Source organism: Cellulomonas chitinilytica (assembly GCF_016862675.1).
Lineage (GTDB): Bacteria > Actinomycetota > Actinomycetes > Actinomycetales > Cellulomonadaceae > Cellulomonas > Cellulomonas chitinilytica.
Genome location: NZ_BONK01000003.1, coordinates 114,216 through 168,864, shown reverse-complemented (window position 1 = coordinate 168,864; position 54,649 = coordinate 114,216). Strand labels below are relative to the sequence as shown.

61 protein-coding genes and 1 riboswitch (2 of these 62 only partly in view) are annotated in these 54,649 nt (G+C 74.2%); of the genes, 36 read left to right on the top strand and 25 right to left on the bottom strand.

The genetic code is table 11. The annotated features are described in order from the left end of the window. The 14 genes from metK to Cch01nite_RS05395 all read left to right on the top strand — a co-directional run. Positions 1-542, top strand: the 3' end of a protein-coding gene (gene metK, locus Cch01nite_RS05460; RefSeq protein ID WP_203749624.1) for a methionine adenosyltransferase. It extends 661 nt beyond the left edge of the window; only the last 542 of its 1,203 coding nucleotides appear in the window; its start codon lies off the left edge, out of view; it ends in the stop codon at positions 540-542. A gap of 52 nt (positions 543-594) precedes the next feature. Continuing rightward, the gene (locus Cch01nite_RS05455; RefSeq protein WP_203749621.1) at positions 595-2,691 is read left to right on the top strand and encodes a primosomal protein N'; all 2,097 of its coding nucleotides are present in this window, start codon (positions 595-597) and stop codon (positions 2,689-2,691) included. Beyond that, positions 2,688-3,305: an HAD family hydrolase gene (locus Cch01nite_RS05450; protein ID WP_239069923.1), complete on the top strand. Its 618-nt coding sequence runs from the start codon at positions 2,688-2,690 to the stop codon at positions 3,303-3,305. The genes Cch01nite_RS05455 and Cch01nite_RS05450 overlap by 4 nt, the downstream gene beginning before the upstream one ends. Before the next feature lie 51 nt (positions 3,306-3,356). Then, complete coding sequence (locus Cch01nite_RS05445) at positions 3,357-4,298, top strand: methionyl-tRNA formyltransferase (RefSeq protein ID WP_203749619.1); 942 nt, start codon at positions 3,357-3,359, stop codon at positions 4,296-4,298. Further along, the gene (locus Cch01nite_RS05440; RefSeq protein ID WP_203749617.1) at positions 4,291-5,793 is read left to right on the top strand and encodes an RsmB/NOP family class I SAM-dependent RNA methyltransferase; all 1,503 of its coding nucleotides are present in this window, start codon (positions 4,291-4,293) and stop codon (positions 5,791-5,793) included. Before Cch01nite_RS05445 ends, Cch01nite_RS05440 begins: the two co-directional genes overlap by 8 nt. Positions 5,794-5,846: 53 nt before the next feature. Next, positions 5,847-6,515 (top strand): ribulose-phosphate 3-epimerase, encoded by a 669-nt coding sequence (gene rpe / locus Cch01nite_RS05435; protein WP_203749615.1) that lies wholly within the window; start codon positions 5,847-5,849, stop codon positions 6,513-6,515. Positions 6,516-6,632: 117 nt separating this feature from the next. Beyond that, positions 6,633-6,768: riboswitch (FMN riboswitch) on the top strand. Positions 6,769-6,852: 84 nt separating this feature from the next. Next, on the top strand, positions 6,853-7,977 hold the full coding sequence (gene ribD / locus Cch01nite_RS05430) for a bifunctional diaminohydroxyphosphoribosylaminopyrimidine deaminase/5-amino-6-(5-phosphoribosylamino)uracil reductase RibD (protein ID WP_203749613.1): 1,125 nt from the start codon (positions 6,853-6,855) through the stop codon (positions 7,975-7,977). Next, complete coding sequence (locus tag Cch01nite_RS05425; RefSeq protein ID WP_203749611.1) at positions 7,977-8,582, top strand: riboflavin synthase; 606 nt, start codon at positions 7,977-7,979, stop codon at positions 8,580-8,582. Before ribD ends, Cch01nite_RS05425 begins: the two co-directional genes overlap by 1 nt. After that, positions 8,579-9,931 carry a 3,4-dihydroxy-2-butanone-4-phosphate synthase gene (ribB, locus tag Cch01nite_RS05420; RefSeq protein ID WP_203749606.1) on the top strand — a complete coding sequence of 451 codons (1,353 nt, stop codon included), beginning with the start codon at positions 8,579-8,581 and terminating at the stop codon, positions 9,929-9,931. Before Cch01nite_RS05425 ends, ribB begins: the two co-directional genes overlap by 4 nt. Next, positions 9,928-10,395, top strand: a complete 468-nt coding sequence (ribH, locus tag Cch01nite_RS05415; protein WP_203749603.1) for a 6,7-dimethyl-8-ribityllumazine synthase — start codon at positions 9,928-9,930, stop codon at positions 10,393-10,395. The genes ribB and ribH overlap by 4 nt, the downstream gene beginning before the upstream one ends. Before the next feature lies 1 nt (position 10,396). Then, positions 10,397-11,101, top strand: coding sequence for a nicotinamide riboside transporter PnuC (pnuC, locus tag Cch01nite_RS05410; RefSeq protein WP_203749600.1), 705 nt, complete (start codon positions 10,397-10,399; stop codon positions 11,099-11,101). A gap of 55 nt (positions 11,102-11,156) precedes the next feature. Beyond that, positions 11,157-11,420 carry a phosphoribosyl-ATP diphosphatase gene (locus Cch01nite_RS05405; protein ID WP_203749598.1) on the top strand — a complete coding sequence of 88 codons (264 nt, stop codon included), beginning with the start codon at positions 11,157-11,159 and terminating at the stop codon, positions 11,418-11,420. A gap of 43 nt (positions 11,421-11,463) precedes the next feature. Beyond that, positions 11,464-12,312 carry an ATP phosphoribosyltransferase gene (gene hisG / locus Cch01nite_RS05400; protein ID WP_203749595.1) on the top strand — a complete coding sequence of 283 codons (849 nt, stop codon included), beginning with the start codon at positions 11,464-11,466 and terminating at the stop codon, positions 12,310-12,312. 11 nt (positions 12,313-12,323) lie between these two features. After that, positions 12,324-12,758, top strand: a complete 435-nt coding sequence (locus tag Cch01nite_RS05395; RefSeq protein WP_239069922.1) for a PH domain-containing protein — start codon at positions 12,324-12,326, stop codon at positions 12,756-12,758. 22 nt (positions 12,759-12,780) lie between these two features. On the opposite strand, the gene Cch01nite_RS05390 is transcribed toward Cch01nite_RS05395, so the two are convergent. Then, entirely contained in the window at positions 12,781-13,920 is a 1,140-nt protein-coding gene (locus tag Cch01nite_RS05390) for a DUF3866 family protein (protein ID WP_203749593.1), read from the bottom strand. A 35-nt stretch (positions 13,921-13,955) separates the two neighbouring features. Here Cch01nite_RS05390 and Cch01nite_RS05385 point away from each other — a divergent pair, with 35 nt between their 5' ends. The 10 genes from Cch01nite_RS05385 to Cch01nite_RS05340 all read left to right on the top strand — a co-directional run bounded on the left by Cch01nite_RS05385 (position 13,956) and on the right by Cch01nite_RS05340 (position 25,807). Beyond that, entirely contained in the window at positions 13,956-14,981 is a 1,026-nt protein-coding gene (locus tag Cch01nite_RS05385) for a helix-turn-helix transcriptional regulator (RefSeq protein ID WP_203749591.1), read from the top strand. After that, positions 14,974-15,966 (top strand): helix-turn-helix transcriptional regulator, encoded by a 993-nt coding sequence (locus tag Cch01nite_RS05380; RefSeq protein WP_203749589.1) that lies wholly within the window; start codon positions 14,974-14,976, stop codon positions 15,964-15,966. Before Cch01nite_RS05385 ends, Cch01nite_RS05380 begins: the two co-directional genes overlap by 8 nt. Positions 15,967-15,968: 2 nt before the next feature. Then, a complete protein-coding gene (locus tag Cch01nite_RS05375; RefSeq protein WP_203749587.1) occupies positions 15,969-16,292 on the top strand; it encodes a hypothetical protein in 324 nt (107 codons plus the stop codon). A gap of 91 nt (positions 16,293-16,383) precedes the next feature. Next, a complete protein-coding gene (gene tatA / locus Cch01nite_RS05370) occupies positions 16,384-16,611 on the top strand; it encodes a twin-arginine translocase TatA/TatE family subunit (protein WP_203749585.1) in 228 nt (75 codons plus the stop codon). Between the two features lie 45 nt (positions 16,612-16,656). Next, complete coding sequence (gene tatC / locus Cch01nite_RS05365; protein ID WP_203750085.1) at positions 16,657-17,457, top strand: twin-arginine translocase subunit TatC; 801 nt, start codon at positions 16,657-16,659, stop codon at positions 17,455-17,457. Next, positions 17,454-18,368: a diacylglycerol/lipid kinase family protein gene (locus tag Cch01nite_RS05360; protein ID WP_203749583.1), complete on the top strand. Its 915-nt coding sequence runs from the start codon at positions 17,454-17,456 to the stop codon at positions 18,366-18,368. Before tatC ends, Cch01nite_RS05360 begins: the two co-directional genes overlap by 4 nt. Positions 18,369-18,442: 74 nt before the next feature. Next, positions 18,443-21,310, top strand: coding sequence for a DEAD/DEAH box helicase (locus Cch01nite_RS05355; RefSeq protein ID WP_203749580.1), 2,868 nt, complete (start codon positions 18,443-18,445; stop codon positions 21,308-21,310). A 95-nt stretch (positions 21,311-21,405) separates the two neighbouring features. Then, entirely contained in the window at positions 21,406-23,040 is a 1,635-nt protein-coding gene (locus tag Cch01nite_RS05350) for an amidohydrolase (protein ID WP_203749577.1), read from the top strand. A 434-nt stretch (positions 23,041-23,474) separates the two neighbouring features. Continuing rightward, positions 23,475-25,040: an apolipoprotein N-acyltransferase gene (gene lnt, locus Cch01nite_RS05345; protein WP_239069921.1), complete on the top strand. Its 1,566-nt coding sequence runs from the start codon at positions 23,475-23,477 to the stop codon at positions 25,038-25,040. Next, positions 25,037-25,807 carry a polyprenol monophosphomannose synthase gene (locus tag Cch01nite_RS05340; RefSeq protein ID WP_203749575.1) on the top strand — a complete coding sequence of 257 codons (771 nt, stop codon included), beginning with the start codon at positions 25,037-25,039 and terminating at the stop codon, positions 25,805-25,807. Before lnt ends, Cch01nite_RS05340 begins: the two co-directional genes overlap by 4 nt. Positions 25,808-25,828: 21 nt before the next feature. Here Cch01nite_RS05340 and Cch01nite_RS05335 read toward each other — a convergent pair whose 3' ends face one another. Continuing rightward, the gene (locus Cch01nite_RS05335) at positions 25,829-26,173 is read right to left on the bottom strand and encodes an RNA polymerase-binding protein RbpA (protein WP_203749571.1); all 345 of its coding nucleotides are present in this window, start codon (positions 26,171-26,173) and stop codon (positions 25,829-25,831) included. Positions 26,174-26,371: 198 nt separating this feature from the next. Here Cch01nite_RS05335 and Cch01nite_RS05330 point away from each other — a divergent pair, with 198 nt between their 5' ends. Further along, the gene (locus tag Cch01nite_RS05330; RefSeq protein WP_203750081.1) at positions 26,372-27,322 is read left to right on the top strand and encodes an aldo/keto reductase; all 951 of its coding nucleotides are present in this window, start codon (positions 26,372-26,374) and stop codon (positions 27,320-27,322) included. 66 nt (positions 27,323-27,388) lie between these two features. Here Cch01nite_RS05330 and Cch01nite_RS05325 read toward each other — a convergent pair whose 3' ends face one another. From Cch01nite_RS05325 to Cch01nite_RS05310, 4 genes are all read right to left on the bottom strand, one after another. Then, on the bottom strand, positions 27,389-27,913 hold the full coding sequence (locus Cch01nite_RS05325) for a hypothetical protein (RefSeq protein ID WP_203749568.1): 525 nt from the start codon (positions 27,911-27,913) through the stop codon (positions 27,389-27,391). Positions 27,914-28,008: 95 nt separating this feature from the next. Further along, the gene (locus tag Cch01nite_RS05320; RefSeq protein ID WP_203749565.1) at positions 28,009-28,482 is read right to left on the bottom strand and encodes a heme-degrading domain-containing protein; all 474 of its coding nucleotides are present in this window, start codon (positions 28,480-28,482) and stop codon (positions 28,009-28,011) included. Between the two features lie 62 nt (positions 28,483-28,544). Further along, on the bottom strand, positions 28,545-29,084 hold the full coding sequence (locus Cch01nite_RS05315; RefSeq protein WP_203749562.1) for a DinB family protein: 540 nt from the start codon (positions 29,082-29,084) through the stop codon (positions 28,545-28,547). Between the two features lie 22 nt (positions 29,085-29,106). Continuing rightward, positions 29,107-29,757, bottom strand: coding sequence for a 4a-hydroxytetrahydrobiopterin dehydratase (locus Cch01nite_RS05310; protein ID WP_203749558.1), 651 nt, complete (start codon positions 29,755-29,757; stop codon positions 29,107-29,109). Positions 29,758-29,924: 167 nt separating this feature from the next. Here Cch01nite_RS05310 and Cch01nite_RS05305 point away from each other — a divergent pair, with 167 nt between their 5' ends. From Cch01nite_RS05305 to Cch01nite_RS05285, 5 genes are all read left to right on the top strand, one after another. Then, the gene (locus tag Cch01nite_RS05305) at positions 29,925-30,374 is read left to right on the top strand and encodes a helix-turn-helix transcriptional regulator (RefSeq protein ID WP_203749553.1); all 450 of its coding nucleotides are present in this window, start codon (positions 29,925-29,927) and stop codon (positions 30,372-30,374) included. A 5-nt stretch (positions 30,375-30,379) separates the two neighbouring features. Further along, positions 30,380-30,787 carry a VOC family protein gene (locus Cch01nite_RS05300; protein WP_203749550.1) on the top strand — a complete coding sequence of 136 codons (408 nt, stop codon included), beginning with the start codon at positions 30,380-30,382 and terminating at the stop codon, positions 30,785-30,787. 130 nt (positions 30,788-30,917) lie between these two features. After that, complete coding sequence (locus Cch01nite_RS05295) at positions 30,918-33,311, top strand: ATP-binding cassette domain-containing protein (RefSeq protein WP_203749547.1); 2,394 nt, start codon at positions 30,918-30,920, stop codon at positions 33,309-33,311. 30 nt (positions 33,312-33,341) lie between these two features. After that, on the top strand, positions 33,342-33,785 hold the full coding sequence (locus tag Cch01nite_RS05290; protein ID WP_203749544.1) for an iron chaperone: 444 nt from the start codon (positions 33,342-33,344) through the stop codon (positions 33,783-33,785). Between the two features lie 41 nt (positions 33,786-33,826). Then, a complete protein-coding gene (locus tag Cch01nite_RS05285; RefSeq protein WP_203749541.1) occupies positions 33,827-34,165 on the top strand; it encodes a VOC family protein in 339 nt (112 codons plus the stop codon). Between the two features lie 78 nt (positions 34,166-34,243). Here the strand turns inward: Cch01nite_RS05285 and Cch01nite_RS05280 are convergent, their stop codons facing one another. The 6 genes from Cch01nite_RS05280 to Cch01nite_RS05255 all read right to left on the bottom strand — a co-directional run bounded on the left by Cch01nite_RS05280 (position 34,244) and on the right by Cch01nite_RS05255 (position 39,495). Continuing rightward, complete coding sequence (locus tag Cch01nite_RS05280) at positions 34,244-34,726, bottom strand: hypothetical protein (RefSeq protein WP_203749538.1); 483 nt, start codon at positions 34,724-34,726, stop codon at positions 34,244-34,246. A 75-nt stretch (positions 34,727-34,801) separates the two neighbouring features. Continuing rightward, positions 34,802-35,236, bottom strand: a complete 435-nt coding sequence (locus Cch01nite_RS05275; RefSeq protein WP_203749535.1) for a LapA family protein — start codon at positions 35,234-35,236, stop codon at positions 34,802-34,804. Positions 35,237-35,361: 125 nt separating this feature from the next. Next, positions 35,362-35,769: a cupin domain-containing protein gene (locus Cch01nite_RS05270; protein ID WP_203749532.1), complete on the bottom strand. Its 408-nt coding sequence runs from the start codon at positions 35,767-35,769 to the stop codon at positions 35,362-35,364. Continuing rightward, positions 35,766-37,232: a glycoside hydrolase family 130 protein gene (locus Cch01nite_RS05265; RefSeq protein WP_239069919.1), complete on the bottom strand. Its 1,467-nt coding sequence runs from the start codon at positions 37,230-37,232 to the stop codon at positions 35,766-35,768. The genes Cch01nite_RS05270 and Cch01nite_RS05265 overlap by 4 nt, the downstream gene beginning before the upstream one ends. Before the next feature lie 77 nt (positions 37,233-37,309). Beyond that, the gene (locus Cch01nite_RS05260) at positions 37,310-38,359 is read right to left on the bottom strand and encodes a glycosyltransferase (RefSeq protein WP_203749528.1); all 1,050 of its coding nucleotides are present in this window, start codon (positions 38,357-38,359) and stop codon (positions 37,310-37,312) included. Next, on the bottom strand, positions 38,359-39,495 hold the full coding sequence (locus Cch01nite_RS05255; RefSeq protein WP_203749527.1) for a glycosyltransferase: 1,137 nt from the start codon (positions 39,493-39,495) through the stop codon (positions 38,359-38,361). Before Cch01nite_RS05255 ends, Cch01nite_RS05260 begins: the two co-directional genes overlap by 1 nt. Before the next feature lie 192 nt (positions 39,496-39,687). Here Cch01nite_RS05255 and Cch01nite_RS05250 point away from each other — a divergent pair, with 192 nt between their 5' ends. Continuing rightward, positions 39,688-40,689, top strand: a complete 1,002-nt coding sequence (locus Cch01nite_RS05250) for a glycosyltransferase family 4 protein (RefSeq protein ID WP_239069917.1) — start codon at positions 39,688-39,690, stop codon at positions 40,687-40,689. A 25-nt stretch (positions 40,690-40,714) separates the two neighbouring features. On the opposite strand, the gene Cch01nite_RS05245 is transcribed toward Cch01nite_RS05250, so the two are convergent. Then, complete coding sequence (locus Cch01nite_RS05245; protein ID WP_203749526.1) at positions 40,715-41,752, bottom strand: tyrosine-type recombinase/integrase; 1,038 nt, start codon at positions 41,750-41,752, stop codon at positions 40,715-40,717. Positions 41,753-42,233: 481 nt separating this feature from the next. On the opposite strand from Cch01nite_RS05245, the gene Cch01nite_RS05240 reads away from it, so the two are divergent. Next, entirely contained in the window at positions 42,234-42,878 is a 645-nt protein-coding gene (locus tag Cch01nite_RS05240; RefSeq protein ID WP_203749525.1) for a hypothetical protein, read from the top strand. Between the two features lie 3 nt (positions 42,879-42,881). Here Cch01nite_RS05240 and Cch01nite_RS05235 read toward each other — a convergent pair whose 3' ends face one another. Continuing rightward, positions 42,882-43,592 carry a class I SAM-dependent methyltransferase gene (locus tag Cch01nite_RS05235; RefSeq protein ID WP_203749523.1) on the bottom strand — a complete coding sequence of 237 codons (711 nt, stop codon included), beginning with the start codon at positions 43,590-43,592 and terminating at the stop codon, positions 42,882-42,884. Positions 43,593-43,711: 119 nt separating this feature from the next. Here Cch01nite_RS05235 and Cch01nite_RS05230 point away from each other — a divergent pair, with 119 nt between their 5' ends. After that, entirely contained in the window at positions 43,712-44,713 is a 1,002-nt protein-coding gene (locus tag Cch01nite_RS05230) for an AraC family transcriptional regulator (RefSeq protein ID WP_203749521.1), read from the top strand. Here the strand turns inward: Cch01nite_RS05230 and Cch01nite_RS05225 are convergent, their stop codons facing one another. The 3 genes from Cch01nite_RS05225 to Cch01nite_RS05215 are packed head-to-tail and all read right to left on the bottom strand — an operon-like array spanning position 44,714 to position 46,079. Then, on the bottom strand, positions 44,714-45,199 hold the full coding sequence (locus Cch01nite_RS05225; protein ID WP_203749518.1) for a GNAT family N-acetyltransferase: 486 nt from the start codon (positions 45,197-45,199) through the stop codon (positions 44,714-44,716). 36 nt (positions 45,200-45,235) lie between these two features. After that, a complete protein-coding gene (locus Cch01nite_RS05220) occupies positions 45,236-45,379 on the bottom strand; it encodes a hypothetical protein (RefSeq protein ID WP_203750158.1) in 144 nt (47 codons plus the stop codon). A 58-nt stretch (positions 45,380-45,437) separates the two neighbouring features. Continuing rightward, complete coding sequence (locus Cch01nite_RS05215) at positions 45,438-46,079, bottom strand: MBL fold metallo-hydrolase (protein WP_203749515.1); 642 nt, start codon at positions 46,077-46,079, stop codon at positions 45,438-45,440. Between the two features lie 121 nt (positions 46,080-46,200). On the opposite strand from Cch01nite_RS05215, the gene Cch01nite_RS05210 reads away from it, so the two are divergent. Beyond that, positions 46,201-46,968, top strand: coding sequence for a ParA family protein (locus Cch01nite_RS05210; RefSeq protein ID WP_203749512.1), 768 nt, complete (start codon positions 46,201-46,203; stop codon positions 46,966-46,968). 26 nt (positions 46,969-46,994) lie between these two features. Here Cch01nite_RS05210 and Cch01nite_RS05205 read toward each other — a convergent pair whose 3' ends face one another. From Cch01nite_RS05205 to clsA, 8 genes are all read right to left on the bottom strand, one after another. Beyond that, the gene (locus Cch01nite_RS05205) at positions 46,995-47,582 is read right to left on the bottom strand and encodes a MerR family transcriptional regulator (RefSeq protein ID WP_203749509.1); all 588 of its coding nucleotides are present in this window, start codon (positions 47,580-47,582) and stop codon (positions 46,995-46,997) included. A gap of 163 nt (positions 47,583-47,745) precedes the next feature. Next, positions 47,746-48,264, bottom strand: a complete 519-nt coding sequence (locus Cch01nite_RS05200; RefSeq protein ID WP_203749506.1) for a bifunctional nuclease family protein — start codon at positions 48,262-48,264, stop codon at positions 47,746-47,748. 64 nt (positions 48,265-48,328) lie between these two features. After that, positions 48,329-49,102, bottom strand: a complete 774-nt coding sequence (ftsR, locus tag Cch01nite_RS05195) for a transcriptional regulator FtsR (protein ID WP_203749503.1) — start codon at positions 49,100-49,102, stop codon at positions 48,329-48,331. Between the two features lie 46 nt (positions 49,103-49,148). Next, positions 49,149-49,634 carry an FHA domain-containing protein gene (locus Cch01nite_RS05190; RefSeq protein ID WP_203749500.1) on the bottom strand — a complete coding sequence of 162 codons (486 nt, stop codon included), beginning with the start codon at positions 49,632-49,634 and terminating at the stop codon, positions 49,149-49,151. A 133-nt stretch (positions 49,635-49,767) separates the two neighbouring features. After that, positions 49,768-51,237, bottom strand: coding sequence for a DUF881 domain-containing protein (locus Cch01nite_RS05185; protein WP_203749497.1), 1,470 nt, complete (start codon positions 51,235-51,237; stop codon positions 49,768-49,770). Next, positions 51,234-51,566 (bottom strand): small basic family protein, encoded by a 333-nt coding sequence (locus Cch01nite_RS05180; protein ID WP_203749494.1) that lies wholly within the window; start codon positions 51,564-51,566, stop codon positions 51,234-51,236. Before Cch01nite_RS05180 ends, Cch01nite_RS05185 begins: the two co-directional genes overlap by 4 nt. Continuing rightward, a complete protein-coding gene (locus Cch01nite_RS05175) occupies positions 51,563-52,525 on the bottom strand; it encodes a DUF881 domain-containing protein (protein WP_203749491.1) in 963 nt (320 codons plus the stop codon). Before Cch01nite_RS05175 ends, Cch01nite_RS05180 begins: the two co-directional genes overlap by 4 nt. Further along, positions 52,522-53,109: a cardiolipin synthase ClsA gene (gene clsA / locus Cch01nite_RS05170; protein WP_203749488.1), complete on the bottom strand. Its 588-nt coding sequence runs from the start codon at positions 53,107-53,109 to the stop codon at positions 52,522-52,524. The genes Cch01nite_RS05175 and clsA overlap by 4 nt, the downstream gene beginning before the upstream one ends. A gap of 136 nt (positions 53,110-53,245) precedes the next feature. Here clsA and Cch01nite_RS05165 point away from each other — a divergent pair, with 136 nt between their 5' ends. Together Cch01nite_RS05165 and Cch01nite_RS05160 are read left to right on the top strand one after the other, a co-directional pair. After that, positions 53,246-53,659 (top strand): CoA-binding protein, encoded by a 414-nt coding sequence (locus Cch01nite_RS05165; RefSeq protein WP_203749486.1) that lies wholly within the window; start codon positions 53,246-53,248, stop codon positions 53,657-53,659. Between the two features lie 269 nt (positions 53,660-53,928). Next, positions 53,929-54,649 carry the beginning of a DEAD/DEAH box helicase gene (locus tag Cch01nite_RS05160; protein WP_203749483.1) on the top strand. 1,076 nt of this gene lie beyond the right edge of the window, so only the first 721 of its 1,797 coding nucleotides appear in the window; it begins with the start codon at positions 53,929-53,931; its stop codon lies off the right edge, out of view.

The window sequence follows — 54,649 nt, the reverse complement described above, 5'->3', positions numbered from 1 at the left end:
TCGTCGTCGCGCCCGTCCTGGCGTCGCTCGACCTGGACGCCGCCGGGCACCGGCTCCTCGTGAACCCCACGGGCACGTTCGTCGTGGGCGGACCGCAGGGTGACGCCGGCCTGACCGGCCGCAAGATCATCGTCGACACGTACGGCGGCATCGCTCGGCACGGCGGCGGCGCGTTCTCGGGCAAGGACCCGTCAAAGGTGGACCGGTCGGCCGCGTACGCGATGCGGTGGGTCGCGAAGAACGTCGTCGCCGCGGGTCTCGCCCGCCGGTGCGAGGTGCAGGTCGCCTACGCGATCGGCAAGGCGCACCCGGTGGGCCTCTACGTCGAGACGTTCGGCACCGCGACCGTCCCCGAGGCGCGCCTGACGGCCGCGATCCGGGAGGTCTTCGACCTGCGCCCGGCCGCGATCATCCGCGACCTGGACCTGCTGCGCCCGATCTACCGCCGCACCGCCGCGTACGGCCACTTCGGGCGCGAGCTCCCCGAGTTCACCTGGGAGCGGACGGACCGGGTCGACGACCTGCGGTCCGCGGTCGGCTGATCGCCCCGGCAGCCCGTCGTCCCGCGAGGGTCCCGGGTGGTGTGATGGGCGCGTGGAGGTGACGGACGGCGGCGAGCAGCTCGTGCTCGACGGGCTGCCCGCTCCTCGGGTTCGTCGGCGCGTGCGGGCGGCGACGGGTGGTCAGCCGCTCGCCGAGCACCTTCCCGTCGCGCGGGTCGCGATCGACCTGCCGCCGGCGCACCTGGACCGGCCGTTCGAGTACGCGGTGCCGGCGAGCATGGCGCAGAGCGCGGTCGCCGGGAGCCGGGTCAAGGTGCGGTTCGGCCGGCAGGACGTCGACGGGTACGTGCTCGAACGGGTCGAGACGGCCGAGCACGACGGTGAGCTGCTGCCGCTGCGGCGGGTCGTGTCTGCGCTTCCGGTGCTCACGCCGGCCGTCGCGCGGCTGGCCCGTGCGGTCGCGGACCGGTGGGCGGGCACGCTCGTCGACGTGCTGCGGCTCGCGGTCCCGCCCCGGCACGCCCGGGTCGAGGGGGAGCCGGTCGGTGAGGCGGCCGGGCCGCTCGTCCCGCACGCGTCGGCGTCGGCGTGGACGGCGTTCCGCGGCGGTCCCGCCTTCCTCCAGCACGTGACGTCCGGCGGTGCGCCGCGGGCGGTGTGGACGGCGCTGCCGGGGGCCCCTGGTGAGCGGTGGACGGACGCGATCGCCCAGGCCGTCGCGGCGTGCGTGCTCGGAGGCCGGGGCGCGCTCGTCGTGGTGCCGGACGCGCGTGACGTCGAGCGCGTCCTGGACGCCCTCGACGCCGCCGGTGTGCCGCGCTGGGCCGCGGACAGGCCGCACGGCGCCGTCCGGCTCACGGCCGACGACGGGCCGGCCGTGCGGTACCGGGCGTTCCTCGCGGCGCTGCGCGGCGGGGCGCAGGTCGTGGTCGGCACGCGTGCGTCGGCGTTCGCGCCGGTGCGCGACCTCGGGCTGGTGGTCTGCTGGGACGACGGGGACGGCCTGCACGCGGAGCCGCGCGCGCCGTACCCGCACGTCCGTGAGGTGCTGGCGCTGCGTTCCGAGCTCGAGGGCTGCGCGTTCCTCGTGGGCGCGCACGGCCGCACCGTGCCGGCGCAGTCGCTCGTCGCGAGCGGGTGGGCGCGTGAGGTCGTCGCCGACCGCGCGGCGACCCGGTCGCGGACCGCCCGGGTGCTCGCCCTCAACTCCACCGAGCTCGCGCGCGAGGGCCCCGCCGCGGCGGCGCGCCTGCCCACGCCGGCGTGGCGCACGATCCGCGACCGGCTCGCCGCAGGTCCGGTGCTCGTGCAGGTGCCCCGCGCCGGGTACCTGCCGGTCGTCGCGTGCGGACGGTGCCGGGCGTCCGCCCGGTGCGCCACCTGCCACGGCCCGCTCGGCATCGCCTCCGCGGACGGCACGCCCACCTGCGGGTGGTGCGGGCGGCTCGCGACGGGCTGGCGGTGCGACGAGTGCGGGGCGGGCACGTTGCGCTCGGTGCAGGTCGGGTCCCAACGGACCGCGGAGGAGCTGGGGCGCGCGTTCCCCGGGGTTCCCGTGCGGGTGTCGGGGGCGCGGGCGGCCGGGGGAGTGCTCGCGTCGGTGCGCGACGTCCCCGCGCTCGTCGTCGCGACGCCCGGTGCCGAGCCGGTCGCCCCGTCGGGGTACGCGGCCGCGGTGCTCCTCGACGCGGCGACGAGCGCGGGTCAGGGCCTCGGTGCGGCCGAGGACGCCGTCCGGCGGTGGCTCGCCGCGGCCGCGCTCGTCCGGTCGTCCGCGGACGGCGGGCAGGTGCTGCTCGTGGGCGACGCGCCCGAGCGCGCGGCGCAGGCGCTCGTGCGCTGGGACCCGGTCGGTCTCGCGTCGCGCGAGCTCGACGAGCGCGCCGAGCTGCGGCTGCCTCCTGCGGTCCGGGTCGCGTCGGTCACCGGGCCTCGCGACGCGGTCGCCGCCGTGGTCGAGCGGGTCGACGACGTCGAGGTGCTCGGGCCGGTGCCGGTCACGGGTGCGCGGGCTGCCGAGCGCTCGGCGGTGGGCGCCCTCGAGCCGGAGGTGCGCGCGCTCCTGCGCGTGCCACGCGCGCAGGGGCAGGCGCTCGCCCGGTCGTTGGCGGCCTCGCTCTCGGTCCGCAGCGCCCGGCGCGAGGGCGGCACGGTACGGGTGCAGCTCGACCCGACGGACCTGTCGTGACCGCACCTGAGGCCGTGGTCCTCGACCTGGGCAACGTCGTGCTCGCCTGGGACCCGTACCTGCCGTTCGTCGGGCGGATGGAGCGGTCGGCGGTCGACGCGTTCTTCGCCGACGTCGACTTCGCCGCGTTCAACCACCGCCAGGACGCGGGCCGGAGCTGGGCGGACGCGCGGGCCGAGGTGGCCGAACGGTTCCCCGAGCACGTCGACGCGCTGGACGTGTACGTCGAGCACTTCGCTGAGACGCTGCCCGGTCCGGTCCCGGGGACCGAGCAGCTCGTCCGGGACCTGCTCGACGCCGGCGTGCGGGTCGTCGGGCTGACGAACTGGTCGGCCGAGACGTTCCACCACGCCGGGCGCGTCGCGCCCGCGGTCGGCCTGATGGAGGGCGTCGTCGTGTCCGGTGAGGCCGGCCTCGCCAAGCCGGACCCGCGGATCTTCGAGCTGACGGCCGTGCGGTTCGGGCTCACCCCGGACCGGACGGTGTTCGCGGACGACTCGCCGGCGAACGTCGAGGCGGCCGCCCGCGTCGGCTTCGACTCGCTGGTGTTCACGTCCGCGGACCGCCTGCGTGCCGACCTCGTCGCGCGCGGCCTCGACCTGCCGCCGGGTTGACCTCGCGCACGGCGGCGGAGCATCCGGACCGGGCCACCTAGGATCGACGCCATGCGACTGCTCTTCGCCGGTACCCCTGCGGCCGCGGTGCCGTCGCTCGAGGCGCTCCTGGCCTCCCGGCACGAGGTCGTGGCGGTGCTGACCCGGCCCGACGCGCGTTCCGGTCGAGGGCGGACGCTCGCGCCGAGCCCCGTGAAGGTGGCCGCGACCGACGCGGGGATCGAGGTGCTCACGCCGCCGAGCCCACGCGACGACGGCTTCCGGGCCCGCCTCGCGGAGCTGGCCGTGGACGCCGCCCCGGTGGTCGCCTACGGCGCGCTGCTGCCCGCGGCGGTCCTCGACGTCCCGACGCACGGCTGGGTGAACCTGCACTTCTCCGTGCTGCCCGCGTGGCGGGGGGCCGCCCCCGTGCAGCGCGCCGTCATCGCGGGCGACGAGGTCACCGGTGCGACGACGTTCCGCATCGAGGAGGGGCTCGACACCGGTCCCGTCTACGGCATGCTCACCGAGACCGTCCGGTCGCGGGACACCGCGGGGGCGCTGCTCGACCGGTTGTCGGTCGTGGGGGCCGAGCTGCTGGTCCGCACGCTCGACGGCATCGAGGACGGCATCCTGAGCCCGGTGCCGCAGCCGGCGGACGGCGTGAGCGTGGCTCCCAAGCTCGAGGCGGCGGACGCGCGCGTGCGCTGGACCCACCCGGCGCACGCGGTCGACCGGCGCATCCGCGGGTGCACGCCCGCGCCCGGTGCGTGGACGTCGCTGCCGGACGGTGCACGCCTCGGGCTCGGTCCCGTGGTCCCGGTGCCGGAGGTCGACGACCTCGGACCGGGTCGGCTGCGGGTCACGAAGCACGAGGTGCTCGTCGGCACGGGCGGGCACGCCGTGCGGCTCGGCGAGGTGACGCCACCCGGAAAGCGTCCGATGGCCGCCGCCGACTGGGCGCGCGGCGCTCGGCTCGACGGCACGACCGTCCTGGGGGCGGACCATGACTGAGGGACCGGACCGTCGCGACGCGCGAGGACGGCAGCGAGGCGCGGCCCGCGCGCAGGGCCGCACGCAGCGGTCGACGACGGCCCCGTCGGAGCGCCGGCGCAGCGGCGACCCGGCGCGACGTGCCGCGTTCGACGTGCTCCGCGCGGTCGCCGACAGCGACTCCTACGCCAACCTCGTGCTGCCCCCGCTGCTGCGGGAGCGGGGGATCCGGGGGCGCGACGCGGCGTTCGTGACGGAGCTGGCGTACGGGACGCTGCGGCTGCGTGGCCGGTACGACGCCGTGATCGAGCAGGCCGCGGCCCGGCCGACCGACCGGATCGACCCGCCGGTGCTCGACCTCCTGCGGCTGGGCACGCACCAGCTGCTCGGGATGCGGGTGCCCCCGCACGCCGCCGTGTCGGAGACCGTCGGCCTGGCCCGCGAGACGGTCGGCGCAGGTGCCGCGCAGTTCGTCAACGCGGTGCTCCGGGCCGTCGGACGGGAGGACGTCGAGGGCTGGGAGCGCCGGATCGCCGACGCGGCGGGCGACGACCCGGTCGCTCGGCTCGCGGTCCTGCACAGCCACCCCGTGTGGGTCGTCCGCGCCCTGCGCGAGGCGCTCGTGGGCGCCGGGCGTCCGGCGGACGAGATCGAGGCCCTGCTCGAGGCCGACAACGCCGCCCCTCGGGTGACGCTCGTCGCCCGGCCGGGCCTGGTGGAGGTGCAGGAGCTGCTCGACGCGGGCGACGGGACGGCCGGCACGGTCTCCCCGACCGCCGTGGTGCTCGGCGGCGGGGACCCCGCGGCGGTGGGCGCGGTCCGCGACGGGCGCGCCGGCGTGCAGGACGAGGGCAGCCAGGTCGTCGCGCTCGCCCTCGGGGCCGTGCCGCTCGACGGACCGGACACCCGGTGGCTGGACCTGTGCGCCGGTCCGGGCGGGAAGGCGGCCCTGCTGGCCTCGCTGGCCGCCGGGCGTGGCGCCCGGCTCGTCGCGAACGAGGTCCAGCCGCACCGCGCGCGGCTCGTCGAGCAGGCCCTGCGAGCCGTCCCGTCCGACGCTGTCGAGGAGGTCCGGACCGGCGACGGCCGCCGCGTCGGCACGGACGAGCCCGGAGCGTTCGACCGGGTGATGGTCGATGCACCGTGCACCGGGCTGGGTGCCCTGCGCCGCCGCCCCGAGTCGCGGTGGCGACGCACGCCCGCCGACCTCGCGCCGCTCGGCCAGCTGCAGCGCGAGCTGCTCGGCTCCGCCCTGCAGGCCGTCCGGGTGGGCGGCGTCGTCGCGTACGTGACCTGCTCCCCGCACCTCGTGGAGACCCAGCTCGTCGTGAAGGACGCGCTGCGCGCCGCCGCGAAGGCGGGCCTGGCGGCCGAGCCCGTCGACGCGTCGGCCGTCGTCCGGGAGCTGGCACCGGGATCCGTCGAGCTGCCCGACGGGCGCACCGACGTCCAGCTGTGGCCGCACGTCCACGGCACGGACGCGATGCACCTCACGCTGCTGCGCCGGACGGCCTGACGCGAGCCGACCCGCGCAGGCGGACGCGCCCACGCCGCCGATACGCTGGACCGGTGTCCGCGCTGATCAACCCGAGCATCCTGTCCGCCGACTTCGTCAACCTCGAGCGGGACCTCGGCAGGATCGCCGCCGCCGACTTCGTCCACGTCGACGTCATGGACAACCACTTCGTGCCGAACCTCACGCTCGGCCCGCCCGTGGTGCGGCGCATCGCGGAGGTGTCGCCCGTCCCGCTGGACGTCCACCTCATGATCGAGGACGCGGACCGCTGGGCGCCGACGTACGCCGAGGCGGGTGCCGCGTCCGTGACGTTCCACGCCGAGGCCGCGCAGGCCCCGGTGCGGCTCGCGCGCGAGCTGCGCGGCGCGGGCGTGCGCGTCGGGGTGGCGCTGCGGCCGGCCTCGCCCGTCGAGCCGCTGCTCGACCTGCTCGCGGAGATCGACATGATCCTCGTGATGACGGTGGAGCCGGGGTTCGGCGGGCAGTCGTTCATCGAGGGCACGCTGCCGAAGATCCGACGGGCGCGTCGGGCGGTCGCCGAAGCGGGCGCCGACACCTGGATCCAGGTCGACGGCGGTGTCTCGCGGTCGACGATCGGGCGGATCGCCGAGGCGGGCGCGAACGTGTTCGTGGCGGGGTCCGCGGTGTACGGCGCGCCCGACGTCGCCGCCGAGATCGTCGCGCTGCGCGAGCTCGCGGACCAGGGGCTCCCGGCGAGCTGAGCACGTCCGCGCCCCTGACCTGCGACGCTCCGCCGCCGCACGCTGTTCGGTGGCCGGACGGTCACCGGGTCGGGAATGTGCCGTGTGGCATGATCGTTGGCGCAGTACAGAACACACACACGTGCTCCGGGGTCGGTGAAAGTCCGAGCCGGCGGTGACAGTCCGCGACCCGCTCGTCCCTCACGGGAGGTGCGGTTGACCTGGTGGAACTCCAGGACCGACGGTGAAAGTCCGGATGGGAGGAAGTACGTGGCGTCGTCCGCCTTCGGCGTGCGACGTGGGCGCGGGTCCTCCCTGCGCCGACCCCCGGAGCCCTGACGGCACCCGGGAGGTGACGATGACCGGCGCGGCGACGCAGCACCCAGCACCGACCCGATCGGACGTCACGCTCGTCGAGCTCGAGGCGATGACCCGCGCGGTCGCCCTCGCCCGGCGTGGACCCGCGCACGGGCCCAACCCCCGCGTCGGCTGCGTGCTCGTCGACGCGGACGGTGCCGTCGTGGGAGAGGGCTGGCACCAGGGTGCGGGTACGCCTCATGCGGAGGTGGCGGCACTCGCGGACGCCGCGCACCGGGGCACCGACCCGCGCTGTGCGACGGCGGTCGTCACGCTCGAGCCCTGCAACCACACGGGGCGCACCGGGCCGTGCACGGAGGCGCTGCTCGCGGCCGGTGTCTCGCGCGTCGTCGTCTCCGTCGAGGACCCGAACCCGCAGGCCGCCGGGGGAGCGGACCGGTTGCGGGCGTCCGGGGTCGACGTCCGGACCGGGGTGCTCTCCGAGGAGGGGCGAGCCCTGCTCGGTGCGTGGCTGCCGTCCGTGGAGCGCGGGCGCCCCTTCGTCACGCTGAAGCTCGCCACGAGCCTGGACGGCCGGGTCGCCGCAGCGGACGGCAGCAGCCGCTGGATCACGTCCGACGTCGCACGCCGGCACGCCCACGACCTGCGCGCCGAGGTCGACGCGATCGTGGTCGGCACGGGCACGGCACTGGCGGACGACCCGTCGCTCACCGCCCGGAACGCCGCGGGCGAGCTGCACGGCCACCAGCCGCTGCGGGTCGTCGTCGGGCATCGCGACGTGCCCGCGGGTGCGCGGCTGCGCGGACCCGGCGGCGAGCTGGTGCACGTGCGCACGCACGACCCGCAGGTCGTCGTCGACGCGCTCGGTGGGCGCGAGGTGCGGCACCTGCTCGTCGAGGGCGGCCCCACGCTCGCGGCGGCGTTCCTGCGCGCCGGGCTCGTCGACGAGGTGCACGCCTACGTCGCGCCCGTCCTGCTCGGCACCGGACCGGCCGCCGTCGGCGACCTCGGGATCGCCTCGATCGACGGCGCGCTGCGCCTGACGACCCGGAGCGTGCAGCCGCTCGGTCCGGACGTGCTCGTCGTCGCCACCCCCACCCCGACCACTTCTGCGACGCCGGCGACGCCCGGGGTCCGCCCTGCCACCACGGACGAGGAGCACTGATGTTCACCGGGATCGTCGAGGAGATCGGCACGGTCGAGTTGCTGGAGGTGGCCGGGCAGGACGCCCGGCTGCGCGTGCGGGGGCCGCTCGTCGTGTCCGACGCCCGCCCGGGCGACTCGATCGCCGTCTCCGGGGTGTGCCTGACGGTCACGGAGCTGCCGGGCGACGGCTCGTTCGTCGCCGACGTCATGCCGGAGACGCTGCGCCGGACGGCGCTGGGCGACCTCGACGTCGGGAGCGCCGTGAACCTCGAGCGCGCCCTGCAGGTCGGTGGGCGCTACGGCGGCCACGTGGTGCAGGGGCACGTCGACGGCGTCGGCGCGGTCCGCTCCCGGACACCCGGTCCCCGCTGGGACGACGTCGAGATCGAGCTCGACCCGACGCTCGCGCGGTACGTCGCGGAGAAGGGGTCGGTCACGGTCTCGGGGGTGTCGCTCACGGTGACGCACGTCGGCGACGACGCGTTCGGTGTCTCGCTCATCCCCACGACCCTCGAGGCGACGACCCTCGGCTCGCTCGCGGTGGGGGCGCGCGTCAACCTGGAGGTCGACGTGCTGGCGAAGTACACCGAGCGCCTGCTCTCGACGGCCGGGGTCCTGCGGTGACGCCGCGCATCGGCACGGTCGAGGAGGCGCTGGAGGCGCTGCGCGCGGGACGTCCGGTGCTCGTCGCGGACTCGCCCGACAGGGAGAACGAGGCGGACGTCATCCTCGCGGCGCAGTCGGCGACGCCCGAGTGGGTCGCGTGGACGATCCGGCACTCGTCGGGCTACCTCTGCGCCCCCATGCCTGCCGCCCGGGCGGACGCGCTGGACCTGCCGCTCATGGTCCCGCACAGCCAGGACCCCCGGCGGACGGCGTACACGGTCACGGTGGACGCGGCGACGGGAGTCACGACCGGCATCTCCGCGTCGGACCGCGCCCGGACCCTGCGGGTGCTGGCGGACCCGGCGTCGGGCCGCGAGGACCTGATCCGGCCCGGTCACGTGCTGCCCCTGCGGGCCGTGCCGGGCGGTGTGCTGCACCGGGCCGGGCACACCGAGGCGGCCGTCGACCTGTGCCGCCTGGCGGGCCTGGAGCCGGTCGGTGCGATCGCGGAGCTCGTGGACGACGACGGGTCGATGACCCGCCTGCCGGCCGCCGCGGCGCTGGCCGAGGCGGAGGGTCTGGTGCTGCTCACCATCGCGGACCTCGTCGCGTGGCGGCGCGAGCACGACGACGCGGTGCCGGAGACCGTCGACCGGCCCGTGCTGCACGACCGGGTGCACGCGACGCACACCGCGTACCTGCCGACCCGGCACGGCGACTTCCGGATCCACGGGTACCGCGACCTGCGCACGGGCGACGAGCACGTCGCGCTCGTGTCGACCGCCGGCCTCGCCGCGACGCCGGTCGTCCGGGTCCACTCGGAGTGCCTCACGGGGGACGCGTTCGGGTCGGCCCGGTGCGACTGCGGCCCGCAGCTCGACGCGGCGCTCGCGCTGGCCGCCGAGCAGGGCGGCGCCGTCGTCTACCTGCGCGGGCACGAGGGCCGGGGCATCGGCCTGCTCGCGAAGGTCGCCGCGTACGCGCTGCAGGACGCGGGCCGCGACACCGTCGAGGCCAACCTCGACCTCGGGTGGCCCGCTGACCGTCGGGAGTACGGTGCGGCCGCCGCGATCCTCGCGGACCTCGGCGTCGAGCGCGTGAGCCTCCTGACGAACAACCCGGCCAAGGTCGCGGGCCTGCGCGCGCACGGCATCGACGTCGCCGAGGTGCGCGGTCTCGAGGTCGGGCACACGCCCCAGAACGAGGAGTACCTGCGGACCAAGGCCACGTCGATGGGCCACCTGCTGCACCTGCCCGTCGGGACGGAGCGGGAGGCCATCGCCGTGGCGCCGGTCCTCGCGGCCCCGTCGCCGCCCGGCGTCGACACCACCGACCACCTGTTCGAGAACCTGGAGGACCTGGCATGAGCGGTGCGGGAGCACCCACCCTGAGCGTCGACGGCACCGGCCTGAAGGTCGTCGTCGTCGCCGCGAGCTGGCACACGGTCGTGATGGACGGGCTGCTCGCGGGCGCTCGCCGCGCCCTCGAGGCGGCGCACGTCGAGGACGTCACCGTCGTGCGCGTGCCCGGGACGTTCGAGCTGCCGGTCGCCGCGCGGGCGGCCGCCGCGGCGGGTGCCGACGCGGTCGTCGCGCTCGGCGTCGTCATCCGGGGCGGCACGCCGCACTTCGAGTACGTCTGCTCGGCGGCCACCTCCGGCCTGACGGACGTGGCCGTCCGGACGGGGGTGCCCGTCGGTTTCGGCGTGCTGACCTGCGACGACGAGGCGCAGGCGCTCGACCGTGCGGGGCTCGACGGCTCGCACGAGGACAAGGGCGCCGAGGCCGCCGAGGCAGCGGTCGCGACGGTCGTCGCGCTGCGAGGGCTGTGACGTGACCGGGCCGCTCGGCTGGCTGTTCGACGCGCAGGTGGTGATCGCCGGGCACGCGATCCTGTGGCGCGAGATCGTCGGCAACCTGTTCGGTCTCGCGTCGGCCGTCGGGGGCATGCGCCGCCGGGTGTGGGCGTGGCCGGTCGGCATCGTCGGCAACGTGCTGCTGTTCACCGTGTTCCTCGGCGGTGTGTTCCACACGCCGCAGGCGCGCGACCTGTACGGGCAGGCCGGCCGGCAGGTGTTCTTCGTGATCGTGTCCGTCTACGGGTGGGTGCGGTGGCGCCAGCTGCAGCGCGCGAACGAGCGGGCGGGTGCCCCGCAGGACGCCCCGGTGGTCGTGCCGCGATGGGCCGGCTGGTCGGGCTGGGCCACGATCGTCGTCGTGGGGGTCGTCGGGACCGTCGGGTTCGCGATGCTGTTCCGCGAGCTGGGCTCCTGGGGGCCGTGGGCGGACGCGTGGATCTTCACCGGGTCGATGCTCGCGACGTACGGCATGGCGCGCGGGTGGATCGAGTTCTGGCTGATCTGGATCGCGGTCGACGCCGTCGGGGTGCCTCTGCTGCTGAAGGCCGGCTACTACCCGTCGGCGGTGCTCTACCTTGTCTACGCGGGCGTGGTCGTGTACGGCTTCGTCGTGTGGTGGCGGGCCCGCGGCGAGCGTCCCGTCCGCACCGCGGAGGCGGACGAGCAGGTGGTCGTCTGACCGGGGGACGGACGCGCGTCCGGGTCGTGCCGGGAGCCGTCTACCCTTGACAGACGTGAAGACCTTCGAGCACCTGTTCGCCGAGCTCGCCGAGAAGGCGGCCACCCGGCCCGCCGGCTCCCGCACCGTGACCGAGCTGGACGCGGGCGTCCACGCGATCGGCAAGAAGATCGTGGAGGAGGCCGCCGAGGTCTGGATGGCGGCCGAGTACGAGGGGGTCGAGCGGACCGCCGAGGAGATCTCCCAGCTGCTGTACCACCTCGAGGTGCTCATGGTGGCGCTCGGGATCACGCTCGACGACGTCTACGAGCACCTGTGACCTGCGCCGTCGACGCCCCACCCTTCTCCCGAACAGGAACCACGTGCTGAGGATCGCCGTCCCCAACAAGGGCTCGTTGTCCGAGCCCGCCGCCGAGATGCTCCGGGAGGCCGGTTACCGGCAGCGTCGCGACGGGCGCGAGCTCGTGCTCCCGGACCCGGACAACGACGTCGAGTTCTTCTTCCTGCGTCCCCGCGACATCGCGGTGTACGTCGGTGCGGGGACGGTCGACGTCGGCATCACCGGGCGTGACCTCATGCTCGACTCGGAGTCCGCGGCGACCGAGCACCTCCCGCTCGGCTTCGCGCGCTCGACGTTCCGGTTCGCGTCCACCGCGGGCGAGCTCGACGAGGTGCAGCAGGTCGCCGGCAAGCGCATCGCGACGTCGTACCCGGTGCTCGTCGCGGGCTTCCTGTGGGAGCGCGGCGTGGTGCCGGCGGGTGTCGTACGGCTCGACGGCGCCGTCGAGAGCGCCATCCAGCTCGGCGTCGCGGACGTGATCGCGGACGTCGTCGAGACCGGCACCACGCTCCGTGCCGCGGGGCTGGAGGTGTTCGGCGAGCCGATCCTGCGCTCGGAGGCGGTCCTCGTGCGGCGCTCGGACGTGGACGCCCCCGCGGGCCTCGACGTGCTGACCCGCCGTCTCCAGGGAGTCCTGACGGCCCGCGAGTACGTGCTGATGGACTACGACGTGCCGCTGTCGCTCGTCGACAAGGCCGTCGCGATCACGCCCGGCCTGGAGTCGCCGACCGTGTCGCCGCTGCACAACCGCGAGTGGGCCGCCGTCCGGGCGATGGTCCGGCGCGACCAGACGAACCGCGTCATGGACGCCCTGTACGACGTGGGTGCCCGCGCGATCCTCGTGACGTCCATCCACGCGTGCCGTCTTTGACCGGACCCGTCGTGGACGTGCAGGACGCCCCGTTCCGGCCGCGGTTCGCCCGGCTGGTGACGCTCGGGCTCGTGGTCGTGGTGCTCGTCCTGACGGCGCTGCTCATCGTGGCGCTGCCGAACGCCGAGCCGCTCGACCGGGCGGGGTTCGCGCTCGTCGGCGTCCTCATCGCCTGGTTCTGCTGGCGGCAGGCGACCGTGCGTGCCGTCCCTGACGAGGACGGCCTGACGGTCCGGAACCTGATGATCACGACCCGTCTGACGTGGCCGGAGATCGTGTCCGTCCGGTTCGGTTCGGGCCGGCCCTGGGTCCAGCTCGACCTGGCGGACGGGGACACGCTGGCCGTCATGGGGATCCAGTCCGCCGACGGCGCGTACGCCCAGACGGAGGCCCGGCGGCTGGCCACCCTGGTCGCCCTGCACACGACCACCGCGCAGGACGACTGACCGTTCGCCGCGCCCGCGTCGCTCAGCCGGCCAGGCGTGCCGCGTGCACCCCTGCGACCCCGGCAGCGAGGAACGCCGCAGGGTCCTGGTCGAGCCCGCGGCCCATCGTGGAGAGCCGCACGGGCGACCCCGCGAGCGCGGACAGCAGGTCGGCGCCGGCGTCCACGTCGACGAGCCGGTGCCGGCCGTGCGGCGCCGCGAGCGCTGCCACCTGGTGCCGGACCCGTCGCCCGAGCGCGTCGAGCCCGCCGTCGGGGTCCGGGTCGAACACGGGTACCGGGACGTCGGCGGAGGCGAGAGCGACACGCCCGTAGGCCGTCAGGGAGTGGTGCGAGACCCCGAGGTGGCGCTCGCGCGCGTCGGCGCCCGAGACCCGCAGGGACGCGACCGGGCGACCGTTCAGCGTGGCGGCCGCGTTCACGGCCTCGCCCGCGGCCACGCCGGAGAACCCCCACCGGGTCCCGGTGCCGAGGTTGCCGGGGCCCTGGGCGACGACCGCGAGGTCGGCGCCGACGACGACGCGGGCGGCGAGCAGGCCGGTGTGGACGGTGACGGCCTCGAGGTCCCCGCCGAACGCCTGGCCCGTGGTGATGCACGCCTCGACCCAGCCGGCGTCCCGCAGCCCGGCGACGGTCCGGGAGAACCACGCCGGCAGTGCGCCGCCGTCCGTCATCACGTAGGCGACGCGTGGCGCGGGGAGGCCCGCGAGCGCCGCGGCGTGGCGCGCGCCCGCCACGACCGCAGGGAGCGCGGAGTGCAGGTCGGCGACGACGACGGGCATCCCCGCGAGGTCGTCCGCGTCGCGCAGCGCGTCGTGGTGCGGGGACTCCTGGTCGTCGACGCCGAGCACCATCGCCTGCAGCGGCGTGTACCGGGCCTTGACGAGGTGCCCGGGGCCTGCGTCCGGGTCGTCGGGCAGCCGGTCGGCGTGGCCGACCACCAGCGCGTACCCGCCGGTGCCGAGCCCGCGGGCGAGGGCGGAGACGTTGAGCAGCAACCGGTCGCCGAGGGCGACGGGCCCGACGAGCGACGGGTAGGCCAGTGCCCGCACCTCGTCGGGCAGCGCCGTCCCGGGGTGCTCGTCGAGCCGGACCGTGACCTCCGCGGCGCCCGGCCACGACGTTCCGAGCCCGACGACGACACCCGCACGCCACGTGATCACGGCGCACACGCTACCGGCCACTACGGTGGTCACCGATGGCCGCCTCGATCGCCCCCGCCGAGCGCTTGCTCAACCTCGTCATCGCCCTGGTCAACACCCCCGGCCGGATGACGAAGGAGCAGGTGCGCTCCAGCGTCGCCGGGTACCAGGACGCCCCGTCGGACGACGCCTTCGAGCGGATGTTCGAGCGGGACAAGGACACGTTGCGGGACCTCGGCATCCCGGTCGTCACGGTGACGGACGCGGGCCACGGCGACGACTTCGGGTACCGCGTGGACCTCGACGCGTACGCGCTGGCGCCCCTCGACCTGACCGCGGGCGAGCTCGGTGTGCTCGCGATGGCCGCGCAGGTGTGGCAGGACCAGGCGCTGCGGGCGGACTCGTCGCGCGCGCTGACGAAGCTGCGGGCGGTGGGTGACGCCCCGGGGTCGACCGACCTCGTCACGGGGCTCGCGCCGCGCGTGCGACCCGGCGGTGGTGCGCTCGGCCCCTTGATGGACGCCGTGCACGAGCGGCGGGTCGTGCGCTTCACGTACCGCGCCGCGAACACGGGGGAGGTGCGTGAGCGCGTCGTCGAACCGTGGCGGCTGCTGGCGCGCCGCGGCGGCTGGGTGCTGGTCGGCCGGGACCGGGACCGTGGCGCGAGCAGGTCGTTCCGGCTCAGCCGGATCGAGGGGGCCGTCCGGACGTTGGGTGAGCCGGGGGCGTTCCCGCCGCCGGCGGACGACGAGCTGGCGGCGGCGATGGCGTCGTGGGCGACGGGTGCCCAGCAGGTCGCGACGCTCGCGGTGCGGCCGGAGCGTGCGGGCGCGATGCGGGCCCGGTCCGTCGCCGCACCCGCGGACGTGCCGGACTGGCGCGCCGACCCGGTGGCGGGGCCGCTCCTCGAGCACCGGGACGTGGTGCACGTGCTGTTCCGCTCGTCGTGGGAGCTCGCGGAGGAGCTCGTCGGGTACGGCGACGCCGTGCTGGTGCTCGCGCCCGACGAGCTGCGCCGCTCGGTGCTGCGCCTGCTGCGGACCGCGGCGACGCTCGACGAGAGGGTCGGGGCCGGTGGCTGAGCGGGCGAGCGACCGCCTGCTGCGGATGCTGGGGATGATCACGTACCTCGACCGGCACGAGGGCGTGCCCGTGGAGGACATCGCCGAGCAGTTCGGCGTGTCGGCCGACCAGGTGCTCGAGGACATCGACACGTTGTGGGTGACCGGGACGCCCGGCTACTTCCCGCACGACCTCATCGACTTCGACGCGGCGTCCTACGAGCAGGGCGTCGTCCGCCTGACCGAGTCGCGCGGGATGACGCGCCCGCTGCGGCTGGGCACGCGGGAGGCCGTGGCGCTCGTGGCGGCTCTGCGCGCGCTGTCCGCGTCGTTCGGCCCGGCCCTGGACCCGGAGCGGGCGGCGGTCCTCGAGTCGGCGCTCGCCAAGCTCACGGCGGCGACGGGCGACGCGGCGGCCGCGGTGGACGTGCAGCTCGGCATGGACGCGGCGCCCGAGGTGGCGGCCACGGTCGCGACCGCGCTGCGGCGCCGGCGCCGGCTGCACCTGCGGTACGTGAACGCGGCCGACGTCTCGACCGAGCGCGACGTCGACCCGGCCCGGCTCGTGACCGACGACGAGCGCTCGTACCTGCTCGGCTGGTGCCTGCTCGTGGACGACGAGCGGCTGTTCCGGGTGGACCGGATCCTCGAGGCGACGCTGCTCGACGAGGCCGCGCAGGACCACGGCATCGGCGCCCGCAGCGGCGAGTTCGCACCCGGGCCCGAGGGGGAGCTGGTGACGCTGCACCTCGCGAGCACGGCGCGCTGGGTCGCGGAGAGCGTCCCGGTCGAGGCGGTGCGCAACCTGCCGGACGGGTCGTTCGAGCTGGACCTGCGCGTCGTGCGGCCGGCGTGGCTGCGTCACCTGGTGCTGCAGGTGGCCGGCGAGGTCCTCGGCGCGACGCCGGTGCGGGTGGCGGACGAGGCTGCCGCTGCCGCCCGGGCGGCGCTCGCCGCGTACGGGCCGCTCGCGGACCCGGGTCTCGGTGCGGCGGCGGAGGGCTGACGATGCTCTGGTTCAGCGTGTGGACGGTGCTCGTCGTGGGCACCCTGACGGGGGCGTTCTTCCTCGGCCGGCGTCTGTGGCGCTCGGCCACCGCCCTGGCCGCCGAGCTCGGCCGGGCCGCCGGCGCGGCCCAGGAGCTCGCCGACCGGGTGGAGGAGCTGCGCCTCGCCGCGGAGGTCCGCGACACCGGGCCGACGGTGCTGGCGGACGTCGTGACGGTCCGGCGCCGGTACGACGCCGTTCGTGCGGCCGCCCACGCCCGCCGCGCCGAGCGTGCCGAGCGCCACGGTCGGACGTGGGCGTCGTGGGGTGCGTACTGGCGCTGACAACCGGGCGAAACCGGTCGCGGGACCGGGCAGGAGGGGGCGTCCCGGGCAGTTAGGATCGACAGGCCCCGCACCACTGAGGAGAGCACCCATGTTCAGGAACGGCCTGCAGTTCTGGCACATCATCATCATCGTGGTGCTCGTCGTGCTGCTCTTCGGTGCGAACCGCCTGCCCGGGCTCGCCAAGAGCGTCGGCCAGTCGATGAAGATCTTCCGCGACGAGGTCAAGGACCTGCGCGAGCCCGACGGGGACAAGAAGCCCACCTCGGACCGGCCGACCGACGAGCCGACCGAGGGCGGCACCCCGCCGAAGGTCTGACCGCACGTGGAAGCTGCACGCCGCGGGGACGATCCCGGCGGCCGGATGCCCCTGCGGGCGCACCTCGCCGAGCTGCGACGTCGCGTGTTCTTCGCGGCGCTCGGCCTCGTCGTGGGCGCCGCCGTCGGGTGGTGGCTGTACGACCCGGTGTTCGAGGCGCTGCAGATGCCGTTGCAGCACGTGGCCGACCTGCGGGGCGACGACCTGGTCGCCCTGAACTTCGCGGGCATCGCGACGTCGTTCGACATGAAGCTCAAGGTGTCGTTCTTCCTCGGCGTGATCCTGTCCAGCCCGTGGTGGATCTACCAGCTGTGGGCGTTCATCACCCCGGGTCTGACGCGCAAGGAACGGCACTACGCGATCGGCTTCCTCGCGGCGGCGGTGCCGCTGTTCCTCGCGGGCACGGCCCTCGCCTGGTGGGCGCTGCCGAACGCCGTCGAGCTGCTCACCGGCTTCACGCCGGAGGGGTCGGCGAACCTCATCGACGCGCAGACGTACCTCGGGTTCGTGATGCGCCTGATCCTCGCGTTCGGGCTGGCGTTCCTGCTCCCCGTGGTGATGGTCGCCCTGAACTTCGCGGGCATCGGACGGGCTGCCACGTGGCGCAAGGGCTGGCGCTGGGCCGTCCTCATCGCCTTCGTGTTCGCCGCCGTCATGACGCCGACGCCGGACGCCATCACGATGATCGCGGTGGCCGTCCCGATCTGCCTGCTCTACTTCGCGGCGCTCGTCATCTGCGTCCTGCACGACCGGCGTGTCGACAGGCGGCGTGTCGCCGCCGGTCTGCCCCGGTTGGACGGCACCCTTCCCGGCGAGGATCCGAGCACGGGGAGCGCCACCGCATGAGGCACGTGGGAGTCGTCGTCAACCCGACGGCCGGCAAGGGCCGCGGCGCGTCCGCGGGACGTCAGGTCCACGAGATGCTCGAGGCGAAGGGCTTCAAGGTCCAGGACCTGTCCGCTCCCACGCTGGCGCAGGCCACCGACCGGGCGCGCGCCGCGGCCGTCCAGGGGCTCGACGCGGTGGTCGTGGTCGGTGGTGACGGGATGGCGCATCTCGGCGTGAACGTCGTGGCGGGCACTGCCCTGCCGCTCGGCATCGTCGCGGCGGGCACGGGGAACGACATCGCTCGCACCCTGGGGCTCCCGCGCGGCGACATCGCCGCCTCCGTCGCCGTCGTCGAGCGAGGGCTGCACGAGGGCCCCCGGCGCATCGACGCCGTGCGGGTCGGCTCGCCCCAGCACGCCGCGCACGAGTGGTTCGTGGGCGTCCTCTCGTGCGGGATCGACGCCGCGATCAACGCGCGCGCGAACGAGCTGACCTGGCCCAAGGGCTCCGCCCGGTACGTCCGCGCGCTCGTCCCGGAGCTCGCGTCGTTCCGGCCGTTCGGCTACCGGGTGACGCTCGACGACGAGGTCTGGGAGTCGGCCGGCACCCTGGTCGCGGTCGCGAACGTGCCGTGGATCGGCGGCGGCCTCAAGATCGCGCCGGACGCGCAGCCGGACGACGGGCTGCTCGACGTGGTCCTCGCCGGCCCGTTCACCAAGCCGGGGGTCGTCAAGATCTTCCCGGGGATCTACCGAGGCCACCACGTCCGTCATCCGGCGGTGCGGGTCGTCCGCAGCCGGTCGGTGCTGATCGAGCCGCTCCACGAGCTCGGGGCGGCGCCGCCCGCCGCGTTCGCGGACGGAGAGCGCGTCGGCACGCTGCCGCTGCGGGTCCAGGTGGACCCCGGCGCGTTGTCCGTCCTGGCCTGAGCCGGACGGGTCGCAGCGGGGCCCACGGAGCGCGGCGCCCGCACGCCCGGCGTGCGCGTGCCTAGGGTGTCCGTGTGGTCTCCCGTTCCCGCAGGTCCGCACCCGCGTCGCCCCCTGAGCCGTCGCCCGCCGAGCGGTACGCGGCCGCCCAGCGCCGGGCCGAGGTCGAGCGCAGCGAGCTCGGCCGGTTCCGTGAGCTGCTGTCGTTCCCTCTCGACCCGTTCCAGGTCGACGCGTGCCAGGCCCTCGAGCGGGGCAGCGGCGTGCTCGTCGCGGCACCGACCGGCGCCGGCAAGACGGTCGTGGGCGAGTTCGCGGTGCACCTGGCGCTCGTCGGGGGCCGCAAGGCGTTCTACACGACGCCCATCAAGGCGCTGTCGAACCAGAAGTACGCCGACCTGGTGCGTCGCTACGGCCCGCAGTCGGTCGGGCTGCTGACGGGGGACACGACGATCAACGGCGAGGCGCCCGTGGTCGTCATGACCACCGAGGTGCTCCGCAACATGCTGTACGCCGGCTCGCCGACCCTCGCGGGCCTCGGGTTCGTCGTGATGGACGAGGTGCACTACCTGGCCGACCGGTTCCGTGGGCCGGTGTGGGAGGAGGTGATCATCCACCTGCCGGACGACGTGCAGCTGGTGTCGCTGTCCGCCACGGTGTCGAACGCGGAGGAGTTCGGCGACTGGCTCGCGACGGTCCGCGGCGACACGACGGTGGTGGTCAGCGAGCACCGTCCGGTCCCGCTCGGGCAGCACGTGCTCGTGCGCGACGACCTGCTCGACCTGTACGCCGGGCACGTCGACCCGACGGACCCCGGCGTCGACCCGCCGATCAACCCGGACCTCACGCATCTGCTGCGCCGGCGCGACCGTCAGGAGTCGGCGCACGGGCCCGGCGACCGCGGCTACCGCGGGCGCGGCGGGCACCGTCCCGGCGGGCGGCCCGGCGGGGGACGTCCGGGCGGGGGTCGGCCGACGCCGCGGTTCGCGGTGGTCGACGCCCTCGACAAGGACGGCCTGCTGCCGGCGATCGTGTTCATCTTCTCCCGGGCCGGGTGCGACGGCGCCGTGCAGCAGTGCCTCGCGGCGGGCGTGCGGCTGACGAGCCCGGCGGAGCAGGCGGAGATCCGGCGGGTCGTCGAGGAACGGTCGGCGGCGATCCCGCCGGAGGACCTCGACGTCCTGGGGTACTGGGACCTCGCGGAGGCCCTGACCCGCGGCATCGCCGCGCACCACGCCGGGATGCTGCCGCTGTTCAAGGAGACCGTCGAGGACCTGTTCTCCCGCGGCCTGGTCAAGGTCGTGTTCGCGACGGAGACGCTCGCGCTCGGCATCAACATGCCCGCGCGGTCCGTCGTCCTGGAAAAGCTCGTCAAGTGGGACGGGTCGAACCACGTCGACGTCACGCCGGGGGAGTACACCCAGCTCACCGGCCGTGCGGGGCGGCGGGGGATCGACACCGAGGGGCACGCCGTCGTCGTCGCGCACCCGGGACTGGACCCCGTGCAGCTCGCGGGGCTCGCCTCGAAGCGGCTGTACCCGCTGCGGTCGAGCTTCCGGCCGACGTACAACATGGCGGTCAACCTGGTCGCGCAGGTCGGTGCGGAGCGTGCCCGGGAGGTCCTGGAGACGTCGTTCGCGCAGTTCCAGGCCGACCGCGGCGTCGTCGGGCTCGCCCGACAGGCCCAGGCGCACACCGAGGCGCTCGACGGCTACGCGAAGGCCATGACGTGCCACCTGGGCGACTTCGCGGAGTACGCGGGGCTGCGACGGCAGATCGCCCAGCACGAGAAGGACGCCACGCGCGCGGCGGCCTCGGCCCGGCGCGCGGAGGTCGCCCGCACGCTGGAAGGGCTGCGCGTCGGCGACGTCCTGGAGATCCCGGTGGGCCGCCGGACGGGCCACGCGGTCGTCATCGACCCGGGTGGACAGCCGGGCTTCGACGGCCCCCGTCCGACGGTGCTGACCGTCGACCGGCAGGTGCGCCGTCTGACGGTCGCGGACGTGGGCACGGGCGCCCGGACGGTCGGCTGGCTGCGGGTGCCGAAGTCGTTCAACGTGCGCGTCCCGGCCGCCCGACGCGACCTGGCCGCGTCGCTGCGCAGCGCCGTCCCGGACGGCTCGGGGCGCGCCTCGTCGGACGGCGCGGGCCGCGGCCGACCGCGCCAGGCACGCCCGGACCGGGGCGCGGCCGCCGAGGACGCCGCCCTGGCGGCTCTGCGACGTCGTCTGCGCGCCCATCCGTGCCATGCCTGCCCGGACCGCGAGGAGCACGCCCGCTGGGCCGAGCGCTGGGCGCGGCTCAAGTCCGAGCACGACGCGCTCGTCGCCCGGATCGCCGGGCGCACGGGGTCGATCGCGGCCGTCTTCGACCGGATCTGCGACGTGCTCGTGCGCCTCGGCTACCTGGCGGCGCAGGACGGCCCCCTGGCGGTGACCACGGACGGCCGCTGGCTGCGCCGCCTCTACGCGGAGAACGACCTGCTGCTCGCCGAGTGCCTGCGGCGCGGCACCTGGGACGAGCTCGACGCCGCGGGGCTCGCGGCGGTGACCTCGACGCTCGTCTACCGCTCGCGGCGTGAGGACCAGGCCGAGCCGCGGGTGCCCGGCGGCCCTGCCGGCCGGCTCGGGCGTGCCCTGGAGGGCACCGTGCGGGCCTGGTCCGAGCTCGAGGACCTCGAGTCCGAGCACCGTCTGGAGACGACGGTGCCGCTCGACCTCGGCCTCATCGAGTCGATCCACCGCTGGGCGTCGGGGCGCAGCCTGGACGCCGTGCTGCGCGGCGGCGAGCTGTCGGCGGGCGACTTCGTGCGGTGGTGCAAGCAGGTCATCGACGTGCTCGACCAGCTCGGTCAGGCCGCGCCCGACGAGCGGTTGCGGTCCACCGCCCGCCGCTCCGTCGACGCGCTGCGGCGCGGGGTCGTCGCCTACTCGTCGGTCTGACGCGCGGTGCGGGGCGGTCCTCACGGGCGCCGCCGTCCGGCCTCCCCGGTCCCAGGTCAGGCTCCTGGGTCTGACCTGCCCTATCGTGAGCGGATGTGACCTCGACCCTCTACCGGCACGGCGTGATCCACTCCCCGGCCGACCCGTTCGCTGAGGCCCTGCTCGTCGAGGACGGCGTCGTCGCCTGGCTCGGCGCGGACGACACCGCCGACGCGATGGTGTCCCGGGCCGACGAGGTGGTCGACCTCGACGGGGCGCTCGTCGCCCCCGGGTTCGTCGACGCGCACGTCCACGTGCTCGAGACCGGGCTGGCGCTGGAGAGCGTCGACCTGTCCGCCGCGGGAGGGGTGCGGTCGCTCGCCGACGCCCTCGACGCCGTGCACCGGGCCGCGAGCAGCCGCCCGGCGTCCGACGTGCCGCTGCTCGGCTTCGGCTGGGACGAGCTCGAGTGGCCGGAGGGACGTGCGCCCACCCGGTCGGAGCTCGACGCGGCCGCCGGCGGCGCCCCCGTCTACCTGGCGCGCGTCGACGTGCACTCCGCGGTCGTGTCCAGCGCGCTCGCCCGGTCTGCCGGGCTCGACGGGCTGCCGGGGTGGAGCGACGACGGGCGGGTCGAGCGGGACGCCCACCACGCGGCACGCGACGCGGCCCGCGCGATGTCCGCCGGGCGTCGGACCGCTCTGTACCGGCGCGCGCTGCAGCACGTCGCGTCCCGCGGCATCGTGTCGGTGCACGAGCAGAGCGCGCCGTTCATCGACACCCGCGACGGGCTCGTCGAGCTGCTCGCCCTGACCGCGTCGGCCGCCGACGGGCTGCCGCACCTCGTCGGGTACCGCGGTGAGCGGTGCGTGACGGTGGACGACGCACGCGAGGTCCTCGCCGCGATCCCCGGGCTGACGGGCATCGGCGGCGACCTGAACGTCGACGGCTCGCTCGGTTCGCGCACCGCCGCGCTGCGTGCCCCGTACACGGACGACCCGACGCACGACGGCGTGCTCTACCTGACCGCCGAGGAGATCTGCAACCACGTCACGGCGGTGACACGCGCCGGTGTGCACGGTGGCTTCCACGTCATCGGCGACCGGGCCATGGACGAGGTGCTCCTCGGGCTGCGGGCCGCGGCCGACGTCGAGGGCGTGGAGGCGATCGCCCGCGCCGGTCACCGGCTCGAGCACGCGGAGATGGTCGACGCTCCGACCCTCGCCGCCCTGGTGCTGCTCGGCGTGCGCCTGAGCGTCCAGCCGGCGTTCGACGCCGCGTGGGGCGGCGAGTCGGCGATGTACGCCACCCGGCTCGGCCCGGGACGGGCGGCGGCGCTCAACCCGCTCGCCGACCTCGCTGCGGCGGGCGTGCCGCTCGCGTTCGGCTCCGACGCACCGGTGACGCCGGCCGACCCCTGGGCGGGGGTGCGGGCCGCGATCCGGCACTCGGCGGTGGAGCAGCGGATCTCGGCCCGGGCGGCCTTCCGTGCGTCGACGCGCGGCGGGTGGCGTCTCGCGGGGCTCGACCACACGGGAGCGGGCGAGCTGCGGGTGGGGGCGCCCGCGCACCTGGCCGTGTGGCGCGCGGAGCACCTCGCGGTGCAGGCCCCCGACGGCCGGCTGTCGACGTGGAGCACGGACGCCCGGGCGGGCACCCCGCTGCTGCCCGACCTCTCCGCGGACGCCCCCGACCCGGTCTGCCTGCGCACCGTCCGCGACGGTGTCGTGGTGTTCGACGCCCTCGGCTGAGGGGGCCGGGGTCACCCGCTCCGGGTGAATTTCGCGGTCGCCGCTGACACCTCGTCGCAACCGGTTCGACGTAGTTTCGCGACACGCGCGGCGACACGCCGAACCGAACTGCACGGATCGGATGATCGGCACCGCCACGACCTGCACGGACGGCTGCGACCTGCGCCGACGACGCCTTGACACCCCCGCGGATCTCGGTAGGTTCACGAAGGTAAATCCACCGCCACGGCCGTCCGACGATGCTGTCGGTCGACCACCCCGGGGAGGGCGTCGCCCTCCTGGGACGACGGAGGACGTCGGGCTCCGACCGGGCCCGCGTGTTCAACAGAAAACGGTCCGTGCGCAGCATGCGACCGGTACGAAGGACACGTGGGCCGGTCGGTCCGCCCGTTCCCCTCACCTCGGCGAACAGGCTGACGTCGTACCCTTGCGCGGTGTCCGCCCGTGAACCCGCCCGTTGGTGGACCCTCGTGCTCGCAGTCGCCGGCGGGTACCTGACGCGGCTCGCGTTCCCGTCGCCCGGATGGTGGGGCACGGCGTTCCTCGGCATGGCGCTGCTGTACCTGGCGCTGCGACGGGACAGCGCCCGCTGGAACACCCTCGTCGGGCTCGCGTGGGGCCTGGCCTGCTTCGCCCCGCTCATCACCTGGGCGGACGAGGCCGTGGGGTTCGTGCCGTGGCTCGCGCTCAGCACGCTCGAGGCGTTGTGCGTCGCCCTGTTCGGCGCGGCCTGGTCCTGGGCGCGTCGCGGCGAGGCCGTCTGGCGCAGCGGAGGCTGGCAGGCTCTCGTGTTCACGCTGCTCTGGGTGGCCGTGGAGGAGCTGCGGTCGGCGTGGCCGTTCGGCGGCTTCCCGTGGGGCCGGCTCGCCTTCTCGCAGGCGGACTCCCCGCTCGCCGCGTTCATGTGGCTCGGTGGCACCCCCCTGCTGAGCGGCGTCGTGGCAGTCGTCGGGGTCGCGCTCGCCCGTGCGTACCTGGCGGCCCGACAGCTGGCCGTGGGTCGCCTCGTCGCGTCGGGGGCGGTCGTCGTGGTCGTCGCCGCTGTGGCGTTCGCGCTGCCCCTGGACACCCAGGCCGAGGACGGGTCGCTCAAGGTCGGCGCCGTGCAGGGGAACGTGCCGGGCACCGGCCTCGACGCCTTCGGCCAGCGCGAGGCCGTGCTCGACAACCACCTGACGGGCACGTACGCGCTGCTCGACCAGGTGGAGCCCGGCGAGCTGGACGTCGTGCTGTGGCCCGAGAACGGCACCGACATCGACCCGCAGGCCGACGAGCGGGCCGCCGGCCTCATCGACGAGGCCGCCCGGGCGGTCGACGCGCCGATGCTCGTCGGCACCGTCCAGTACCCGCCGAGCGGTGGCCGCTACAACACCGCGGTCCTGTGGGAGCCGGGCCAGGGCGTCGTCGCGAGCTACACCAAGCAGCACCCGGCGCCGTTCGCCGAGTACATCCCGCTGCGCTCGCTCGTGCGGCCGTTCTCGTCCGCGGTGGACCTCGTGACGCGCGACATGATCCCCGGCCAGGGCCCGGGCTACGTCCCGCTGACCTCGGAGCGTCTCGGCCGCACTGTGGGACTGGGGGACGTCATCTGCTTCGAGGTCGCCTACGATGCCCTCGTCCGGGACGCGGTGCGGGCCGGGGGAGAGGTGCTTGTCGTGCAGACGAACAACGCGTCGTTCGGCATGACAGACGAGTCCACGCAGCAGCTCGCGATGGCGCGGCTGCGGGCGGTGGAGCACGGCAGGGCGACGGTGCAGATCTCCACCGTCGGCGTCAGCGCCGTGATCCAGCCCAACGGGGTCGTCAGCCGGCAGACCGATCTGTTCACCGCGGACCAGATGGTCGCGACGCTGCCCCTGCGGCAGTCGCTGACGCCCGCAGACCGGTCCGGGTCGTGGCCCGCCTGGATCATCGACGCTCTCGCGGTGTGCACGGTCGTCGCCGGCGCTGCCGGCGCGTACCGGGTGCGCCGCGCCGACCGAACGGATCCGCCCGCATGAGCGACAGCCTCACCCGTGTCCTCGTCGTCGTCCCCACGTACGACGAGCGCGAGAACCTGCCGATCGCCCTCGACCGGCTCCGTGAGCACGTCCCCACGGCCGACGTCCTCGTCGTGGACGACGGCTCGCCCGACGGCACCGGGGAGCTCGCGGAGAAGATCGCCGAGAGCGAGTCCGCCGCGGGGTCGCCGCGGTCGATCAGCGTGCTGCACCGCACCGGGAAGCAGGGGCTGGGCACCGCGTACGTCGCCGGGTTCGGCTGGGCGCTCGAGCGTGGCTACGACGTCGTCGTCGAGATGGACGCCGACGGGTCGCACCGCGCGCAGGACCTGCCGCTGCTGCTGGCGGCCCTCGACCGTGCGGACCTGGTGCTCGGGTCCCGGTGGGTCCGGGGCGGGAAGGTCGTGAACTGGCCGCTGCACCGTGAGGTGCTGTCCCGCGGCGCCAACCTGTACACCCGGATCATGCTCGGGATCCCGCTCGGCGACGCGACCGGCGGGTTCCGTGCGTACCGCGCCGACCTGCTGCGTGGGCTCACGCTCGGCGACGTCGCATCGCAGGGCTACTGCTTCCAGATCGACATGGCGTGGCGGGCGGTGCGTGCTGGTGCGCGCGTCGTCGAGGTGCCGATCACGTTCGTCGAGCGGGAGCTCGGCGAGTCGAAGATGAGCCGCGACATCATCGTCGAGGCCCTCGTCAACGTGACCCGGTGGGGGATGCACGAACGCTCCCGCCAGGTGGCGGGAGCGTTCCGTCGGTCGAGGTGACCGTGGTGCCGTGCGTGCGGGTCAGGCGCTGCGGCGCAGCTTGCCCGCGCGGAGCAGGTCGAGCCGCTCGTCGAGCAGCTCCTGGAGCTCGCCGATCGTGCGGCGCTCCAGCAGCATGTCCCAGTGCGTGCGGGGCGCCTTGCCGGCCTTGACCTCAGGCTTCGAGGCGTCGCGCAGGAGCGCCTCGGCTCCGCAACGGCACTCCCACACCACCGGCACGTCGGCCTCGACCGAGAACGGCAGGATGATGGTGTGCCCGTTGGGGCAGTCGTAGTGGGCCTGGAGGCGGGGGGCGAAGTCGACGCCCTCGTCCGTCTCCATGCTGTGGGACCCGATGCGCATGCCGCGCAGGGACCGGTTTGCCATCAGGGAACCTCCGTGCCGTGGTGACGGCCTTCGAGTGTGGGAACGTCCACCGTTGTCAACGGTGTTCGTCCCCCCAGTGTTCCAGGTGCAAGTGAAGGGTTGGTGAATGAGGCACGCGCAGGGCGGGCGAAACCGGGTGAGACTCGTCTCATCGAGCGGCCGTAGGGTGCTCACGTGACGAGCGCGACGACATCTGACATGACCTTCCGCCGGCTGGGGGACAGCGGCCTCGCCGTGTCCGTCGCGGGCCTCGGCTGCAACACCTTCGGGGCGACGCTTCATCCCGACGGCGTGCCCGAGCTCGTCGCGACCGCCCTCGAGGCAGGCGTGACCTTCTTCGACACCGCCGACGTGTACGGCGGCGTGCCCGGGCAGAGCGAGGAGCTGCTCGGCGCCGCCCTCGGGTCGCACCGCGACGACGTGGTGGTGGCGACCAAGTTCGGCGCGGACACCCGTGGCCTCAACGGCCCCGACTGGGACGCCCGCGGGTCGCGCCGGTACGTGCGACGGGCCGTCGAGGGGTCGCTGCGCCGGCTCGGCACCGACTGGATCGACCTGTACCAGCTGCACGTCCCGGACCCGACGACGCCCGTCGAGGAGACGCTCGCCGCGTTGCACGAGCTCGTCGTCGAGGGCAAGGTGCGCTACCTCGGCTCGTCGAACTTCGCCGCGTGGCAGGTCGTGGACGCCGACTGGACGGCCCGCACGGGTGCCCTCACCCCGTTCGTCTCCGCCCAGAACAGGTACAACCTCCTCGACCGCTCCGCGGAGGCCGAGCTGGTCCCCGCCGCCGAGCAGGTCGGGGTCGGCATCCTGCCGTACGTCCCGCTGGCGTCCGGGCTGCTCACCGGGAAGTACCGGCAGGGCGAGCCCGCACCCTCGGGCTCCCGGCTCGAGCGGATGCCGGACCGGCTCGCTCGCGCCGACTTCGACCGGATCGGCTCGCTCGCCGCCCTCGCGGAGCGGTGGGACATCGACCTCCCCACGCTCGCGCTGGGCGGTCTCGCCGCGCAGCCGGCGGTGGGGAGCGTCATCGCGGGTGCCCGGACCCCCGAGCAGCTGCGCGCGAACGTCGCGTCGATCCTGTGGGAGCCGACGCTCGAGCAGCTCGCCGCGATCGACGAGGCTGCACCGGGACCGCTCGCCTGACCTCGGTCCGCCTCGTCCGGCCCGTCCGGGCGGCGTGCGTCACGCCCGGCGTGGCGCGGGTGGGCGTCACCACTCGAGGATCCGCGCCCGGTTGGCGCCGAGCGCGGCGACGGCACGCACGCGCAGCCCGCGGTCGTCGGCGGCCTCACGCAGGGCGGCGGCCCAGGAGGTCTCGAACGCCCCGCGGTCCCCCCCACCGGCCCGCACGCACGCCACGACCAGCGAACCGCCCGGTGCCTCGCGGTCGAGCACCGAGGCGAGCCCGGTCATGACCTGCGCAGCGACGGCAGGATCGGCACGCAGGGGCACGTCGTTCACGGGCAGGACGAGCGGCAGGCAGCGGTCCTCGTCGTCGAGCAGCAGGAACCAGAGCGCCGGAGGACCCGCGCGCTCGGGTCCGACGAGGTGCAGGAGCACGGCGAGGACGTCCCCGTGGCTCTGCAGCACGTCGGCCGGGAGCCGCGGAAGGTCGTCGTCCGGGCCGTGCACGTCGACGATCCAGGGCTCGTCGGCCCAGGCGTCGTGCACGGTGCCGTTCCCGGGCGCCGGCCCGAACGGGTGCTCGAACCAGTGGTCGTCGTGGTCGCTCATGGGGCAAGGGTGCCGAGCGCCGCACCGGCCGCGTCGCGGGCCGACCCGGATCGGTGGCCGGGGGAGCGGCCGGCGGTGCTGTGGGCGGCTCGACGTCAGGCCAGGAAGGCACGAACCGCCTCGACGACGAGTGCGTGGTCGTCGGCCTGCGGAAGGCCGGACACCGTGACGGTCCCGACCACGCCGGCGCCCTCGACCCGCACGGGGAAGGCCCCGCCGTGCGCGGCGTACTCCTGCAGGGACAGCTCGTGCTGCGCCGCGAACGTCGTGCCCTTCGCCCGCGCCCGCAGACCCATCAGGTAGGACGAGGCCCCGAACCGCTGCACGACACGGACCTTGCGCTCGACCCACGTGTCGTTGTCCGGCGTCGTGCCCTCACGAGCGGCGTGGAACAGCTGCTGCCCGCCGCGACGGATGTCGATCGTCACCGGCAGCGACCGTTCGGTCGCGAGCTCCACGAGCAGGCAGCCGAGCTGCCACGCGTCGTCGTGCGTGAAGCTGCGGAAGACGAGCTCGCGCTCCTCCTGCTCGACACGGGCGACCAGTGCAGGGACGTCGTCGGTGCTCATCCGGTCATCCTCGCGCAGGACCGCGGCTCCCGCGCACCCGCACCGAGCCGTGCGCGACGCACCTACTCGCCGGTCGACCCGTCCACCGACTCACGCAGCAGGTCCGCGTGCCCGTTGTGCCGCGCGTACTCCTCGATCATGTGGCACAGGATCCAGCGCAGGCTCGGTGACCGGCCGTCGCGCCACCGCCGCAGGGCGAGCTGGTCGGGCCCGCCCTCGGCGAGCGCCTCCGAGACGGCGGCCCGCGACCGGTCGACCGACGCCTGCCACAGCGCGCGGAGCTCGGCGGGGGAGTCGAGCGCGGCCGAGTGCCAGTCCCAGTCCTCGTCGGCCTGCCAGTCGACGCCGTCCCACGGCGCGTGCGGCTCGCGTCCGCGCAGCGAGCGGGAGAACCAGTGGTCCTCGACGTACGCGAGGTGCTTGAGCAGGCCGCCGAGCGTCATCGTCGACGCCGCCGTCGTCGCCGACAGACCCGCGGCGTCGAGACCGTCGGTCTTCCACCGCAGCGTCGCCCGCTGGAAGTCGAGGAACCCGACGAGCGTGCCGACCTCGTCGTCGGTCAGCGGCGGTTCCGGTCGGCCCTGCTCGTCCACGTCCGTCACGCGAGGACCGTACCGCGGGCCGTCAGTCGCGCCCCTGCCACGTCGCGACGTCGACCTCGTTGCCCTCGGCGTCCGCGAGCGTCCACCACTGCGGTGCGTGCGCGTCGCTCACCAGGTGCCCGCCCGCCGCGAGCGCCGCGGCGACCCGGGCCTGCGCCTGGTCGTGCGGGACGGACACGTCGACGTGGATGCGGTTGCGCTGGGGGCGGGGTGCGTCCATCTGCTGGAACCAGAACGACGGCCCGCGTCCGAGCGGGTCGACGAGGTCCTCCGGACCGTCGTCGCGGTACCCGAGCACCGCACGCCAGAACGGGACCACGTCCGGGCCGACGAGCGCGTCGACCGCGACCTGCACGACCTGGACCGTCGTCGGGTCCGCCGGGATGTCGAGCTCGCGCGCCGCGTCCGAGATCTGCCGGGCGAGGCGCACGTCGCGGTCGCTCAGGCCCCCGACGTCGTGCGAGATCAGCCGGACGGTCACGCCGCCGTAACGCAGGTCGACGTCGGGGTGGTGGTCCGCGGCGTCGGCGAGCTCGCCGATCGCGTCGAGGAGGGTCACCCCGGCGGCGAACGAGCCGGTGCGGAAGTGGGCGTGCGCGCCGCCGAACAGGACGCGCCAGTCGTCGAGACCGTCCTGCTCGTGGAACTGGGCGGGCGTGATCCGTGCGCTCATCGGGACCGTCCTCGGTTCGTGGCCGCCGCGCGGTGTGCGACCGCGACGTGCGGCGCGTCGTCGTCCCGTCGAACGTCGCACCCGTCGACCCCGGCCGCAACCGAGCTCGCGCCGGCGGCCACGCCGCGTGCTGGGCACCCGGACTCTCGCGTGGCACGATCGGTCAGGTGACCAGCCGAGCCGCGACGGAGCAGAACCTGCGCGACCTCGCGCGGCTGCGCCGCGTCCGCGACCGGATCGACCGGGAGTACGCCCAGCCGCTCGACGTCGAGGCGCTCGCGCGCGGCGCGAACATGTCGTCGGGTCACCTGAGCAGGGAGTTCAAGGCCGCGTTCGGCGAGTCCCCTTACTCGTACCTGATGACGCGGCGCATCGAGCGGGCGATGGCGCTGCTGCGCCGCGGGGACCTGAGCGTGACCGAGGTGTGCTTCGAGGTCGGCTGCTCGTCGCTCGGCACGTTCAGCACGCGCTTCACCGAGCTCGTCGGGATGCCGCCCAGCGTGTACCGGGCCGAGGCTGCCGAGGCGACGGTGGGGATGCCGTCGTGCGTCGCCAAGCAGGTCACCAGACCGGTCAGGAATCGAGAAGCGAGGCCCGCAGAGCCCCAGCTAGCGTGAATCGCATGGACATCAAGATTCACTCGAGCTTCCTCCCGCTGGACGACCCGGACGAGGCGCGCGCCTTCTACCGCGACGTCCTCGGCTTCGAGGTGCGCAACGACGTCGGCTACCAGGGCCTGCACTGGATCACGGTCGGGCCCCCCGGGCAGCCGGAGACGTCGATCGTCCTGTTCCCGCCCACGGCGACTCCCGGGGTCACGGACGACGAACGGCGCACGATCGCCGAGATGATGGCGAAGGGCAGCTACGGCTCGGTCGTCCTCGCGACCTCGGACGTCGACGGCACCTTCGAGCGCGTGCAGGGCGCCGGGGCCGAGGTCGTCCAGGAGCCGGTCGACCAGCCGTACGGGGTCCGCGACTGCGCGTTCCGCGACCCCGCCGGGAACATGGTCCGCATCCAGCAGCGGTGAGCCGCGGTCGGGAGACGACCAGCGCGGGACCTGTCGGCGCGCGCGCCGACGACCTGCGGCTCGATCCTGGTCAGATGGTGCCCGGCGGCGCCGCCCGCGCCGACAGCCCCGCTCGACAGAGGGAGACACGATGAGCACGGCCCCGACGACGGACGCACAGCCCCGCGCCTCGCACGCCGCCGACAGCCACGACCTGATCCGTGTGCAGGGCGCGCGGGTCAACAACCTCAAGGACATCAGCGTCGAGCTCCCGAAGCGGCGGCTCACGGTGTTCACGGGGGTCTCGGGCTCGGGCAAGAGCTCGCTCGTGTTCGCGACGATCGCCGCGGAGTCGCAGCGGATGATCAACGAGACGTACAGCGCGTTCGTGCAGGGCTTCATGCCGACGCTGGCACGGCCCGACGTCGACGTGCTCGACGGGCTGACGACCGCGATCATCGTCGACCAGGAGCGGATGGGCTCGAACCCCCGCTCGACCGTCGGCACGGCGACCGACGCCAACGCGATGCTGCGGATCCTGTTCAGCCGGCTCGGCAAGCCGCACATCGGCTCGCCGAACGCGTACTCGTTCAACGTCCCGTCCGTGAAGGGCAGCGGCGCGATCACGATCGAGCGTGGCGAGGGCAGGACGAAGACGGAGAAGGCCTCGTTCAGCCAGCTCGGCGGCATGTGCCCGCGCTGCGAGGGCATGGGATCGGTCAACGACTTCGACCTGACGGCGCTGTACGACGAGTCGCTGTCGCTCAACGAGGGCGCCCTCACGATCCCCGGGTACTCGATGGACGGGTGGTACGGCCGGATCTACCGGCAGAGCGGGTTCTTCGACCCGGACAAGCCGATCGGGAAGTACACCAAGAACGAGAAGTACGACCTGCTCTACAAGGAGCCGACCAAGATCAAGGTCGAGGGCATCAACCTCACCTACGAGGGCCTGATCCCGAAGATCCAGAAATCGATGCTCTCCAAGGACGTCGACTCGCTCCAGCCGCACATCCGGGCGTTCGTCGAGCGCGCCATCACGTTCACGACGTGCCCCGAGTGCTCCGGGACCCGGCTGAGCCCGGAGGCGCGCTCGTCGAAGATCGACGGCACGAGCATCGCGGACGCGTGCTCGATGCAGATCAGCGACCTGGCGCAGTGGGTCCGGGGGCTCGACGAGCCGTCCGTGGCGCCGCTGATCGCTGGTCTGCAGCACCTGCTCGACTCGTTCGCGGAGATCGGGCTGGGCTACCTGTCGCTCGACCGGCCGTCCGGGACGCTGTCCGGGGGAGAGGCGCAGCGGACGAAGATGATCCGGCACCTCGGGTCGTCGCTCACCGACGTCACGTACGTGTTCGACGAGCCCACGATCGGCCTGCACCCGCACGACATCCAGCGGATGAACGAGCTGCTGCTGCAGCTGCGGGACAAGGGCAACACCGTGCTCGTCGTCGAGCACAAGCCCGAGGCCATCGCGATCGCGGACCACGTCGTCGACCTCGGCCCGGGTGCCGGCTCCGGGGGCGGCACCGTCTGCTACGAGGGCTCGCTCGAAGGTCTGCGTGCCAGCGGGACGCTGACGGGTCGGCACCTCGACGACCGGGCGACGCTCAAGGAGTCCGTCCGCACGCCGAGGGGTGCGCTGCAGATCCGGGGGGCGTCCGCGAACAACCTGCGCGACGTCGACGTCGACATCCCGCTCGGCGCCCTCGTCGTCATCACGGGCGTCGCCGGGTCGGGCAAGAGCTCGCTCGTGCACGGCTCGATCCCCGCCGGGGCCGACGTGGTGTCCATCGACCAGGGCGCGATCCGCGGCTCGCGGCGCAGCAACCCTGCCACGTACACGGGCCTGCTGGAGCCGATCCGCAAGGCGTTCGCGAAGGCCAACGGGGTCAAGCCCGCACTGTTCAGCTCGAACTCCGAGGGCGCCTGCCCGACGTGCAACGGCGCGGGCGTCATCTACACCGACCTCGGCATCATGGCGACCGTCGAGTCGACGTGCGAGGAGTGCGACGGCAAGCGCTTCCAGGCGTCGGTGCTGGAGTACCGGCTCGGCGGCAAGAACATCGCCGAGGTCCTCGCGATGTCGGTCACCGAGGCCGAGGCCTTCTTCGGCGCGGGGGAGGCCCGCACCCCCGCCGCGCACGCCGTCCTCGACCGGCTCGCGGACGTCGGGCTCGGATACCTCAGCCTCGGCCAGCCGCTCACGACCCTCTCGGGCGGCGAACGGCAGCGGCTCAAGCTCGCCACGCACATGTCCACGAAGGGCGGCGTGTACGTGCTCGACGAGCCGACCACCGGTCTGCACCTCGCGGACGTCGAGCAGCTGCTCGGCCTGCTCGACCGGCTCGTCGACTCCGGCAAGTCCGTCATCGTCATCGAGCACCACCAGGCCGTGATGGCGCACGCCGACTGGATCATCGACCTCGGTCCCGGCGCCGGTCACGACGGCGGCCGCGTCGTCTTCGAGGGCACCCCCGCCGACCTCGTCGCCGACCGCTCCACGCTCACCGGCCAGCACCTCGCGGCCTACGTCGGTCGCTGACCGTCGTCCACCTCCACGAAGGGACCTCCCATGAACGTCACCACGGCATCCTCCGAGCGCGGCTCCGGCGCCTTCACCGACGCCGAGAAGGCCGCGATGAAGGAGCGCGCCAAGGAGGTGCGCCGCTCGTCCTCGAAGAACGCCAACGGCGAGCCCGAGCTGCTCGAGAAGATCGCGGAGATGGACGGCGCCGACCGCGTGATGGCCGAGAAGGTGCACGCGATCATCACCGCCGCCGCACCGAGCCTCGCTCCGACGCTCTGGTACGGGATGCCGGCCTACGCCCGCAACGGGAAGGCCGTCGTCTTCTTCCAGCCCACCGGGAAGTTCAAGGCGCGGTACTCGACGCTCGGCTTCAACGACTCCGCATCGCTCGACGACGGCTCCATGTGGCCGACCTCGTTCGCCCTCACCGAGCTGACCCCCGCCGACGAGGCCCGGATCGCCGAGCTCGTCCAGCGCGCCGCGGGCTGAGCAGGACGCCCGACCGTCCATCACGACCCTCAGGAGGAGTCATGTCCATCAAGATCGTCCTGCACCCCGTGTCCGACCTCGCGGCCGCCAAGGCGGTGTACACGGCGCTGCTCGGTGTCGAGCCCCAAGCCGACTCGGAGTACTACGTCGGGTACGACACCGACGGCCAGCACATCGGCCTGGTCCCCGGCGGCGGGCCGCAGGGGATGACCTCGCCGGTGGCGTACTGGGAGGTCGCGGACATCGAGGCCAAGCTGGGGGAGGTGACCGCCGCGGGCGGCACCGTGACCGAAGCGGTCCACGACGTCGGCGGAGGCCGCCGGGTCGCCACCTTCACCGACGCCGACGGCAACGTGCTGGGCCTGCTCCAGGACCCGTGACGGCGCGCAGGCGGACCGGCGTCGGTCATCGTGCCGAGCGGTGCTCCGCGGCGGCGGGCGAGGTGGACTCCACGGCCTCTACTCGAAGTGGATCGCCGCGACGGCGGCGTGGACGGCGGCGACGCGCCGCTGCTCCTCGACGGCCCGGGACTGTGCCACCGCGGCACGGTCGGAGCTCTCCGATCGCAGGTCGTCGCCCATCTCCTGGAGCATCGTGGAGAGGGCGTCGGCCAGCCCGTCGCGAAGCTCGTCGAGGGTGGTGTTCTCGATCAGCAGGCGGCGGTCGGAGACCACGAGGCGCAGGCTCTCGCCGTTCTGCCGTGTCCCGGTCCGGACGGCGAGCCGCCGCGCGGTCTCCGGGTCCTCGAGCCGCGCGCGTTCGCCCGGCGTGACCTGCCGCGAGACGACGATCGGCACGGTGTAGGTCGCAGGCTCGTCGACGGTGCCGAGCTGGGCAGGGAGCCCGGACTCGAGGACAGACAGCAGGTGCAGGTCGTCCGTGCGGGCGCCCGACCTCTCGTGGGTCGACGGTGTGGTGGTCGTGGTGGTCGTGGTGGTCATGGCGGGTCAGCCTCTTCGTCGGGTGGCGCGGTGCGCGCCGGTGCACGGGTGGCGCGGTGTGCGCCGGGTACGACCTCAGTGAGTCGGGAGAGCCACGTGCTGGTCGGTGCGGATGCGCCGACGGAGCTGGCCGATCCGCAGGGCGCCGAGCACGAGGGCGACGACGCCGACCCCGAGGCCGGCGATCAGGAGCTCGAGCGCGAGCGGGGCGGTCCCGGTCGCCCCGAGGAACGTGACCTCGACCGGTGCGGTGTTCTGGAGCATGAAGACCACGAGTCCGACCAGGACGAGTGCGCCCACGCAGAGGCCGACCCAGGCGGCGCCGGTCCGCGTGCGGACGGGCCGCCGCACGGTCGGCTTCACCGGCGTCGCCGTGCTGCGCGGCTTGGCCGTGCCCACCGGCTTCGCGGGCTTCACCGGGGCATCGGAGAGCGACGGGCGCTCGCCATCGGGGACCGGGCGGACGGGGGTTCCGTCGAAGTGGTGGTCGAAGCCTCGCTGGACGGGCATGGCGCCCTGCTCTCCACGTGCCGGGAGGCGGGCACTCGGATGGGGGCCGTTCGTCCTGGGACTGCCTTCATCGTACACCTGTTCGGTCCGGTCGGGCCTGTCCGGGGTCGTCGGGTTCCGTCCGGTCACGGGTGCGTGGTGCCGTCGCGGCCGTACCGGTCCTGCAGGCGCACGACGTCGTCCTGCCACCCGGGCAAGGCGGTCGACGCCTCCGCGAGCACCAGGTCGCTCACCGCGGTGATGCGGTGCAGCACCGTCGGCGGCAGGTGCACCACGTCGCCGGGGCGTAGCGCGTGCGGGACGAGAAGGCCGGCCGTCGGGCCGTGCTCGATCAGGCCGTCGCCCGAGATCACCACGATCGTCTCGTCCTTGTCCACGTGGTACTGCAGGCTCAGTGCGTGGCCGGCGCGGACCGAGAGGATCTTCCCGACGTAGCCGTGCTCGCCGTCGGCGTAGATCCGCTCGTCGCCCCACGGCTTGGGCTGGACCGTCCCCGGCGAGAACTGGGCCTGCGGTCCGACGGCGAGGGTCATGGTGGTCCGTCCGTGCGCCGAGAGCGGGCGAGCCGGGACGCGGTCGTCGACGGGGGACGAAGCGCGTCGAGCAGCGCGTCGAGATCGACGAGCGCGATGCGCGTGGCCGAGTCGCTGCTGCCGTAGGGCAGGACGAGCGTGCGGCCGTGCTTCATCGCCCCGCAGGAGTACACGACGTTCGGCACGTACCCCGAACGCTCCTCGCCCGTCGCGGTGAGCAGCGGGCACGCGAGGCGCCCGACGACCCGCGTCGGGTCCTCGAGGTCCAGCAGAAGGGCACCGATGCTGTACGTGCGCATGGCGCCGACACCGTGGGTGAGCACGAGCCACCCACGCTCGGTCTCGATCGGGGGTCCGCAGTTGCCGAGCTGCACCAGCTCCCAGCCGTGCTCGGGTCGTTGGACCACGACCGGTTCGCCCCAGCGCAGCAGGTCGTCGGAGACGCTGACCGCGTTGCTCTCGCGGTCAGCGCGCGACAGGGCGACGTAGCGACCGCCGATCCGCCGAGGGAACAGCGCGAGGCCCTTGTTCCGCGCCCCTGGCCCGCTCAACGGCTCGCTCGAGAAGGCGGCGAAGTCGTGCGTCCGGAGGAGCTGGATCGAGATGTCACGGCCGTCGAACGCGGTGTACGTCCCGAGGTAGGTCACGGTGCCGTCGTCGGCCGCGAAGCGGACCAGGCGCACGTCCTCGATGCCGTGGCTCTCCGCGGGGCTCTGCGGCATGAGCACGCGCTCGCTCCACGGGGAGCCCGGGGGGAACTCGGCGCGATAGCTGCGGCGGGCGATCCGGTCGAACCACTCGGTGGTCCGGACGGCCGACCCCCGGGTGAGGCGTTGCGCGCGCAGGTCGTCGAGCGCCGCGTCGAGGTCCGCGCGGTCGAACAGCGGTCCCAGCGCGGCGAGGACGAACCCCGCGTTCTCGTGCTCGCCGTCGAGGTCGGCGAGCTGGTGCTCGAAGACCGCGCGGACGAACCGGGGCTCGGTGACGACGGGCGGCAGGGTGCGGGTGGGAGCGGCGTCGAGGGTGACGGCCCCCGCGACGTCGATCGTGCCGGTGCGGATCTCCATGCTCGACACGTGGCCCTCGCCGGTCCCGCGCACGGTCATGAGGAGACGCGTCGAGCCGGCGGGGAGGCCGCTCTGGTCCGGGTGCTGCACCATCGACGGGTTGAACAAGGCCGCCGCCTCGACGGAGTACTCGTGCGTGAAGTACGCCCCGGCGAGGCGTCGCCGGTTCGTGGGGAGCTGTCGCGCGCCGGCGACGCGGTGCCGGACCAGGGCGAAGTGCTCGTCCCAGGTCGCCTCGATGTCGTGGTGGCGGTCGCCGAACCTGGCGACGAGATCGCGGAGCTCACGGTCGACCTCGTCGTCGTCGAGAGCGAGCACGCGCCCCAGGACGGCGGCCGACCGGGACTCGCCGGACGGGCCGATCTCCTGCCCGGGCAAGAACAGGCGGGCCAGCACGCGATCAGGATCGGGGCGCAGGACGTGATCGGTCCGTCGCACCCACGGCGGGCCCCGGCCGTCGGTGACGGGCACGGTCATCGTGCTGCCCTCGGACGGCCGGCGCCGACGAGCTGAGCGCAGGCGAGCCATGCGAGCGTGGACTCGGCGCCCTGGTTCTGGTTGACGCCAGTCGGCTCCAGCCCGTCGAAGCCCCCGCCGGTCGCCGCGTCCCGCACGGGGACGCCCGCGTCGTTGTCGCCCTCGAACCAGGCGGTGCACCGTTCGAGCACCACGTCCCAGGCGCGGTCTCCCGTGAGTCGTCGGGCCCTCGCGGCGGCCTCGGCCAACGCCGCGACCTCGATCGGCTGCTGGTCGAAGCCCGGCCGGTCGTCGTCGGGGCCGCGTCCGCCGGCCGGCACCATCGACAGGTGCCCGTCCGTCGTCTGCACGGTGACGAGCCAGTCCAGCAGCCCGAGCCCGTCGGCGAGCAGGGCGTCGTCCGCGAAGACGTCCCCGACCGCCATCAACGCCTCCGGCAGCACGGCGTTCGCGTAGGTGAGGCGGGCCTCCGGCCAGGGCCAGCCCAGGTCGGAGCCCGGTCGCGGAAGGACGGCGCGGGCCTCGTCCAGAAGTCGCAGTGCTCCGCCGTGACGGGGGTCGGCCCGAAGCAGCTCGACGGCGCCGAGCGCCGCATAGGCCATCGCGCGGGGGTGGGGTGAGCGCGCAGCCAGCGCTGACGTCGCCCCGAGCTTCGCGACGGCTGCGAGCTCGCCGTCCCACAGGTGCGCCGCGGCGGTCCCGAGCGCCCACACGGCTCGGCCCCAGTGGTCGTCCGTGGACGGCTCGTCGAGCCACTGGCCGTCGGGGCTGCGGCGGTTGTGCAGGAGCCCACCGGGTCGCTGCGCCGATCGGACGAACGTCAGGTACGTCCTGGTCAGGATCTCGGCCTCGGGGTCGGAGTGCTCGCTGCGCGCCATGACCACGAGGGCTCGCGCCACGTCGTCGACGCACATCCCGTGCTCCACCCGGGGCTCGGACCCCAGGGCGTGCTCGAACAGACCGGTGGGCGTGGTCAGGCGGACCAGGTGGTCGAGGCGCACGGTGCGGTCGGGACCGGCGCGGCCCGGGGCGGTCGTGGCCCGCATCAGACGGCGGCCGGGAGCGCCACATGCTGCACGCTCGCCGCGAGGTCCAGATACTGCTCGGCGACTGCCGGCCACAGCAGCGAGTCGGCCAGGCGTCGCGCCTCGTCGGCCATCGCCTCGGCGACGCCGTCCACCGTGAGCACCTGCACCAGCGCGGCCGCGATCGCGGACGGGTCGCGCTGGGGGACCAGCAGACCGGCGCCGCTCGACAGCAGCTCGACGGCGTGCGGGAACCGGGTGGACACGACGGGCTTGCCCGCCGCGACGGCCTCGGTCAGCACGCCGGAGGTGACCTGCTCGCGCGAGTCGTAGGGGAGCAGGACGACGTCGGCCCGGCGCACCACCCCACGCAGCTCCGGGCCGGACAGGTACCTGCCGTCGAACCGCACCGACGCGCTCAGGTCGAGGTCCCGGGTCAGCGCGACCAGCCGGTCGCGGTACGCCTCGCCCTCCCGCTCCAGCACGCGCGGATGGGTCTGCCCGACGACCTGGTAGGTCGGCATGGGGGCGTGCCGACGGAGCTCGGCGAGGGCCAGCAGCGCCCACTCGATCCCCTTGCCCTCGGACAGCAGGCCCCAGGTCAGCACCGTGCGCGGACGGGCCGCGGGCCGTCCGGGCGTGACGACACCGGGGGAGCGGTTGTCCTCCGCACCGTGCGAGATCACCGTGACGCGCGCCGGGTCGACGCCCCACCCGGCGGTCAGCCGGTCGCGGGCCGTCGTGGTCATCGTGACGAGCGCGGCGGAGCGGTCGACCAGGCCGGCGAGCACCCGGTGCTGGTTCGGCGTCGGCGTCGTCAGGACCGTGTGCAGCACGGTCACGACGGGGACGTGCACCTGCGCGACCAGGTCGAGCACGTCCTGGCCGTCCGGACCGCCGTAGATCCCGTACTCGTGCTGCACGACGGCCACGTCGTAGTGGTCGAGCGCCGCGGCCGCCGATCGGGAGCCCCGGACCTGGCCGGCGACCCACTGGCTCACCACCGGCGGCACCCGGATCTCGGGCGAGTCCACGAGTCGGACGACGCCGACATCCGCGCCGGCAGCGAGCAGGTGCGTCACGAGCGCCGCGCTGAACGTGGCGATGCCGCACTGGGTCGACGGATAGGTGGACAGAACTCCGAGACGGACGCTCATGGCTTCTTCCCTGGTGCCTTCGCGCAGCGAGAGTGCTGCCGTGCACGGTGAGAGTGAGAAGGCCGCGTCCCTGGGGCGCCGTCGGGTCGGCGCCGGTCACCGGTTCGAACGTCCGGCGAGGGTGCGAGCGTATCAGCGTGCGCTCGGGGCGTACTCTCGCTGCGACCCCGGGAGGCCGTCGTCAGAGTCGCCGTGCTCGCCTCGATCGCACACCGCGTCCCGCCGCGCGGCTACGGGCCGTGGGAGCAGGTCGCGTCCACCCTGACCGAGGGCCTCGTGGCTCGTGGTCACGACGTCACGCTCTTCGCATCCGCCGACTCGAGCACGGCGGCCCGCCTGCACGCCGAGGCCCCGGCCGGCTACGAGGAGGACCCGTCGGTCGACGCCAAGGTGGCCGAGGCGCTGCACATCGCCGCGGTCTTCGAGCGGGCGGACCGGTTCGACGTGATCAGCAACCAGTTCGACTTCCTCCCGCTCGTGTTCAGCCGGCTCACGGCGACCCCGGTCGTCACGACGATCCACGGTTTCTCCTCCGATCGGATCGTCCCGGTCTACCGCGCGTACGACGACGTCGTGCACTACGTCGCGATCAGCGACGCGGACCGGCACCCGGACCTCGAGTACGCCGCGACGATCCACCACGGGATCGACCCCGACGCCTTCACGCTCGGCACGGGGGACGGGGGATACCTGCTGTTCCTCGGCCGGATCCACCCGGACAAGGGCACTGCCACCGCCATCGAGGTGGCCCGACGCGCCGGGCTGCCGCTCGTGATCGCGGGCGTCGTCCACGACGCCGAGTACCACCGTCACGAGGTGCTCCCGCACGTGGACGGCAACCGCGTCCGGTACGTCGGCCCGGTCGGACCGGGTGAGCGCGACCGGCTCCTGGGCGGGGCGCGCGCCCTGCTCCACCTGATCGACTTCGACGAGCCGTTCGGGCTCTCCGTGGTCGAGTCGCTGATGACCGGAACGCCGGTCGTCGCGTTCGCGCGGGGGTCGATGACCGAGCTCGTCCGGCCAGGCGTGTCGGGCTTCCTGGTCGCCGACCTGCCGGCGGCCGTCGCCGCCGTCGCGGGTGCCGCCCGGATCGACCGGACCGCGTGCCGTCTCGACGCCGTGGCGCGGTTCTCGGCCGAGAGGATGGTCGACGACTACGAGCGGCTGTTCCTGCGGATCGCCGCCGAACGGTGACGGCGGGGCCGGCGGCGTGTCCTCGCTACCCGTCGGGGCGCGCGCCGGCCGCACCGGCGGTGGCGGGACCGACGACGTCGCGCAGGACGCGCCGGGCGGGGGAGAGGAGCGCGGCGTCGCGCACGTCGGCCGCCGTCGCCTTCACGTAGATGCCGGTCGTCTTCAGGTCCTGGTGGCCCAGGAGCGTCTGCACCGCCGGTGCGGGGACCCCGGAGCGGATCAGGCCCTTCGCGTAGCTGTGCCGCAGCGCGTGCACCGCCTCGCCGTCGAACCGGCTGATCCCGGACCGCGAGATCCATCCGTCGACCAGGTGCCGCAGCGCACCACGGGTCAGGGGAGCGGCTTGTGTGGTCAGCAGCAAGGGACCGGAGGGCGGCTGGGTGCCGAGGCGGGCGTCCCGCTCCGCGACGTACTCCTGGACCACGGAGACGGCCTCCGGCGGGATCGGGACCGCACGCTGCTGGTCCCCCTTGCCGATCACGTCGAGCAGCGCCTCCTGGCCGGCATCGCGGATCGACAGGTTGGTCAGCGCGCACAACTCGGCCGCGCGCAGGCCGGTCGTGGCCAGGATGGCGAAGCATGCCCTCTCGAGCGCCGGCCAGCGGCGAGCGTTCGGCCGTCCGGGACGATCCGCCCAGACGGTCGTCGCCAGCCGGGCGAGCTCGGCGTCGTCCCATCCTGCCGGCAGCCGGGTCGGTCGCAACGGCGCCTCGATCCGCAGCGTCGGGTCGCCGACGAGGTGTCCTTCGACCTGCAGCCAGTGCACCAGCAGGCGCAGCGTGCCGACCCTGCGCTGCACGGTCGCGGGCGCCTCGGTCAGGCGGATCACCCGGTACGCGGACTTGATCGTCGTCTCGGTCAGGTCGGCGACCGCGACGACCCGGAACGGATCCGGGTCGTCGGCGGTCGGTCGCTGGGGCAGCCGTCCGTCGAGGCGGGCGATCTGCCTGGCCCAGGTCGCGACGTCCGCCCGGTAGGCCGCACGGGACGTGTCGCTCAGACCGCGGCGCGTCAGCGTCGCTCTGTCCAGCAGGAACGGGTCGACCACGTCGATGAGCAGCACGTCCGCACCGTAGCGGCGGGTTCCGACAGCGCAGGGGCGCCTCTGGAAACGTTCGCATAGTGCTCCCTATGCGCGCATTTCGGACACGGGGCTCCCGAGAGGGGCGTCCGGCCCGGCGGCGGACCGTCGGGCCGGTGACAGGCGACGGCGCCGTCATGTCCATGTCGGTCGTTCGCGCGGCGACGCGACCCGCCGTGTGTCCGGACGTCTGCGCCGGTTCCGCTCGGCATGCGCATCCGTTCCACGGCCGGCGATCGGCGGTCACCGGCGATCGGCGGTCACCGGCGACGCCGCTGTGGGCCTGCGCCCGGGGTCGGCTGCTGACCGAGGCGCGACGAGTTCACCAGTGCCTCTGGATGGCCCCTCTCGCCGTCCCGCACGACAACCGACGGAACGCCGATAATGAGCATTATGTCAATACGCAGGGGACGTCACGCATTTGACGTGCACCGCGTCCCGGTCCGGTGGCACAGTCCCCGCCGTGAAGGTGACCGGTCTCGAGCTGAAGGCGTCCGTGCAGACGGTGCGCCTGGGCAGCGCTGCCTACCGGGTGGTCCGTCCGGCCGATCCGCTCACCGGCTGGCTGGTCGACCGGCAGATCTGCTGGAACAGCTTCGATGGCGCCCTCGACGCGCACTCGTTCCGTGCGCTGACGATCGCCTGGGCGTTCGCTGCACGGTCGCCACGGACGATCACCTACCTCCCGATCGCGTCGGACGGCACCGAGAGCACTGCTCTCTGTCTAGAGCTCGTCCTGGTGCACCACTGGCTGCAGCTCCCGGCATCCCGATGGAAGTCGCTCCGGAGCCGGCTCGGCCCCGGCCATGTCGAGACGATCGTCCTCCCCCCGTCCGCCTATGACGGACGCGAGGACGCCGACTCGTGGTACCACCGTGAGAACCGCGACCGGTTCAGTCATTCGGTCGCCGCCGGCACGCTCGTCCTTGCAGGGAGCAGGCCGACGTTCGAGCGCGACCTGGCGCAGCTCGTCGAGCTGGTCGAGGACGGCCCCGCCGAACTCGCGACCCTGCCCGACCGTCACGTCTGCGTGGAGCTCGCCGCCGAACTGATCCACGTCGAGCTGGTCGGCCGTCGGCAGGCGATGCTCGGACCAGCCGGCGAATGACGGTCAGGCGCGTCTGGCCTGCACGTAGGTCAGGGACGAGCCGGCGAGCCGGTCGTGCTCCAGCACGATCGCTCCCCCGAGCCCCGCTCCGGTGAGCAGCTGCACGATCCCCCCGTCCCGATTGCCGTCGGCAAGCGCGTGCCCTGCGTTGTGGTCGTGCCTCCGGCGGAGGCGGTGCCCGTGACCACCCTGTCGACCGTGCTCGTCGGGCGCGCTGAAGTCGGCGACCGTCACCGTTCCGCCGGGACGCAGCACCCGCAGGATCTCCCCCGCCGTCGCCGCTCGGGCGTCCGGCGCGACATGGTGCAGCGCCAGCGCCGAGACGACGTGGTCGACGCTCTCGTCAGGCAGCGGGAGCGACTGGCCGTACCCGCGCACGAGCGTCATCGGGAGGCGTCGCCGCCGGGCCTTGCGTGCGGCGCGCTCGAGCGACGGCCGGTCGGGGTCGACGCCCGTGACGACGCTGCCGGGGACCGAGGCTGCGACGAGGAGTGCGAGGTTCCCGGTCCCGCAGCCGAGGTCGAGCACCCGGTCGCCTGCCGCGATCCCCGACAGCGCGACGAGGCGTGCGTGGCGTCGGCGGACGCCGCCGAGGCGGGTCATCGGGTCATACAGCGGCAGCAGCCACGGCTTGCCCGCGGCCGGCAGGTACGGTTCGGGCGTGGCGTCGTGGGCCAACGGGTCGAGAAGGCGGACGTCGTGCTGCGAGGCCATGGGGATCACCTGTTCTGTCGTGCGAACCTGGGGCCGTGCCGCCGGATCACGAGAGCCGGCTGACGGGCTACGACGAGCGTCCTGCGGCCGGGTCCGCCGGACCAGGACGGAAGTACGCGATGGTGCGACGTTCTTCGGCGAGCGGGCCGCCGCTGCTCCCCCGCACGCGTGTGCGCCGGCTGCGGGCGGACGGGACGCCGGTCGTCGCGTACCTGCCCAGCCCCGGCACGGTGCCGATCGGCGCCGAGCTCGTCGTCGACGCCGACCTGAGGCCCGACCACGTCCCCGGGGACGGCCCGCACGCGCACGACTTCCACGTCCTGGTCCACGTCGAGCGCGGCGCCGGGACGCTGCGAGTCGACTCCGGCGACTGGCAGCTCGCCACCGGTGACGTCTGCCTGGTCGCGCCCGGCGAGGTCGTGCGCGGGGCGTCCGTGCAGCCCGGCGACGCCCGGGTGTGGCTCGCCTTCTTCACCGCCGAGGCGCTCGGGCGGCACGCCGTGGCGCCGCTCGTCTGGCGCCAGCACCCCCTGCTCGCCGCCTTCAGCGGTCTGGACGCGGGCTCGCCGCGGGTGCTGTCCGTCCCCGAGGAGGAACGTGCCTCGTGGGCGACGCTCCTCGGCATCCTGGCCGCCGAGGCGGGCGTGCACTCCCCCGGACGCGTGCGGCCGGGCGCGCAGGAGGCGGCGACCGCGGCCCTCACCCTGCTCCTCGTGTCGCTCGCACGAGTGGCAGCCCCGGCGGTGCCGGGCGTGGCACCGACCCCCGAGGTGGACCCGTCGTCGGGCGGATGGGCACGTGACCCGCTCGTGGCCGCGGTGCTCGACGCCGTCGAGGCGGGATTTCGCGAGCCGATCTCCACGCGTGACGTCGCCCGTTCGCTCGGCTACACGACGGGCCACCTGACGACGGTGGTACGCGAACGCTCGGGCAGGACCGTGCTCGAGTGGCTCACGGAGCGCCGGATGATCGAGGCGCGCCGCCTCCTGTCCGAGACCGACCTGCCCGTTGCCGTCGTCGCCGACCGCACCGGCTACCGCGACTCCACGTACCTGGTGCGCCGGTTCCGTGAGCAGCACGGAGTGACGCCGATCCAGTGGCGGCGGCAGACGCGCGCCTGATCAGCGCAGCTCGAGGACGTACCGCTCCTCGATCTTGGGGGGCTCACGCTGCGCCTCGTGGCGCTCGCCGGTGCGCGCGTAGCCGGCCCGCACGTACAGGTCGACCGCCGGGTGGTTCTCGTCGACGACCCAGAGCGAGAGCGTCCGCGCGCCGTCGTCTAGCGCCGCCTGGCGCACGGTGTCGAGCAGCGTCCACCCGACGCCCCGGCGACGGACCTCGGGAGCGACCCACAACGAGACGACGTGCCGGTCGTCCTCGGGCGAGCCCGGCTCGAGGATCATCCCGACGATGCCCCGCCCGGTGCCCTGCTCGTCGAGCGCGATCCAGCTGGGGCTCGACCGCGTGCGCATCCTCCAGTGCGACTCCCGGAACCGCTCCTCTCGTTGCAGCGACGACCCGAACACCTCGGGGTCCTCCCGCAACGCCCGGAGTCGTACCTCCTGCATCAGGCGCCAGTCGTCCTCGACCACACGGTGGATCAGCACCAGCACAGGATGCCTCACCGCGGAAGGTCTTGTGGGTCAGGGCTCCTCGCGCGCCGTGGTCCCGTGGCCCTCGGGGTCCGGGACGGCCCGGGCGACGTCGGCGATCTCCTCCTCAGGTCGCGGCGGCACGGTCTCGTCGTACTCGAGCTCGGGCACCTCGTGCCCCGGGGGCTGCGTCACCAGGCTCTCCTCTCGGACGTCGTCCACGCTACGGGGAACCGGGTGGCCCCGTCAGCAGTCACAGGTCGATCCCGTCCCCCGGCTCCAGCACCACCAGCTCCCCGGCGCCCCCGAGCCGGCCGAGCTGCAGCACCGAGAGGCCGCGGCCGGGGTCGCTCAGCAGCACGTCGTGGACGGCGACGACCTGCCGGGGCTTGACGGCGCGGATGTAGTCGACGACCTCACCCAGCTTGAGCCACGGCGCGCCGAGCGGCGCGAGCAGCACGTCGACGGGAGCGCCCTCGGGGTCGACGAACGCGTCGCCCGGGTGCAGGACGTTCTCGACCAGGTACCCGACGTTCGCGATCCGCGGGATGTCGGCGTGGATGAGTGCGTGCCACTCCCCCAGCACCCGCACCTCGAAGCCGCCGGCGTCGACCGTGTCGCCCGCCCGGACCGCGTGCAGCCGCTCGGGTGCCGCACCCGCTCCGGCGAGCGCGTCGACGACCGCCTGCGGACCCCAGACGTCGACCTCCTCCTGCGTCGCGGCGGCGATCCGGGCGACGTCGACGTGGTCGGCGTGCTCGTGCGTGACGAGGACGGCGCGGGTGCCGGCGAGCGCCCCGTCGAGGGACGAGAACACCCCCGGGTCGATGACGAGCGTCGAGGAGTCACGGTCGAGGCGGACGCAGGAGTGTCCCCAGCGGGTCAGGCGAGTCATGGGAGCATTCTTTCCCACTTCCCAGGCTCGTGCCGGGCGATCTGGGCGTGGATGTCGGGTTCGGTGCGCCGTGGCCGCCGTCGTTTCGTCGTGGGAGGCCGGCGCCCGTTACGGTGGCGCCGTGCTGGTCCTCGGGGTGTGCAGTCTCAAAGGTGGCGTGGGCAAGACGTCCGTGACGCTGGGTCTCGCGTCGGCGGCGCTCGAACGCGGGCTCCGGACGCTGGTCGTCGACCTCGACCCGCAGGGCGACGCCACGATGGCGCTCGGTGTCCGGGCCGCTGCCGGCGCCGACGTCGCGGCCGTGCTCGACGAGCCCGGTGAGGCCACCGTGCAGCAGGCGACCGCGCCGAGCACATGGGCCGACGAAGGACTCGACGTCCTCGTGGGTTCCGAGCGCTCGGCGACGCACGACCGGCTGGACGACGCCGACGTCGACCGGCTGCGCTACGCCCTGTCGTGGGTCCGCGGGTACGACCTCGTCCTCATCGACTGCCCGCCGTCGCTCGGCGGCCTGACGCGCACCGGCCTGACGTCCGCGGACCGCGCGATCGTCGTCACCGAGCCGGGACTGTTCGCGGTGATGGCCGTGGGCCGCGCGATGCGGACCATCGACGAGCTGCGTCGGGGGCCGGCGCCGCAGCTGCAGCCGCTGGGCATCGTGGTGAACCGCGTCCGTGCACGGTCCGTCGAGCAGGCGTTCCGTCAGGAGGAGCTCGCGACGCTGTACGGGCCGCTCGTGCTGTCTCCCTCCGTCCCCGAGCGTGCCGCGCTGCAGCAGGCCCAGGGTGCCGCGCAGCCCGTCCACGTGTGGCCGGGCGCCGCGGCGGCCGAGCTCTCGAAGGTCTTCGACGCGCTCCTCGACCGCGCGCTGCGCGCTCCGCGCGGCTGACGCCGCGAGTCGACCGCGCCCGGTCGTCAGCCCGCGCTGCGGGCCTGGCGGCGCAGGGCGAGCTCGTCGTTGGCGACGGGCAGGGGCGCGGACTCGTCGTCCTCGGCCCGCTCGGTCGGCAGCTCCGCCAGGGTGCCCTCGACCTCGCGCCACACGCGGCCCACGGCGATCCCGAAGACGCCCTGCCCGCCCTGCACGAGGTCGATGACCTCGTCGGCGGACGTGCACTCGTAGACGCTGGCGCCGTCCGACATGAGGGTGATCTGCGCGAGGTCCTCGACACCGCGCTCGCGCAGGTGGCTCACGGCCGTGCGGATCTGCTGGAGCGAGACGCCCGTGTCGAGCAGGCGCTTGACGACCTTGAGCACGAGGATGTCGCGGAAGCTGTACAGGCGCTGCGTGCCCGAGCCCGTCGCGGGTCGGACCGACGGCTCGACGAGACCCGTGCGGGCCCAGTAGTCGAGCTGCCGGTAGGTGATGCCCGCAGCGCGGCACGCGGTCGGACCGCGGTAGCCGGTCGACGTGTCGAGGTCGGGGAGGTCGTCGTCGAAGAGCAGGCCCTGCACGCGCTGCGGCACGCCGACCACTGGTTCGGCGTTCTCGTTGCTGACCACGTGGTCCTCCGCTCGACGCGCACCGTTCGGTGCGCAGGCCTGACTCGACTGCCTGTCACGCTAGGCCCGGGCAGGTGCCGATGCAACGAACCGCCGTCCCGGGCGTGTCGCCCCCGGCGAGTCTCACCTTCGACCAGAAGGTGAACGTTGGTCCCGTCCCTGGTCAGTCCGCCCGCGTGTCCTCCCCCGGTTCCTCGCCGCTCCCGAAGTCGTCCGGCGTGACGACGTCCAGGAACCGGCGGAAACGTTCGAGATCCTGCTCGGACGTCGTGGTCCGCACCTCGATCCCCGCGACGGCGACCACCTCGGCCGAGCACAGCACCGGGCACCCGAAGCGCAGCGCCAGCGCGATCGCGTCCGACGCCCGGGAGTCCACGCGCGGTCCCGTCTGGAGCACGAGCTCGGCATGGAACACGCCGTCCTCCAGCCGCGTGATCTCGACCCGGGTCAGACCGGACCCGGTGGCCAGCAGCACGTCGCGCAGCAGGTCGTGCGTCATCGGGCGCGGCGGCACGATGCCGGCCTGCGCCGACGCGATCGCGCTCGCCTCCGACGGACCGATGAGGATCGGCACCAGCAGCTCGGAGTCGGGGTCGAGGAGCAGCACGACGATCTCGTCGTCGGCCAGGTGCTGGCGCACCCCGACGACCTCGACGGGCACGAGCTCGGCGTCCTCCCCCACGCGCCCCACGCTACGACGACTGGGACGATCCGGCTGGACGGACACGAACCGGACGCGCGACGGCTCAGGGAGCGAGCTCCGCGACCGCCGCACGGACCAGCGCCGTGTGCATCTGCGTGCACAGCTCGCCCACCTCGGCCGCCACCGTGCCGGCCCGGGCGCGCGACGACGCGCTGCGACGCCCCCGCCACGGTGCGACCACCTGCTCGACGATGTCGGCCTGCCTGTCGGCCGCCGCGCGGAACTGGCGCAGGTGGCGGGCGTCGATGCCGTGCTCGGCGAGCGCCGCGGCGGCCACGACGACGTCCCGGGCCCACGGGTCGAACGACGAGCGGCCGTGCGTGCGCAGGACGCCGGCGGTGACGAGCTCCTCGACGAACCCGGGCGCCACGCCCGCCTCACCTGCGAGCGCCTCGACCGTCCACCGGACGCCGGCGGTCTCCCGGACGCCGTCGCGGGTGGCGAGCCGGGCCGGCGTGGTCGGCTCGTCCTCCTCGCCGGCGTCCAGCGCGGCCAGGCGCTCCTTGATGACCTTCAGCGGCATGTAGCGGTCCCGCTGCTGGCGCAGCACGAACCGCAGCCGCTCGATGTCCGCGGGCGAGTACTGGCGGTACCCGGCGGGCGTCCGCACCGGCTCCACGAGGCCCTGCTCCTCGAGGAAGCGCAGCTTCGACGTGGTCACGGCGGGGAACTCGAGCTGCAGGGCGGCCAGCACGTCGGAGATGCGCATCGACGCGCGGCGGGACAGGCCCCTCGGCCACGGCTCGCCCTCGTGCGCGACCCTGGTCCCGTCCACCGCCTCGACCGCTGCGGCGCGCTGCGCCCCGGCCCCACTCATCCGTCGACCACCCCCGACACCCCGACCGAACCCTGCACGTCCTCGTTCACGAGCGTGGCGACTCGCGCTGCGGGCTCGGGTGGAACGTGAGGCGGTACTTGCCGATCTGCACCTCGTCACCTGCGCGCAGCACCACCTGGTCGATGCGCGACCGGTTCACGTACGTGCCGTTCAGCGACCCGATGTCGCGCACGACGAACTGCTGGCCGTCGCGGACGAACTCGGCGTGCTTGCGCGACACCGTGACGTCGTCGAGGAAGATGTCCGCCTGCGTCGAGCGGCCGGCGACCGTGCGCTCCGCGTCGAGCAGGAACCGCGCACCGGCGCTCGGGCCGCGCTGCATCACCAGGAGCGCGCTCGTGGGCGGCAGCGCGTGCACCGCCGCGACCTCGTCGGGCGTCAGCCCGACGGGTGCGGCCGCCTCGATCTCGACCGGCTCGAGGGAGCCGAACGCCATCGTCGTGTCCGGGCCGTACGCGGGCCGCGCGACCTGGGGGTCCTGTCCCCCCGGGGCCTGCTGATCGTCGCTCATTACGCCTCCCGGAGCCCTGCTCGTGCCGTCGACCGCCGCCGCCGTGAGGCGGTCAGGCACACCCTATGCGGCCGCGACGTGTGCGCGCAGCACGATCTACGCCTGTGAGCAGCCGCGCCGTGCGCGATCCGGATCAATCGGACTGGGGCGGGACGGGGGTCGCGTAGACGGGGTCGGGCACGGCCCGCACGGCCGTCACCTGGACGAGGTCCTGGGCCTCCACGGTGCCGTGGCCCCCGTTGCTGCGGACCTGTGCGAGAGCTCCGCCGGGGATCTTCAGCGCCGGACCGATGATGTCGGGGTCTCCGATCGCGATCCACACGTAGGGCGCCTGGAGCGTCACGCCGTCGACCTCGACCGCCCCCGCCGAGCCGGTGAAGGCGCTGCTGGCCGTGATGCGCTGCCCGTTCAGCTCGATGGCCTCCGCCCCGGCGTTGCGCATCTCCTCGAGCATGTTGAGCATCGTCGCCGGCCTGATGGCGCCCTCGGGCTCCGTCAGGGTGACCTTGACGCCCGGGCCCTCGGCGGGCAGCCGCCCGGTGAGGATGCCTTGGGTGGCGGCGCTCCGCTCCGCGGCGTCGATCGCTGCCTGGCGCGTGTCGGAGCCGGACACGAGCCCGTCGCGCTCGCGCTGCAGGTCCGCCGCCTCGCGGGCGAGCGCGTCGCCCCGGGTCGTCGTCTCGTCGAGGATCCGTACGAGGTCGGCCTGCCGCATGCCCTCGAGGTTCGCACCGCCCGTCTGGCGCACCTGCACCACGAGAGCGAACCCCAGGACGGCGCACAGCATGGCGGCGAGCAGCTGGGCGCGGTTGAGGCGAGGGCGGAGGGCTCGCCCCAGGACGATCCAGCCGTTCGTGCCGGTGGTCGCCGCGGCGGACGCCTGCGGCCCCGCGGGCGGCACGGCTGGTTGCGCGGCGGGCGGCACGGCGTCCTGGACGGGCTCGGGCGACACACCGTCCTGCACGGGCTCGGGCGAGGCGTCCGCGTCGACCGGGCCGACGCCGGGATCGGGGTCCGGGCTCGTGTCCGGGTCGACGTCTGCGAAGACCACGGGCCCCGGCCCCGCGAGAGCGCCCTCGGGGAGCTCGTCGAACGGGACCGCGGACGGGGCGGGCTGCTCCGGCTCCGGCGGCACCACGGGTCGGGGCTCGACGGGAGGCAGGACGTCGGTCGACGCGTCACGGTCCAGCACCGCAGGACCGGTCGCGGCGGCCGTGCCGGCGGTGTGCGCGTCCTCGACGAGGTCGGGCTCGTCGCCCGGGTCCGCCGGGGTGGAGACGACGGAGATCGCCCGGGTCTCGGCGGCGAGCTCGTGCTGGACGTCGAGCTCGGGTACCGGCACGTCCTCGGGCGCCGGCACGTCCTCGGGTCGGGCGCCGTCGTCGGTCGGGGTCCCGGGCGCGTCGAGCGCGTCCCCCGGCCACAGGTCGTGACCCGGACTGTCGGCAGCGGGCAGGTCGTCCGGCGCGGGCGGGAGGTCGGCGGACGGCTCGACGTCGACGGCGTCGGACGGGTCGGCACGCGTGCCGGCCGGCAGCTGCTCGTCCGGCTCGTCGGGCGGTCCCGCTGCCTGCGCGTCCTCGTGCGTCCCGTCCACCGTCATGCCTTGAACAGGTGCCGGCGGATCGACGCCGCGTTGGAGAAGATCCGGATGCCGAGCACCACGACGACCGCGGTCGAGAGCTGGTTGCCGACGCCGAGCTGGTCACCGAGGAACACGATCAGCGCCGCGAGGACCACGTTCGACAGGAACGACGTGAGGAACACGCGGTCGTCGAAGATCCCGTCGAGCATCGCGCGCAGGCCGCCGAACAGGGCGTCGAGCGCCGCGACGACGGCGATCGGCAGGTAGGGCTGCAGCTCGACGGGCACGGTGGGCTGCAGCAGCAGCCCCGCGACCACTCCGACGACCAACCCGATGACTGCGATCACGTGCCATCCCTCCCTGAACGACCTGCCGACCCTTCCACACCGCTGCCCGTCGGCGCACTCCCCGTCGCCGGCCCGCCGTCGTCCGTCGCGCTGGGCCTGGGTGACACCGTCGGCGCGTGCTCGGGCGGCACCGTGGCGTAGTAGAACGTCGTCTGCCCGGTGCCGGGCAGGGTGAGCTTGTGCTCGGACGACATGCGGACGCCGATGTTGTACGAGTTGCGCAGCATCGCGAGGTGCTGCCCGGCGCTCGCCTGGGCGATCGCCGTCTGCATGCCGGGAGCGTCGCCGATGGCGTCGACCGTGTACGGGCTGGCCAGGGCGACGAGGTCGACGAGGACGGCGTCGCCCGCGCTGCGGATCGCGGTCGTCGACGTGATGCGCTCACCGTTCACGGCCACGGCCTCGGCGCCCGCGGCCCACAGGCCGTTCACCAGGACCTGCAGGTCCCCGTCGCGGACGCGGGACGGGGAGTCGACGACGTCCGGGTCCTCGATCGGTCCGTCCGTGAGGACGACCCGCAGGCCCGGGCCGCTCACCGGCACGGCGCCCGACGCCACGGCGTCGCTCGCGAGCTGTGCCCCCAGGCCCGGCTCCTCCGCGCGCAGCACCTCGTCCTGCATCCGGGCGATCTCGGCGCTGAGCTGCTCGACCTGCTCCTGCAGGTCGGCGGCCTCGTCGCCGCGCTGGACGATCTGCTGCTCGAGCAGGTGGCGTGCTGCGACGACCGAGCCGGCCGGGCGTCGCAGCGACAGCGTCGCGGTCGTGACGGCGAGGCCGAGCACCATCGCGAGGACGAGCAGCCCGGTCGCCGAGCGCCGGGAGGGGCGCGACGGCTGCTGGGAACGACGGGCGGCTGCCTGCGCGTACCCCGGGTCGAGCGGGCGGCGGTACACCTCGTTCAGGAGCGTCATCGACGCGTCGAGCGGACGGGACGACTCCGCCGAGTGCCGGGTGCTCACACGGCCTCCGGTGCCGGACCGCGCAGCAGCCGCCGGGCCTGCATGAGGTAGAGGGCGCCCGCGAACCAGTACAGGCCGACGCCCCACAGCGCGCACGCCCAGCCGACGACCCAGGCGACGGTGCCGACCGGTGCGGCCCACTGGGCGAGCAGCAGGAGCGGGAACGCGTACAGGAGCGCGAACGTCCCGGCCTTGCCGGCGAGGTGCACGGGCAGCGGCGCCCACCCGGCGCGGGCGAGGACGAGGAGCATGACGCCGAGCACGACGTCGCGGGCGACGAGCGCGCCGAGCAGCCACCACGGGACGACGTCGCGCCACGCGAGCGCGAACAGGGTGACGAGGATGAAGAGCCGGTCCGCGGCGGGGTCGAGCAGCTGACCGAGGCGCGACACCTGGCCGAGCCGGCGTGCGAGGACGCCGTCGAGCCAGTCGCTCGCGCCGGACACGGCGAGCACGAGCACCGCGCTCGCGTCCCGGCCCGTCGCGATCAGCCAGGCGAACACGGGCACGAGCAGCAGACGCACGAGGCTGATCAGGTTGGGGACGGTCAGCACCCGCGAGGTGACGACGTCGTTCTGCGTCACTGCCTCCCCCGTCAGGTGTGTGGTCGCTGGCCGCGTCGATCCTATGCGGCCCGGGGCGCGTCCTTGACCGGGACGGCGCCGCGACCTCGCACGCGCCACCGCTGCGTCGCGGTCGCGTGCGTGCGACGCTGCGGTGATGGAGCTCAACGACCCCGACGTCATCCGCCGCCTGCTCACGACGCCCGGACGCTGGGCGGTCGTCGGGCTGTCGACGAACACCGCTCGTCCGGCGTACGGCGTCGCGCGGTACGTCCAGGACATCGGGCACAAGGTCGTGCCTGTGCACCCGCGCGCCGAGACCGTGCACGGAGCGCCCGGGCACGCCTCGCTCGCGGACGTGCCGGGGCGGATCGACGTCGTGGACGTGTTCGTCAACAGCGCCGCGGCCGGGTCCGTCGTCGACGACGCCATCGCCGCCGGCGCGGGCGCCGTGTGGCTGCAGCTCGGGGTCGTCGACACCGACGCCGCCCGCCGGGCGGCCGACGCGGGGCTGGACGTCGTGATGGACCGCTGCCCCGCGATCGAGGGCCGGGCGCTCGGCCTGTCCTGACCACGAGCTCGTCGCTCGTGTGCCCGACGTCACCGCCGTCCGGCCACGTCAGAAGGCGTCCGGCACCGTAGGATGTCGTCTGAATCTGGAGTTCGTCGCGTCCCCCGGTCTGGGTGCGTCCCGCCAACGGCGGTCAGCACCCTCGCGTGAAATGTCGAGCCACCCGTCACGACGGCTGGCCATGGGTGTTCGGGGCTGCGACCTGCCGGTCGCCTCCTGGCGTCCGGGTCAGGGCTCCTCCCCCCGACGACGATCGGTCTGCTGCCGCCATGAGCACCTCTGTGCCCACCTCCATGTCCCCTGCCGTCGAGCCCGCCGTCGAGGCCGGGCCCACCTTCGCCGACCTGGGCATGCCCGACGCCCTCGGGCGCGCCGTCGCCGACCTCGGCTTCGTCACCCCCTCCGCCATCCAGGCGCAGGCGATCCCCGCGCTGCTCCAGGGCCGCGACATCGTCGGCGTCGCGCAGACCGGGACCGGCAAGACCGCCGCGTTCGGCCTGCCGCTCCTGGCCGCGATCGACACCGACGCCCCCGCCGTGCAGGCCGTCGTCCTGACCCCGACGCGCGAGCTCGCGATGCAGGTCGCGGACGCGATCCAGTCGTTCGCGACGCACCTGCCCGGCCTGAACGTGCTCGCCGTCTACGGCGGCTCGCCGTTCCTGCCGCAGCAGCGCGCGCTGGCCCGTGGCGCACAGGTCGTCGTCGGCACGCCCGGACGTGTGATCGACCACCTCGAGCGCCGGACGCTGAAGATGGACCAGGTCCGCTTCCTCGTGCTCGACGAGGCCGACGAGATGCTGCGCATGGGCTTCGCCGAGGACGTCGACAAGGTCCTGCAGGCCGCGCCGCGCGAGCGCCAGGTCGCCCTGTTCTCCGCGACCATGCCGCCGCAGATCCGTCGGGTCGCCGAGCAGCACCTCAACCGGCCCGTCGAGATCACCGTGTCCCGTCAGGCGTCCACGGTGACCAGCGTCCGGCAGACCTACGCCG

Excerpts from the sequence above, each read along its gene's own strand:
- Cch01nite_RS05445 (WP_203749619.1), top strand. The coding sequence starts at position 3,357 with ATGCGACTGCTCTTCGCCGGTACCCCTGCGGCCGCGGTGCCGTCGCTC.
- Cch01nite_RS05440 (WP_203749617.1), top strand. The coding sequence starts at position 4,291 with ATGACTGAGGGACCGGACCGTCGCGACGCGCGAGGACGGCAGCGAGGC.
- ribD (WP_203749613.1), top strand. The coding sequence starts at position 6,853 with ATGACCGGCGCGGCGACGCAGCACCCAGCACCGACCCGATCGGACGTC.
- Cch01nite_RS05425 (WP_203749611.1), top strand. The coding sequence starts at position 7,977 with ATGTTCACCGGGATCGTCGAGGAGATCGGCACGGTCGAGTTGCTGGAG.
- ribH (WP_203749603.1), top strand. The coding sequence starts at position 9,928 with ATGAGCGGTGCGGGAGCACCCACCCTGAGCGTCGACGGCACCGGCCTG.
- Cch01nite_RS05385 (WP_203749591.1), top strand. The coding sequence starts at position 13,956 with ATGGCCGCCTCGATCGCCCCCGCCGAGCGCTTGCTCAACCTCGTCATC.
- Cch01nite_RS05375 (WP_203749587.1), top strand. The coding sequence starts at position 15,969 with ATGCTCTGGTTCAGCGTGTGGACGGTGCTCGTCGTGGGCACCCTGACG.
- tatA (WP_203749585.1), top strand. The coding sequence starts at position 16,384 with ATGTTCAGGAACGGCCTGCAGTTCTGGCACATCATCATCATCGTGGTG.
- tatC (WP_203750085.1), top strand. The coding sequence starts at position 16,657 with ATGCCCCTGCGGGCGCACCTCGCCGAGCTGCGACGTCGCGTGTTCTTC.
- Cch01nite_RS05360 (WP_203749583.1), top strand. The coding sequence starts at position 17,454 with ATGAGGCACGTGGGAGTCGTCGTCAACCCGACGGCCGGCAAGGGCCGC.
- Cch01nite_RS05340 (WP_203749575.1), top strand. The coding sequence starts at position 25,037 with ATGAGCGACAGCCTCACCCGTGTCCTCGTCGTCGTCCCCACGTACGAC.
- Cch01nite_RS05335 (WP_203749571.1), bottom strand. The coding sequence starts at position 26,173 with ATGGCAAACCGGTCCCTGCGCGGCATGCGCATCGGGTCCCACAGCATG.
- Cch01nite_RS05330 (WP_203750081.1), top strand. The coding sequence starts at position 26,372 with ATGACCTTCCGCCGGCTGGGGGACAGCGGCCTCGCCGTGTCCGTCGCG.
- Cch01nite_RS05325 (WP_203749568.1), bottom strand. The coding sequence starts at position 27,913 with ATGAGCGACCACGACGACCACTGGTTCGAGCACCCGTTCGGGCCGGCG.
- Cch01nite_RS05320 (WP_203749565.1), bottom strand. The coding sequence starts at position 28,482 with ATGAGCACCGACGACGTCCCTGCACTGGTCGCCCGTGTCGAGCAGGAG.
- Cch01nite_RS05310 (WP_203749558.1), bottom strand. The coding sequence starts at position 29,757 with ATGAGCGCACGGATCACGCCCGCCCAGTTCCACGAGCAGGACGGTCTC.
- Cch01nite_RS05300 (WP_203749550.1), top strand. The coding sequence starts at position 30,380 with ATGGACATCAAGATTCACTCGAGCTTCCTCCCGCTGGACGACCCGGAC.
- Cch01nite_RS05295 (WP_203749547.1), top strand. The coding sequence starts at position 30,918 with ATGAGCACGGCCCCGACGACGGACGCACAGCCCCGCGCCTCGCACGCC.
- Cch01nite_RS05290 (WP_203749544.1), top strand. The coding sequence starts at position 33,342 with ATGAACGTCACCACGGCATCCTCCGAGCGCGGCTCCGGCGCCTTCACC.
- Cch01nite_RS05285 (WP_203749541.1), top strand. The coding sequence starts at position 33,827 with ATGTCCATCAAGATCGTCCTGCACCCCGTGTCCGACCTCGCGGCCGCC.
- Cch01nite_RS05280 (WP_203749538.1), bottom strand. The coding sequence starts at position 34,726 with ATGACCACCACGACCACCACGACCACCACACCGTCGACCCACGAGAGG.
- Cch01nite_RS05275 (WP_203749535.1), bottom strand. The coding sequence starts at position 35,236 with ATGCCCGTCCAGCGAGGCTTCGACCACCACTTCGACGGAACCCCCGTC.
- Cch01nite_RS05270 (WP_203749532.1), bottom strand. The coding sequence starts at position 35,769 with ATGACCCTCGCCGTCGGACCGCAGGCCCAGTTCTCGCCGGGGACGGTC.
- Cch01nite_RS05260 (WP_203749528.1), bottom strand. The coding sequence starts at position 38,359 with ATGCGGGCCACGACCGCCCCGGGCCGCGCCGGTCCCGACCGCACCGTG.
- Cch01nite_RS05255 (WP_203749527.1), bottom strand. The coding sequence starts at position 39,495 with ATGAGCGTCCGTCTCGGAGTTCTGTCCACCTATCCGTCGACCCAGTGC.
- Cch01nite_RS05235 (WP_203749523.1), bottom strand. The coding sequence starts at position 43,592 with ATGGCCTCGCAGCACGACGTCCGCCTTCTCGACCCGTTGGCCCACGAC.
- Cch01nite_RS05230 (WP_203749521.1), top strand. The coding sequence starts at position 43,712 with ATGGTGCGACGTTCTTCGGCGAGCGGGCCGCCGCTGCTCCCCCGCACG.
- Cch01nite_RS05215 (WP_203749515.1), bottom strand. The coding sequence starts at position 46,079 with ATGACTCGCCTGACCCGCTGGGGACACTCCTGCGTCCGCCTCGACCGT.
- ftsR (WP_203749503.1), bottom strand. The coding sequence starts at position 49,102 with ATGAGTGGGGCCGGGGCGCAGCGCGCCGCAGCGGTCGAGGCGGTGGAC.
- Cch01nite_RS05190 (WP_203749500.1), bottom strand. The coding sequence starts at position 49,634 with ATGAGCGACGATCAGCAGGCCCCGGGGGGACAGGACCCCCAGGTCGCG.
- Cch01nite_RS05185 (WP_203749497.1), bottom strand. The coding sequence starts at position 51,237 with ATGACGGTGGACGGGACGCACGAGGACGCGCAGGCAGCGGGACCGCCC.
- Cch01nite_RS05165 (WP_203749486.1), top strand. The coding sequence starts at position 53,246 with ATGGAGCTCAACGACCCCGACGTCATCCGCCGCCTGCTCACGACGCCC.